The 43,736-nt window shown below is 62.3% G+C and carries 42 protein-coding genes (1 of these 42 running past the window's edge); 30 read left to right on the top strand and 12 right to left on the bottom strand.

Going from position 1 to position 43,736, the window contains the following annotated elements; genetic code table 11:
• A partial coding sequence (locus HBH25_RS14805; protein WP_445674515.1) for a flagellin N-terminal helical domain-containing protein occupies nucleotides 1-246 on the bottom strand: 246 nt, incomplete at its 3' end.
• Between the two features lie 325 nt (nucleotides 247-571).
• Here HBH25_RS14805 and HBH25_RS14800 point away from each other — a divergent pair.
• Nucleotides 572-2,527, top strand: coding sequence for a putative bifunctional diguanylate cyclase/phosphodiesterase (locus tag HBH25_RS14800; protein ID WP_168084679.1), 1,956 nt, complete (start codon nucleotides 572-574; stop codon nucleotides 2,525-2,527).
• A 55-nt stretch (nucleotides 2,528-2,582) separates the two neighbouring features.
• Here the strand turns inward: HBH25_RS14800 and katG are convergent, their stop codons facing one another.
• Complete coding sequence (gene katG / locus HBH25_RS14795) at nucleotides 2,583-4,811, bottom strand: catalase/peroxidase HPI (RefSeq protein ID WP_168084678.1); 2,229 nt, start codon at nucleotides 4,809-4,811, stop codon at nucleotides 2,583-2,585.
• A gap of 164 nt (nucleotides 4,812-4,975) precedes the next feature.
• Nucleotides 4,976-5,890 (bottom strand): AraC family transcriptional regulator, encoded by a 915-nt coding sequence (locus HBH25_RS14790; RefSeq protein WP_168084691.1) that lies wholly within the window; start codon nucleotides 5,888-5,890, stop codon nucleotides 4,976-4,978.
• Between the two features lie 175 nt (nucleotides 5,891-6,065).
• Between HBH25_RS14790 and HBH25_RS14785 the strand changes: the two genes are divergently transcribed.
• From HBH25_RS14785 to HBH25_RS14775, 3 genes are all read left to right on the top strand, one after another.
• A complete protein-coding gene (locus tag HBH25_RS14785) occupies nucleotides 6,066-7,118 on the top strand; it encodes an NAD(P)-dependent alcohol dehydrogenase (RefSeq protein ID WP_168084690.1) in 1,053 nt (350 codons plus the stop codon).
• Between the two features lie 113 nt (nucleotides 7,119-7,231).
• Nucleotides 7,232-7,924 (top strand): type 1 glutamine amidotransferase domain-containing protein, encoded by a 693-nt coding sequence (locus HBH25_RS14780; RefSeq protein WP_168084677.1) that lies wholly within the window; start codon nucleotides 7,232-7,234, stop codon nucleotides 7,922-7,924.
• Between the two features lie 822 nt (nucleotides 7,925-8,746).
• Entirely contained in the window at nucleotides 8,747-9,397 is a 651-nt protein-coding gene (locus HBH25_RS14775; protein WP_168084676.1) for a TetR/AcrR family transcriptional regulator, read from the top strand.
• 7 nt (nucleotides 9,398-9,404) lie between these two features.
• Here the strand turns inward: HBH25_RS14775 and HBH25_RS14770 are convergent, their stop codons facing one another.
• Nucleotides 9,405-12,140, bottom strand: coding sequence for a beta-glucosidase (locus HBH25_RS14770; protein ID WP_168084675.1), 2,736 nt, complete (start codon nucleotides 12,138-12,140; stop codon nucleotides 9,405-9,407).
• Between the two features lie 461 nt (nucleotides 12,141-12,601).
• Here HBH25_RS14770 and HBH25_RS14765 point away from each other — a divergent pair, with 461 nt between their 5' ends.
• The 12 genes from HBH25_RS14765 to gspD all read left to right on the top strand — a co-directional run bounded on the left by HBH25_RS14765 (nucleotide 12,602) and on the right by gspD (nucleotide 22,856).
• The gene (locus HBH25_RS14765) at nucleotides 12,602-12,832 is read left to right on the top strand and encodes a hypothetical protein (protein ID WP_168084674.1); all 231 of its coding nucleotides are present in this window, start codon (nucleotides 12,602-12,604) and stop codon (nucleotides 12,830-12,832) included.
• A gap of 72 nt (nucleotides 12,833-12,904) precedes the next feature.
• Complete coding sequence (gene gspE, locus HBH25_RS14760) at nucleotides 12,905-14,632, top strand: type II secretion system ATPase GspE (RefSeq protein WP_168084673.1); 1,728 nt, start codon at nucleotides 12,905-12,907, stop codon at nucleotides 14,630-14,632.
• A gap of 1 nt (nucleotide 14,633) precedes the next feature.
• The gene (gspF, locus tag HBH25_RS14755; RefSeq protein ID WP_168084672.1) at nucleotides 14,634-15,836 is read left to right on the top strand and encodes a type II secretion system inner membrane protein GspF; all 1,203 of its coding nucleotides are present in this window, start codon (nucleotides 14,634-14,636) and stop codon (nucleotides 15,834-15,836) included.
• A 10-nt stretch (nucleotides 15,837-15,846) separates the two neighbouring features.
• On the top strand, nucleotides 15,847-16,272 hold the full coding sequence (gene gspG / locus HBH25_RS14750; RefSeq protein WP_168084671.1) for a type II secretion system major pseudopilin GspG: 426 nt from the start codon (nucleotides 15,847-15,849) through the stop codon (nucleotides 16,270-16,272).
• A 1-nt stretch (nucleotide 16,273) separates the two neighbouring features.
• Nucleotides 16,274-16,708, top strand: a complete 435-nt coding sequence (locus HBH25_RS14745) for a GspH/FimT family pseudopilin (RefSeq protein WP_168084670.1) — start codon at nucleotides 16,274-16,276, stop codon at nucleotides 16,706-16,708.
• A complete protein-coding gene (locus HBH25_RS14740) occupies nucleotides 16,705-17,073 on the top strand; it encodes a prepilin-type N-terminal cleavage/methylation domain-containing protein (RefSeq protein ID WP_168084669.1) in 369 nt (122 codons plus the stop codon). The genes HBH25_RS14745 and HBH25_RS14740 overlap by 4 nt, the downstream gene beginning before the upstream one ends.
• Nucleotides 17,070-17,678, top strand: coding sequence for a prepilin-type N-terminal cleavage/methylation domain-containing protein (locus HBH25_RS14735; RefSeq protein ID WP_168084668.1), 609 nt, complete (start codon nucleotides 17,070-17,072; stop codon nucleotides 17,676-17,678). Before HBH25_RS14740 ends, HBH25_RS14735 begins: the two co-directional genes overlap by 4 nt.
• A complete protein-coding gene (locus tag HBH25_RS14730) occupies nucleotides 17,675-18,400 on the top strand; it encodes a PilX N-terminal domain-containing pilus assembly protein (RefSeq protein ID WP_168084667.1) in 726 nt (241 codons plus the stop codon). The genes HBH25_RS14735 and HBH25_RS14730 overlap by 4 nt, the downstream gene beginning before the upstream one ends.
• Nucleotides 18,397-19,434, top strand: a complete 1,038-nt coding sequence (locus tag HBH25_RS14725) for a PilN domain-containing protein (RefSeq protein ID WP_168084666.1) — start codon at nucleotides 18,397-18,399, stop codon at nucleotides 19,432-19,434. The genes HBH25_RS14730 and HBH25_RS14725 overlap by 4 nt, the downstream gene beginning before the upstream one ends.
• Nucleotides 19,418-20,029, top strand: a complete 612-nt coding sequence (gspM, locus tag HBH25_RS14720) for a type II secretion system protein GspM (RefSeq protein WP_168084665.1) — start codon at nucleotides 19,418-19,420, stop codon at nucleotides 20,027-20,029. Before HBH25_RS14725 ends, gspM begins: the two co-directional genes overlap by 17 nt.
• Nucleotides 20,026-20,541, top strand: a complete 516-nt coding sequence (locus tag HBH25_RS14715; RefSeq protein WP_168084664.1) for a type II secretion system protein N — start codon at nucleotides 20,026-20,028, stop codon at nucleotides 20,539-20,541. Before gspM ends, HBH25_RS14715 begins: the two co-directional genes overlap by 4 nt.
• Nucleotides 20,538-22,856, top strand: coding sequence for a type II secretion system secretin GspD (gene gspD, locus HBH25_RS14710; RefSeq protein ID WP_168084663.1), 2,319 nt, complete (start codon nucleotides 20,538-20,540; stop codon nucleotides 22,854-22,856). The genes HBH25_RS14715 and gspD overlap by 4 nt, the downstream gene beginning before the upstream one ends.
• A 3-nt stretch (nucleotides 22,857-22,859) precedes the next feature.
• Here the strand turns inward: gspD and HBH25_RS14705 are convergent, their stop codons facing one another.
• Complete coding sequence (locus HBH25_RS14705) at nucleotides 22,860-23,777, bottom strand: LysR family transcriptional regulator (RefSeq protein ID WP_168084662.1); 918 nt, start codon at nucleotides 23,775-23,777, stop codon at nucleotides 22,860-22,862.
• 133 nt (nucleotides 23,778-23,910) lie between these two features.
• Between HBH25_RS14705 and HBH25_RS14700 the strand changes: the two genes are divergently transcribed.
• From HBH25_RS14700 to HBH25_RS14685, 4 genes are read left to right on the top strand one after another with little or no spacing between them, the layout of a single operon-like run.
• Nucleotides 23,911-24,339 carry a DMT family transporter gene (locus HBH25_RS14700; protein ID WP_168084661.1) on the top strand — a complete coding sequence of 143 codons (429 nt, stop codon included), beginning with the start codon at nucleotides 23,911-23,913 and terminating at the stop codon, nucleotides 24,337-24,339.
• 11 nt (nucleotides 24,340-24,350) lie between these two features.
• Nucleotides 24,351-24,836 carry a DMT family transporter gene (locus HBH25_RS14695; RefSeq protein ID WP_168084660.1) on the top strand — a complete coding sequence of 162 codons (486 nt, stop codon included), beginning with the start codon at nucleotides 24,351-24,353 and terminating at the stop codon, nucleotides 24,834-24,836.
• A gap of 59 nt (nucleotides 24,837-24,895) precedes the next feature.
• Entirely contained in the window at nucleotides 24,896-25,873 is a 978-nt protein-coding gene (locus HBH25_RS14690; RefSeq protein WP_229631946.1) for a TIGR03571 family LLM class oxidoreductase, read from the top strand.
• A gap of 35 nt (nucleotides 25,874-25,908) precedes the next feature.
• On the top strand, nucleotides 25,909-26,931 hold the full coding sequence (locus HBH25_RS14685) for an EthD domain-containing protein (protein ID WP_168084659.1): 1,023 nt from the start codon (nucleotides 25,909-25,911) through the stop codon (nucleotides 26,929-26,931).
• Here HBH25_RS14685 and HBH25_RS14680 read toward each other — a convergent pair.
• From HBH25_RS14680 to HBH25_RS14655, 6 genes are all read right to left on the bottom strand, one after another.
• The gene (locus HBH25_RS14680; protein ID WP_168084658.1) at nucleotides 26,928-27,827 is read right to left on the bottom strand and encodes a DMT family transporter; all 900 of its coding nucleotides are present in this window, start codon (nucleotides 27,825-27,827) and stop codon (nucleotides 26,928-26,930) included. The two genes, HBH25_RS14685 and HBH25_RS14680, sit on opposite strands and share 4 nt — an antisense overlap.
• A gap of 123 nt (nucleotides 27,828-27,950) precedes the next feature.
• Nucleotides 27,951-28,688, bottom strand: a complete 738-nt coding sequence (locus HBH25_RS14675) for an amino acid ABC transporter ATP-binding protein (RefSeq protein WP_281361145.1) — start codon at nucleotides 28,686-28,688, stop codon at nucleotides 27,951-27,953.
• On the bottom strand, nucleotides 28,685-30,184 hold the full coding sequence (gene argH / locus HBH25_RS14670) for an argininosuccinate lyase (protein ID WP_168084657.1): 1,500 nt from the start codon (nucleotides 30,182-30,184) through the stop codon (nucleotides 28,685-28,687). The genes HBH25_RS14675 and argH overlap by 4 nt, the downstream gene beginning before the upstream one ends.
• Before the next feature lie 2 nt (nucleotides 30,185-30,186).
• A complete protein-coding gene (locus tag HBH25_RS14665; RefSeq protein ID WP_168084656.1) occupies nucleotides 30,187-30,867 on the bottom strand; it encodes an amino acid ABC transporter permease in 681 nt (226 codons plus the stop codon).
• 7 nt (nucleotides 30,868-30,874) lie between these two features.
• Complete coding sequence (locus tag HBH25_RS14660) at nucleotides 30,875-31,537, bottom strand: amino acid ABC transporter permease (protein WP_168084655.1); 663 nt, start codon at nucleotides 31,535-31,537, stop codon at nucleotides 30,875-30,877.
• 9 nt (nucleotides 31,538-31,546) lie between these two features.
• Nucleotides 31,547-32,392 carry a transporter substrate-binding domain-containing protein gene (locus HBH25_RS14655; protein WP_168084654.1) on the bottom strand — a complete coding sequence of 282 codons (846 nt, stop codon included), beginning with the start codon at nucleotides 32,390-32,392 and terminating at the stop codon, nucleotides 31,547-31,549.
• Nucleotides 32,393-32,574: 182 nt separating this feature from the next.
• Between HBH25_RS14655 and HBH25_RS14650 the strand changes: the two genes are divergently transcribed.
• From HBH25_RS14650 to gloA, 10 genes are all read left to right on the top strand, one after another.
• A complete protein-coding gene (locus HBH25_RS14650) occupies nucleotides 32,575-33,480 on the top strand; it encodes a LysR substrate-binding domain-containing protein (RefSeq protein ID WP_168084653.1) in 906 nt (301 codons plus the stop codon).
• A gap of 229 nt (nucleotides 33,481-33,709) precedes the next feature.
• Nucleotides 33,710-35,014, top strand: coding sequence for an ABC transporter substrate-binding protein (locus HBH25_RS14645; protein WP_168084652.1), 1,305 nt, complete (start codon nucleotides 33,710-33,712; stop codon nucleotides 35,012-35,014).
• A 93-nt stretch (nucleotides 35,015-35,107) separates the two neighbouring features.
• Nucleotides 35,108-36,034: a carbohydrate ABC transporter permease gene (locus HBH25_RS14640; protein WP_168084651.1), complete on the top strand. Its 927-nt coding sequence runs from the start codon at nucleotides 35,108-35,110 to the stop codon at nucleotides 36,032-36,034.
• Between the two features lie 10 nt (nucleotides 36,035-36,044).
• On the top strand, nucleotides 36,045-36,878 hold the full coding sequence (locus tag HBH25_RS14635; protein ID WP_168084650.1) for a carbohydrate ABC transporter permease: 834 nt from the start codon (nucleotides 36,045-36,047) through the stop codon (nucleotides 36,876-36,878).
• A gap of 16 nt (nucleotides 36,879-36,894) precedes the next feature.
• Nucleotides 36,895-37,998: an ABC transporter ATP-binding protein gene (locus tag HBH25_RS14630; RefSeq protein ID WP_168084649.1), complete on the top strand. Its 1,104-nt coding sequence runs from the start codon at nucleotides 36,895-36,897 to the stop codon at nucleotides 37,996-37,998.
• A 29-nt stretch (nucleotides 37,999-38,027) separates the two neighbouring features.
• Complete coding sequence (locus HBH25_RS14625) at nucleotides 38,028-39,515, top strand: mannitol dehydrogenase family protein (RefSeq protein ID WP_420708506.1); 1,488 nt, start codon at nucleotides 38,028-38,030, stop codon at nucleotides 39,513-39,515.
• Between the two features lie 11 nt (nucleotides 39,516-39,526).
• Complete coding sequence (xylB, locus tag HBH25_RS14620) at nucleotides 39,527-40,996, top strand: xylulokinase (RefSeq protein ID WP_168084647.1); 1,470 nt, start codon at nucleotides 39,527-39,529, stop codon at nucleotides 40,994-40,996.
• A gap of 12 nt (nucleotides 40,997-41,008) precedes the next feature.
• Nucleotides 41,009-41,944, top strand: a complete 936-nt coding sequence (locus HBH25_RS14615; protein ID WP_168084646.1) for a carbohydrate kinase family protein — start codon at nucleotides 41,009-41,011, stop codon at nucleotides 41,942-41,944.
• Between the two features lie 105 nt (nucleotides 41,945-42,049).
• Nucleotides 42,050-42,421, top strand: a complete 372-nt coding sequence (locus tag HBH25_RS14610) for a histone-like nucleoid-structuring protein, MvaT/MvaU family (protein WP_168084645.1) — start codon at nucleotides 42,050-42,052, stop codon at nucleotides 42,419-42,421.
• 183 nt (nucleotides 42,422-42,604) lie between these two features.
• A complete protein-coding gene (gene gloA, locus HBH25_RS14605) occupies nucleotides 42,605-43,135 on the top strand; it encodes a lactoylglutathione lyase (protein WP_168084644.1) in 531 nt (176 codons plus the stop codon).
• 239 nt (nucleotides 43,136-43,374) lie between these two features.
• Here the strand turns inward: gloA and HBH25_RS14600 are convergent, their stop codons facing one another.
• Nucleotides 43,375-43,736: the final stretch of a DNA polymerase II gene (locus HBH25_RS14600; RefSeq protein WP_168084643.1), read on the bottom strand. Its footprint extends 1,990 nt past the window's final position; only the last 362 of its 2,352 coding nucleotides appear in the window; its start codon lies beyond the right edge, outside the window — the gene reads right to left on this strand; it ends in the stop codon at nucleotides 43,375-43,377.

Below are 43,736 nucleotides of genomic sequence, written 5' to 3'. Positions count from 1 at the left end.
AAGCGCGCCTTCAGCGGTCTGGGCGATCGAGGTGGCGTCGTTGGCGTTCTTGGTGGCGACGGTCAGGCCTTTGATCTGGGTGGTCAGGCGGGTAGCGATCTGCAGGCCAGCAGCGTCGTCTTTGGCGCTGTTGATTTTCAGACCCGAGGACAGGCGAGTCATCGAGGTTGCAGTGGCAGACGAAGCCTTGTTCAGGTTGTTCTGAACGGTCAAGGAAGCGATGTTAGTGTTAACGGTCAACGACATGATGCAAACCTCAGGGTCGATTGTGGAGTACGGCTTCCGGCCCTGGCTGTTTGGAAATGGCCCGGAGAACCTATGCCCTAGTTATCGTCGCCCTGTGCAATTGCTTGAGGCCGAAGAAGCCTGTTTTTAAAAAAAAGAAGAACAAGACGGCTATGCGCCACGTCGACATAGCCCTCAACCCCTACCCACCTTAGTTGCCGGCAGGCATTTGCCTAAAGAAACAGGCCTTCCAGGCCGATACACGCGCAATACGGCACGAACCCGACGCTGGACCGTGCGCGAACATTACCCTGGCAAACACTGCAGGCAACGGGGATTTACAGGAATGAGCAAACGTTTGATGGGAAAGCTGTTGGCGCTGATCTCAGTGCCAGGCGACAACCCGCGCCTGCTCGTAGCGCAATTCGGGGCGCTGTCCCGGCAATTGCCCATGATGTACATGGTCCTGCTGATCAATACCTGGGCGCTGGCGTTTACCCATTGGGACAGCGCCCCTCAATGGCTGGCCCTGTGGACTCCGGTACTGCTCACCTTGGTGTGCGGGACCCGGTCGGTGATGTGGTGGCAGATGTCAGGCAACCCACCACCGGTGCCAGTGATCCGGACCATGCTGGCGCGCACCAACCGGTTGGCAATCTTTATTGCCCTAGGCTTTACCGCCTGGTCCCTGGCCTTGTACCCGTACGGCAATGCCTATGCCCAGGCCCATGTGGCCTTTTTCATGAGTATCACGGTGATCGTGTGCATTTTCTGCATGATGCACTTGATGCCCGCCGCGTTAATCACGACCATGGTGGTCAATATTGGGTTCGTGGTGTTTTTTTCCTCTACCCGAAACCCGACCTTTATTGCCACGGCCGTTAATATCGTTCTGGTTTCCGTGGCTTTACTGGCCGTATTGCAGAACAACTACCGCACGTTTACAGGCTTGATCAACGCCCAGGCCCATACCGAGCAGCTGAGCAATGAAAACCTGAGGTTGGCGAACCTGGACAGCCTCACAGGGCTGCCCAATCGCCGCCAGTTCTTCACCGCGCTTGACCAGGCCCTGGCCTATGCCCACTCGCGTCATCGCACACTCGCTGTGGGGATCCTTGACCTGGACGGTTTCAAGTCCGTGAACGACTTGTATGGCCACGGTATCGGAGACCGGTTGCTCATGTCGGTGGGCCAGCGGTTGCAGGCATTCGCGGACACCATTACGCCGGTTCATGTGGCCCGCTTGGGCGGGGATGAGTTTGCGCTCATTGTTGGCGGAGGCCGGGACGATGCCGCGCTTACTGCGCTGGGTGCCGATCTCTGTGCGCGCCTGAAGGAAGAATTTGTGATCGCAGGTATGTCCATCCAGGTCGGCGCTACCTTGGGCATGGCCACGTATCCCCATACAGCCCATGACGCCACTCAGCTCTTTGAATACGCCGACTATGCGCTGTACCAAGGGAAGCGACATAACCCGGGGGCCTTGTGCCTGTTTTCGGCCGCGCATCACACGCAATTGCGCCATGACGCCATGACGGAACAAGCCCTGCGACGCTCCCAGTTTGGTAACGAATTCTACGTGCAATTCCAGCCCATCATTGATGCACGCACGCGGGTTACAGTGGCGTTCGAAGCCCTTGCACGGTGGACCAGCCCGGAACTTGGGCGAGTCTCACCAGCCTGCTTCATTCCTATTGCCGAACGCAGTGGGCTGATCAATCGCCTGACCCTGGCCTTGTTGCGTACGGCACTTGAACAGGCCAATACCTGGCCTTCACCTATCCGGCTGGCATTCAACCTGTCCGCCCATGACTGCGCCAGTGAAGACAACGTGACCAGCATTCTGGAGGTCATCAGCCAGAGCGGGTTCGCCCCTGAGCGGTTGGACCTGGAAATCACTGAAACCGCCATCGTACAAGACGTAGGCGAAATGGAACGCGCCATCGCACGGCTGCGGGCCTTGGGTTGCGGCATTTCACTGGATGACTTCGGTACGGGATACACCAGCCTGGGCCAGTTGCACGCGCTGCCACTGACCAAGCTGAAAATCGATCGTAGCTTTGTCAGCGATATCCAGCACAAACCTGCCCACTACAAGATCGTCAAATCCCTGGTTGCACTTACTCAGGACATGAACCTTGAATGTGTCATCGAAGGGGTAGAAACCGAAGAAGAGTTGGCCGCCCTCACCCAGCTAGGGTGCACACTGGTGCAAGGCTTCCTGTTCAGCCGCCCGTTGGGGTTCGACGATACGCTGGCCTGGCTAAACGAAACAGCCCTGCAGCACCCCGCAGCCTGCTGACGCGAGGCACAGGGCGCGTTACAAAGAAGGCGGCGCCCCGAAGGGCGCCGCTAGGTCAGGCGGACAGCTTCTGGCTGAACTGATCGGCAGGCTTGCCGATGTCCATCCGGTCGTTGTTCATCACTTTGTCCCAGGCTTTGACGAAGTCGTTTATGAACTTCTCATTGCCGTCGGATGAACCATACACCTCTGCTTGCGCACGCAATTCCGACTGGGACCCAAAGATCAGGTCCACGCGGGTTGCGGTCCAGGTGGGCTGGCCGGTCTTGCGGTCCTTACCTTGGAAGCGGTTCTTGTTGTCTGTGGGGTTCCATTCGGTGCCCATCCCCAACAGGTTTACGAAGAAGTCGTTGGACAGCGTACCCACGCGGTGAGTGAACACCCCCTCCTTCCCGCCATCGGCATTGGTACCCAATACCCGCATGCCGCCTACCAGCACCGTCATCTCCGGTGCGCTCAACCGCATCAGGTGAGCCTTGTCGACCAGGGCCTCCTCCGGTGCCATGAAATGGGCCTCGTAGTAGTAGTTACGGAAGCCATCCGCCGCTGGGCGAAGTGCCTCGAACGACTGCACGTCGGTCCACTCCTCGGCGGCATCCATACGCCCTGGCGTGAAGGGCACCTTGACGGTCACCCCGCCGTCCTGGGCGGCTTTCTCGATAGCCGCACAACCTGCCAGCACGATCAGGTCGGCCATGGAGACCTTCTTGCCGCCTGTGGCACTGCCATTGAAACTGGATTGAATCTGCTCCAACGCTTGCAGCACCTTGGCCAGAACCGCCGGGTTGTTGACCTCCCAATCTTTCTGGGGGGCGAAGCGAATACGGGCACCGTTGGCACCGCCGCGCTTGTCGGAACCCCGGTAGGTGGACGCGGATGCCCAGGCCACTGAAACCAGTTCGGACACCGTGAAGCCAGCCGCCAGAATCTGCTGCTTGAGTGCAGCAATGTCTGCATCATCGACCACAGGGTGATCGCGCTCAGGAATAGGGTCCTGCCACAGCAAGGTTTCCTTGGGCACCAGTGGGCCCAGGTAGCGTGCGGTCGGCCCCATGTCACGGTGCGTCAGCTTGTACCAGGCACGGGCGAAGGCGTCGGCGAACTCGTCCGGGTTTTCCAGGAAGTGCCGGGAGATCTTCTCGTAGATCGGATCGAAACGCAGCGCCAGGTCCGACGTGAGCATGGTGGGCTTGCGCTTCTTGTTAGGGTCGAACGGGTCGGGAATGATCTCCCCGGCGTCCTTGGCTTCCCACTGCAGGGCACCAGCCGGGCTCTTGGTCAGTTCCCACTCGAACCCGAACAGGTTCTCGAAGAAATAGTTGGACCATTGCGTCGGCGTCTGGCTCCAGATCACTTCCAGGCCTGAGGTGATAGCGTCGGCGCCATGGCCGCTCTGGAACTTGCTGCGCCAGCCCAGGCCTTGGTCTTCAATGACGCCGCCTTCAGGCTCCGGCCCCATCAACGACGGGTCCCCAGCCCCGTGCGTTTTACCAAAGGTGTGCCCACCGGCAATCAAGGCCACGGTTTCGTAGTCGTTCATGGCCATGCGCGCGAAGGTTTCACGGATGTCGATGGCAGACGCTTTGGGGTCTGGCTTGCTGTTCGGGCCTTCCGGGTTCACATAAATCAGGCCCATTTGCACGGCGCCCAGGCCAGGGTGTAGCTGACGTTCACCGCTGTAGCGTTCGTCGCCCAACCAAGTACCTTCCGGGCCCCAGTACAGCTCTTCTGGTTCCCAGGTGTCTGCACGGCCACCGGCAAAGCCAAAGGTTTTGAAACCCATGGATTCAAGGGCTACGTTACCCACCAGCACGAACAGGTCGGCCCAGGACAACTTGCGGCCATACTTCTGCTTGATCGGCCACAGCAGCCGGCGTGCTTTGTCCAGGGACGCGTTATCTGGCCAGCTGTTCAAAGGGGCAAAACGTTGCTGCCCGCCCCCTGCGCCGCCACGGCCGTCGGTTGTGCGGTAGGTGCCGGCGCTGTGCCACGCCAGGCGGATGAACAGGCCACCGTAGTGGCCAAAGTCTGCCGGCCACCAATCCTGGGAGTCGGTCATCAAGGCATGCAAGTCCTTGATCACAGCATCAAGGTCCAGCGATAGGAATTCGGCGGCATAGTCAAAGTCTCCACCCAGCGGGTTGGAGCGCGGTGAATGCTGGTTGAGCGTGTTCAGGCTCAGGGCTTCGGGCCACCAGTCGCGGTTACCCGGACGCTTGCGTGGCGCGCTGCCGTGCCCAAATGGGCAACCGCCCCCAGCGTTTTCTCCTGCCTCGGCGTTCATGTGTCGTCCTCTATCAGCTATCGGCTCTATATCCTGGCACCGTCTGGCGGCGCCTCACAAAAACGTTAGCACTGCTGCAGGCTATCGACAAACGGAACGGGATTGGCATTTGCTATGGGGCTGATAGGCCTCGGTGCCCACGGGGGACGTTACATAGCGCTACGCTAGAGCCCTGCCGGTTCTCCACGCACCACCCCGCGCTCTTCGCCGGGGTTGCGGTCAAAGTAACGCTTGTACTCACGGCTGAATTGGGATGTGCTCTGATACCCTACCCGGTGTGCCGCCTGCGCCACGCTCATCCCCTCGCCTGCCAGCACTTGCTGGGCCTTGAGCAGCCTCACACGCTTGAGGTATTGAACCGGTGACAGCAGGGTGCTGCGCTTGAAGTGCTCATGAAACGTGGAGGTGCTCATATTGGCGCACTCTGCCAGCTGGTCGACGGTCAGGGCCTGAGCGTAATGCTCGCGCAGGTAATGCAAGGCCGCACCGATACGGGCGAAGTGCCCTTGCTGCTCCACTAGTGCACGCAACACCCCGGCTTGGGGGCCTCGCAGTGCGGCATACAGCACATCGCTGATCCGCGCCCGCCCCATGACCTGCCGGTCCAGCGGGTCATGCAGGCACTGCAATAGCCGTAAAACCGCCTCACGCATTGCCCCATCCAATACAGCAGAACTCATGGACTCAGGCGTCTGCGCCTTTACCGAGGGGTCCGGAGGCAAGCCCATGGCCTGAACCAAGTCCGCCAGCACGGTGCGGTCAATGGCCACCGCTACACCGTACAAGGGTACGTCGACGGTCGCGAAGGTCTCGCACAGAAACGGCACCGACAGCGCCTGTATCAGGTAATGCCCGGCACCGTATTCCAGGGTCCGTGTTCCCAGGCGTGCCAGCTTGCTGCCTTGGGCAAGCACGATCAGGCTGGGTTCGTAGATCTGAGGGCTGCTGGCCACGTAGTGATCCCAGCTCATGACCTGAACGCCCTCCAAGCCCGTGCTAATGAATCCTGGGCGGGGCGCCAACGGCTTGATCAGTGACACCAGGTCACGGTCGGTGGGGGGTGTAAACGTAGGGGGCATGGTGAAGGCAAAGGAGGAATAGACATGCGCATCATGCCAGACCGCCTGCCCTGCACGGTAGCGGTAGGTGACATTCGGAGAAATAGGCATCACAGCCAGAGGATTGACCATGGCCCTTTGCGGCCCCCGCCTGCACAATGCTTTACATTCCATTGCCACCACAGAGGGCTTCTCCATGTATACCGCTATTGGCTATGCCGCACAGTCCGCCACTGCTCCCCTGGCCCCCATGACCTTCGAACGCCGCAGCCCGCGCCCGGACGACGTCGCCATCGAAATCCTGTACTGCGGTGTGTGCCACTCGGACATCCACCAGGCCCGGAACGAATGGGGCATCGCCGTCTACCCATTGATGCCTGGCCACGAGATCGTGGGCAAGGTCACCGCCGTGGGCAGCAATGTCAACAAGTACAAAGCGGGTGACCTCGTCGGTGTGGGCTGCATGGTGGACTCGTGCCGCCAGTGTGAAGCCTGCAAGACCGACCTGGAGCAATACTGCCTGGAAGGCCCGACCATGACGTACGCCACCCCTGACCGGGTGGACGGCAGCAACACCATGGGTGGCTACTCCAACAGCATCGTGGTGAGCGAACACTTTGTAGTGCGCATCCCTGAGAAGCTGGACCTCGCTGCCGCCGCCCCTGTCCTGTGTGCGGGCATCACTACCTACTCGCCCCTCAAGCATTACGGTGTGAAAGCTGGCGACAAAGTAGGCATCCTCGGCATGGGTGGGCTGGGCCACATGGGCATCAAGTTCGCCAAGGCCATGGGCGCCGAAGTGACCCTGTTCACCCGTTCGGCCAGCAAGGCTGAGGAAGCGCGCCGCCAAGGTGCCGACCATGTTGTGGTGTCTACTGACGCCGAGCAGATGGCCGCTGCGGCTGGGCGTTTCGACTTCCTGCTGGACACCATTCCTGTACAGCACGACCTGAACCCCTACCTGGAAACCCTGCGGTTTGACGGTGTGCACATTCTGGTAGGCCTGATCGAGCCCGTAGACCCAGCCCTGCACGCGGCCAACCTGGTGATGAAGCGCCGCGTACTGGCCGGCTCGCTGATCGGTGGCATCGCTGAAACCCAGGAAGTGCTGGACTTCTGCGCCGAGCACAACATCACCTGCGACATCGAAATGCTGGATATCCGCAACATCAACGAGGCCTACACCCGCATGATCGCGGGTGACGTGAAATATCGCTTCGTGATCGACATGGCTACGCTTCAGGCCTGACGTATCTCAGGGGTATAAGGCCAGCTTTTTGAACAACTGCCGGCCTTTACCCCTCAGACCTTCATCGGCCGCAGCGCTTGCGCTGCTTCATTACCCTGACAAACGAGGTATGCATGAAGATTCTGATGGTGCTCACGTCCCATGACCAACTGGGTGATACGGGGAAAAAAACGGGCTTCTGGCTGGAAGAGTTTGCAGCGCCCTACTTCACGTTCATAGACGCTAAGGCTGAAGTGACCCTGGCATCCCCCAAAGGCGGCCAGCCGCCCTTGGACCCCAAGAGCGACGAAGCTGACGCCCAGACCGAGGCGACCGAGCGTTTCCGTTCTGATACACAAGCTCAAAAGGCGCTGGCCAACACCTTCCCGCTGGGCGAAGTTGACCCTTACGATTTCGATGCCGTGTTCTACCCCGGCGGCCATGGCCCGTTGTGGGACCTGGCTGAAAGCAAGGATTCCAAAACCCTGCTTGAGGCATTCTATGCAGCCAACAAGCCTGTGGCTGCCGTGTGTCACGCCCCTGGCGTGCTCAAACATGTAAAAGCCCCCGATGGCCACCCCGTGGTCAAAGGCAAGCGTGTGACCGGCTTTACCAATTCCGAAGAAGCTGCCGTAGGCCTCACGGAGGTGGTGCCGTTCCTGGTGGAAGACATGCTCAAGGCCAACGGTGGGGACTACTCCAAGGCCGAGGATTGGGCCAGCTATGTGGTAGAAGACGGCCACCTCATCACCGGGCAGAACCCCGCCTCCTCAGAAGCCACTGCCAAGGCACTGCTCAAGCGCCTAGCGGACGAGGTTCAGGCCTAAGGCCAATTGAACTTGCGGGCACCTGACCACCGTACCGCAGTGGCTCAGGTTCCCGGCCTTCGCCTTCGGCTACGACCGGTCCTACCCGAGATCGGCGTTTCCATACATGCCTGTGGGAGCCTGCGTAGCGGGCGAAATCGGCTAGCCTCTGCACTGTGTAATCCCAGGTTCCCGGCCTTCGCCTTCGGCTACGACCGGTCCTACCCGAGATCGGCGCTTCCACACACCCTTGTGGGAGCCTGCATAGCGGGCGAAATGGGCTAGCCACTGCACCGTGTAATCCCAGGTTCCCGGCCTTCGCCTTCGGCTACGACCGGTCCTACCCGAGATCGGCGCTTCCACACGCCCTTGTGGGAGCCTGCGTAGCGGGCGAAATGGGCTAGCCACTGCACCGTGTAATCCTAGGTTCCCGGCCTTCGCCTTCGGCTACGACCGGTCCTACCCGAGATCGGCGCTTCCACACGCCCTTGTGGGAGCCTGCGTAGCGGGCGAAATGGGCTAGCCTCTGCACTGTGTAATCCCAGGTTCCCGGCCTTCGCCTTCGGCTACGACCGGTCCTACCTGAGATCGGCGCTTCCACACACCCTTGTGGGAGCCTGCGTAGCGGGCGAAATCGGCTAGCCGCTGCACCGTGTAATCCTAGGTTCCTGGCCTTCGCCTTCGGCTACGACCGGTCCTGCCCGAGATCGGCGTTTCCACACACGCCTGTGGGAGCCTGCGTAGCGGGCGAATCTGGCTAGCTGCCTTGGCCCAAGCCCTCAAGGGTTGTCTATCGGATCAAGTTTCTCTAGGGTAGAGCCCCCTCGCGCCGAGAGGTCTCGTATGAGCCCACCGCCAGCCAAGCCTGCCGCCTTACCTGTACCCCGCACCCGCCATGCGCCCAAAGGCGAAAAGCGCCGGGAGCAGCTGCTTGGAATTGCCCTTGAGGTATTTTCGCGAGAAGGGTACGGCGCAGCCTCCATTGCAACCATTGCCGAGCTGGCAGGTATTTCCGTGGCAGGGCTGCTGCATCATTTCCCCAGCAAGGTCGCTTTGCTGATGGGGGTGCTCACCCATCGAGACGGTAGGCACCGCCTCTTGGAAGACCCGTTTATCGAGGCGCCTACCCTTCGTAACTTCCTGGGCTTTCTTCAGCAGCTCAACAGGGCCAATGCGGAAACGGTCGGGGTAATTCGCGCGTTCAGTATCCTAAACGCTGAAAGCCTGGTGGACAGCCACCCGGCTTGGGAATGGTTTCAAACCCGCTACAGCACGATCCATGAACGCATGCGTGGCCGGCTTGAACAATTAGTGGCCAACGGCCAAGTGCGCCCCGACGCCGACCTGAACGCCGTGATCCATCAGTTGCTCGCCATGATGGATGGCTTGCAACTGCAATGGCTCCGGTTTCCCGAACAGGTCGACCTCGTGGCGCGGTTCGACAGCTATATCGCCCAAGTGGAACGCGACTTGCGCCCCACCCAGGCTTTATAGGCGTGGATCAGTACTGCGTATCGCCGTACTCGCCATCACCCTTGCCGTCGTCTATGGTTTCGCTCTGGTCGAACACACCGCCGGTCTTGATCCCTGGCACTGACACCTGAGTGGACTTCAGCGCAGCACGTGGCAGTGGGTTGCTGGTGGTGGTGGACAGTTCCTGACGGAACGGGTTAACCACCTTGGCCTTCAAGCGAATGTCATCGGACGCAGCGCCCAGGCTCAAGTCGAAGGTGTCGGCATCGACAACCCACTGCTTGCTGGTGTCGTCATAGTACGCCAGGGAACGGTCGTTCAGCTCGATGGTGACGCGGCGGGTTTCACCCGGCTCCAGGTACACCTTCTTGTAGCCTTTGAGTTCCTTGATCGCACGCTCGACTTTCGGGTGCTGCTGGCCTACATACAGCTCCGCCACTTCCGAACCACCGCGCTTGCCGCTGTTGGTCAGGTCGAACGACACCTTGATTGGGGCGTTGGCCACAGCCGTGCCTGGGGTAACCGAGATGTTGTTGTAGGTGAACTGGGTGTAGGACAAGCCATGGCCGAAGGCGAACAGCGGCTTGGTGCCCAGCTTGTCATAACCGCGGTAGCCCAGCATGGTCAGGTCATGCTTGTAACTGATGTTCTTGAGCGTGCCGGTATGGTCGTAGTTGGGGAAGTCCGCATACAGCGGGTTGTCTTCGATGTGCCGCTCGATACTGATCGGCAACTTGCCCGACGGGTTGACCTTGCCGAACAGGATCTCAGCCAGTGCCTGGCCGCCGTTCTGGCCTGGGTAGAACGCATGCAGCACGGCTGGTACCTGGTCGACCCAGTCGCTCATGTTCAGGCCGGTACCACCGTGTAGGGTTACCACGGTATGCGGGTTGGCCTTGGCGATGTTCTGGATCAGGTCGCTCTGGTATTCCGGCAGGTCGAAGCCGTGGTCGAAGCCTTCGCCCTCGTACTCGTTGCTGTTACCCACGGCTACCACGACAGCGTCGTAGTCGGCCAGGTTCTTAGGTGCGGCCAGGGACGCCCAGGCCATTTGCACGCCTACCAGGCCACCCAGGGTGGAGATGTAACCGTTGCGGCGTGAGTACTCAAGCTTCACGTCATAGGCCTGGCCAGCCTTCAGGCTGATCTTGCCGGACACGGGCAGCGTTGGCGGAATGCTGCCGTTGGTGATGTTTTCACCGGTGCCGTTGTCGATCACTTTCTGGCCGTTGACCCACAGGCGCACCGCGCCGTCAGCACGTACCTTGAACACCTGCTCGCCATCAACGGTCGGGGTGACCTTGCCGGTCCAGCGGATGGAGGTATTGGCGACGTCGCCATTGGTGGGCAACTGGTCAGTGGACCAGTCCATGTCCACGTGCTCGTCGATACGGGTAGCGGCTGGAGTGCCCGAGAAGTTGGTGTTGGTGAAGAAGTCAGCCTTCAAGCCCTTGACCGTGGCGCCTTTGCTGTTGGTGGCGGTCCATGGAGAGGCTGCTGGGTCCAGCGACAGCCCGTCCAGGAAGTCGACCTTGGCATTTGGCGCGATCTGCTGCAGGCCGCTCAGCTCGCTGATGTAGAACTTGGGGTCGTAGTAGGCGCTGCCAAAGCCCATAGGCGGCGCGTACTTGGCCAACTTGCCGACCACGGCAATGCGCTTGATCTTGTTCTTGTTCAGGGGCAGTACATCACCCTGGTTTTTGAGCAGCACGATGCCTTCGCGGGCCACGCTCAGCGCCGCCTTGTTGCTGGTGGCGCTGTTCATGTTGCGGGTGTTGAGGGGCGCGATGGTGTCGAACTGGTACAGGTAGGTATTGCGCAGCAGGCGGCGTACCTTGTCATCGATGGTCGCGATGTCCAGCTGGCCGTTTTCCAGGTAAGGCGTGAGCACCTTGCTGTTCATCTGGCCGCCCATCATGTCCAGGTCCGCACCGGCCTGGGCCGCTGGCAGGCCATTGACAATGGCGTTGTAGTCAGACTGAACGATACCCTTGAAGCCCCATTCCTTTTTCAGGATGTCAGCGATCAGGTGCTTGTTTTCGCACGCGTATTCGCCGTTCACCTTCTGGAACGAGCACATCATCATGGCGACCGCGCCGTTCTTGGTGGCGGACTCGAACGGGGGCAGCGACATTTCCCGCAGCACGCGCTCAGGCATGGTCTGGTTGAGGATGAAGCGGTTGCTTTCCTGGTCGTTGGCCGCGTAGTGCTTGGCTTCAGCCCATACCCTACGCTGCTGGATGCCGTTGATCACGGCCGGGGCCAGGCTTGCACCCAGGAACGGGTCTTCGCCGGACAGGTACTCGAAGTTACGGCCACTCCACGGCATGCGGTACAGGTTCATGCCTGGGCCGGTGACGAAGCGGTAGCCACTGGAGGCGGTGTCGTAGCCCAGGGTGCGGCCGAACTCGATGGCGCGACGTGGGTTGAAGGTCGCGGCCAGGTTGGGCCCGGAGGGGTACACCACGCCCTGGTCATTGCCACGGTTGGTGTAACGCACGCCCATGCCGCCGTCCGTACCGGACACTTGTGGCACGCCGTACTTGGCCAAAGGCTTCACGTCCCAGCCACCAATGCCGCCGATGTAGTCCAGCTTTTCCTGCTGGGTCATTTTCGCCAGGGTAGCTTGTGCTGCCTTGTCCGCACGCTGCTCCCGCGCGGCGAGTTGATCTGTGCTGGCAGCATCGGCAGCATAGGCCTGGCCGATTGCCAGGCTCAACACGGCCAATGCCGAGTTGGCCACCAATAACGTTCGTTTACCCATGAAGTAACGCTCTCCGGAAAAGGGCGCCCTGCGCTTATTTGCCGCACCCAATTAGCTTTGTTTTTTATTCAGGCAAAAAACACCTATACCGCGCTGTTCGAACAATCAGCCGGGACATGACCAAAACTTCAGATGCGGCGCAAAAAAACGCCGAGCTTTATAACCCAAGATATAGTAAGTAGCAACACGAGCTTATCGGTATCGATGCACTCGCTCTTTTAAATTAAGACGAGTGTTCTACCTTCAAGTCAAACGAAAGATAGCGGCACGGTGAAAAAAATTTTTCTTTATGGATCCATGGAACTCGGTTAAAACCAACCGGTCTGTAGGTTTACGAAATTACCCCAAACCCCTGTGTGGCTTAAGTCTGCGGTGGTCATACCTGCCTTGGCCTCGTGCTCGGGCGCAGCGAAAGCCCCCATAGGTGTCGCACCCTCGCCCTACCCCTGGAGACATCGGAAATGAAATTGCCTATTGCTTGTGGCATTGCTGCAGTGACGTTGCTATTGGCAGGAAACGCCATGTCGGCTGAATCTGAAAGTGCGGAAGTTACTTCTGGCGCCAAGGATTCGACACTGATGACGCAAACTAACAAAGACACCGATGCACAACATAGAACGCATAAGCAAAACGCTGCCGATGAAAGCAAGCGTGGCCGCCCAGTAAGCAAAGAAGCTGCGCCTGCCAACTAATAGTAATACCTTTCAACTTTAATGTTGCTGATAAGGGTCTCTTAGGAGGCCCTTATCAGTTGGCTGACTCCTATGCGTGAAACGCTAACCTCCCCCCTTGATATTCGCCAGCTAACGCACGCTGCGATCGAAGACGTGGCTGCCTGGCTGGTAAGCCACGCCGGCCTTAAGCCTGCCGATCTGGAGCGAGCGAGCCGCCTGGCCGCCGGGCCGGAGGGCACTTCGTTAGGGGAGTGGCTCACACGCTTGGGGCTGGTGTCCGAGCAGGACCTGGCCCGTGCCTGGGCCGCCACACTAGAGGCACCCTTGCTGGGCTCCGACGCCGTGCCGGTACCTGAGCAGGCTCTGCCGGTACTCACCGAGCGCTTTTTGCGTCATCACCGCCTGGTGCCTCTGGGGCCCTTTGCCGATGGCGTGCAGGTGATGGCGGCAAACCCTGGCAATCACTATGCATTGCAGGCTGTGGCCTATGCCTGCGAAGTGCCGTTGTACTTGTCCATTGGTACGGCCTCTGACGTGGACAGCCTGATCGAGCGCCACTACGGGCAGGGCCGTTCGGCCATGGGGTCGCTGATCGAAACCCTGGACGACACTGCCGAGACGCCAGACGACGTTGAGCACCTGAAGGACTTGGCCTCCGAGGCCCCGGTTATCCGCCTGGTGAACCTCATTCTGCAACGCGCCGTAGAACAGCGGGCCTCCGACATCCATATCGAGCCGTTTGAAAGCCAGCTCAAGGTGCGCTACCGCATCGACGGCATGCTGCACGAAGCCGAGGCGCCGCCGGCTGGCCTGTCACCGGCGGTCATTTCTCGTTTGAAAATCATGGCGCGCCTGGACATCGCCGAGCGTCGCCTGCCCCAGGACGGCCGCATCATGCTGCGCATCCAGGGCAAGGAGCTGGACCTTCGCGTGTCCACCGTGCCCACCAGCTTTGGCGAGTCCGTGGTGATGCGCCTGCTGGACCGCCAGACCGTGCGTTTCGATTTCCCTAGCCTGGGCATGGATGGTGAGCGCTTGGACGCTTTTCTCCAGGTACTGGAACAGCCCCACGGCATTCTGCTGGTGACGGGGCCTACGGGCTCGGGCAAAACCACCACCCTTTATACGGCGCTGTCCCGGCTCAACACCGCCGAACGCAAGATCATCACCGTGGAAGACCCGGTGGAGTACCAACTGGAAGGGATCAATCAGATCCAGGTCAAGCCGTCCATCGGGCTGGATTTTGCCGGCGCCCTGCGCTCCATCGTGCGCCAGGACCCGGACGTGATCATGGTGGGCGAAATGCGCGACCTTGAAACGTGTCGCATTGCCATCCAATCCTCATTGACCGGCCATTTCGTACTCTCTACCCTGCACACCAACAGCGCGGCGGCCAGTATTACCCGCCTGCTGGACATGGGCGTGGAGAGCTACCTGATCGCCTCCACCGTGAAAGGCATCCTGGCCCAGCGACTGGTGAGGCGCCTGGACCCAGCTACCCGTATCGCGTTCGAAGCGCCGGCTGCACTGATCGAAGCCCATGGGTTGGACCGGTTCACCAAGCAACGTCCCATCTACCTCTACCGCCCTGACCCGAGTGCGGCCGGTGGCGGTTACCACGGGCGTAGCGCGATCACCGAATTGCTCGTAATGAATGAAGAACTGCGCACCCTGCTGATGGCACAGGCCGACGCGGCGACCCTGGAACAAGCCGCCCGCCGCGGCGGGCTGAGAACCCTGTATGAAGACGGCCTGCGCCAGGCCGTGGCCGGCGTGACATCCCTTGAGGAAGTGCTGCGCGTGGCCCAGGGCGAATAGCATGGCAACCTTCCACTTTCAGGCGCTGGACAGCGACGGGCTGGAACAGAAGGGCGTGCTAGAGGCAGCCGACGCTGACACCGCCGTGGCTACCCTGCAAAAGCGTGGCTGGCTGGTGCTCAGCCTGCAAGCCTCTACCGGCGCTGGCCTGCGGTTGCGAGGCACTCGCTCGGCGCTGAAACCGGCCGCGCTGGTCAGCATCACTCAGCAACTGGCAACCCTGCTGGGGGCCGGCCAGCCGCTGGAGTATTCCCTAGGCATTCTGCTGCGCCAGGCCAAGGCCCCGCTTCAGCGGGCGCTGCTGGAGCGTCTGCGGGACCAGGTCAAGGCTGGCAAGCCACTTAGCCAAGCCATGGAGGACGAGCACGGCCAGTTTTCTGGTTTGTATGTGGCCATGGTGCGCGCCGGTGAAGCCGGCGGGTCGCTGGAGCAGACCTTGCTGCAACTGGCCGATTACCTGGAACGCACCCACAAGCTGCGCGGCGAAGTGACCAACGCATTGATCTACCCCGCGTTCCTGGTGGTGGGCGTGCTGGGGTCACTGGCGCTGCTGCTGGCGTATGTAGTGCCACAGTTCGTACCGATCTTTCGAGACCTGGGGGTGCCTGTCCCCTGGATCACCCAAGCCATTCTTGCGCTGGGCGAGTTCCTCAGTGCCTGGGGGCTGGTGCTGGCGGCCGGGCTGGTGGCGCTGGTGTGGGCTGTAGCCATCGCGCTACGGGACCCGGCGCGCCGGCAGCGCTACGACCGACGTGTGCTGGGCCTGCACCTGGTGGGGCCCCTGCTGCAGCGCCTGGAAGCCGCACGCCTGGCCCGGACGCTGGGCACCTTGCTGAGCAACGGGGTGCCCCTGCTCCAGGGCTTGATGATCGTGCGCCAGGTGTGCACCAACCGCGCCCTGCGAGCCCAGCTTGAAGAAGCCACCGAGCGCGTGAAGAGCGGTAGCCGCCTGGGCCAGGCTTTCGGTGAGCACCCGCTGCTGCCGGAACTGGCCCTGCACATGATTGAAGTGGGCGAGCAGGCGGGGCAGCTCGACGGCCTGTTGCTCAAAGTGGCGGACGTATTCGACGTTGAATCCAAGCGCGGCATTGACCGTGTACTGGCGGCCCTGGTGCCTGCCCTCACGGTGGTGATGGCGGTGATGGTGGCGATCATCATGCTGGCCATCATGCTTCCCCTCATGAGTCTTACCAGCAATATCTAAGGAGTTCTCCATGTCTCGACTTACCCTGCCAGGCGCTCGGCGCCAAGGCGGTTTTACCCTGTTGGAAATGCTGGCCGTGATTGTGCTGCTCGGCATCGTGGCGACCATTGTGGTGCGCCAGGTGGGCGGCAACGTAGACAAAGGCAAATACGGCGCAGGCAAGGCTCAACTGGCCAGCCTGGCCCAGAAGGTGGAAAGCTATGGCCTGGACGTGGGCACCCCGCCTGCCAACCTGCAGCAACTGGCTACCAAGCCTGCCAATGCACCGGGCTGGGCCGGCCCGTACGCCAAACCCAGTGACCTGAAGGACCCGTTCGGCCATGCCTTCGGCTACCGCTACCCTGGCGAGCACGGCAGTTTCGACCTGATCTTCTACGGGCAGGACGGTCAACCCGGCGGCGACGGCTACAACGCCGACCTGGGCAACTGGGAATAACATGCGCACCCCGGCCCACGACCGCGGCTTTACGCTGCTCGAACTGCTGCTGGTCATCGTTTTCATCAGCATCAGTGTGAGCGCCGTAAGCGTGGCCGTGGGGCGGGGCCTGAAAAGCGCCAACGAACGCCATGCCCTCACCCAACTGGTGCAGACCCTTCGCGCCGCGCGGGTGCAGGCCATTACGTCTGGCCAGCCGGCACTGGCGCGCTTCGACCTGGGGGCACGCCAGTTTGTGTCGCCCCAGCGCAGCCTGCCGCTGCCGCCGGGCATGCAGGTGCAGTTGAAAACCGCCGACGGTTTAGGCGCGGCGTTCGAGTTCTACCCGGACGGCGGCGCCAGTGGCGGTTACATGGCCTTGGCCGACAACGATCGCCATTGGCGCATAGACATCAATTGGCTGACCGGCAACGTCCGGTTGCGTGCGCTCAATTGACGCCGCAGCGGGGGTTTACGCTGTTGGAAATGCTCGCGGCCTTGGCCGTGCTGGCCCTGTGCGCCAGCGTGTTGGTGACTGCGTTTGGTCAAGGCGCGCGCGCTTTGCAGCAGGCCCAGCGCAGCGACCGGCTCAGCCTGGCGGCGCGCTCCCTGCTCGATGAGGCCCGCAACAGCCACTTGGCCCCTGGCCGTACCACCGGCCGCTGGAGCGGTGTGGACTGGACCCTGACCGTTACCCAACTGCCAGACGCTGCCGGGCCGGCCATCGGTTATGGGCTGGTGCTGACCGTCACCGATGGCGTGCGGCAGGGCCGCTATAGCACGTTGCAAGTGCGCCGCCGGCCCACGGCGGCGCTGCCATGACCCGCCGCCTCCAAGGCTTCACCCTGCTTGAAATGCTGGTGGTGCTAAGCCTGCTTGCCGTATTGCTGACCCTGGCCGGGGGTGCATTGGTGGGGGCCAACCGCGCCATGGCCAAGGCAGAGCGCTACAGCACACGCCTGGACGAAGTCCGCGCCACGCAGAACTTCCTGCGTACCGCGCTGGGCCAGGCACTGCCCCTGTCCGCTAAAAACGCTCAGGGCGAGCAGGACGCCGTATTCGAGGGCGCTTCCGACAGCCTGCGCTTTTATGCACCGCTGTCTGCACGCCTGGGGGGCGGGCTCTACCGTTATCAGGTCACACTGGCCAAGGGCCGTTTGCAGGTGGGGTTTGCCCATCTGCAAGGCACAGGCTTGCAGCCCTTTGGTGAGGAGCAGGTGCTGCTGCATCAGGTCCAGGCCTTGAACCTCACCTATCGAGGGTTTGCACCGGACGGCCAGGTCACCGGCTGGCTGGACCAGTGGCCCTGGCCGAGCCGCCTGCCCCGCCAGGTGCGCATAGCCATTGAGTTAGCCGGCCCGGTGCCATGGCCTACCCAAAGCGTGGGCCTGAACCTGGACTTGTCCACCCAGGCAGGCCTGCTATGAACGGCCAGCGGGGTATCGCCCTGCTGCTGGTGCTATGGGTGCTGGCCTTGCTCAGTGTGCTGCTGGCCGGGCTGATGGGCTGGGTTCACCTGCAGAACCGCCAAGCCCTGTGGCAGCACCAGCACACCCAAGCCTTGCTGGCTGCCGAGGCAGGTGTGGGCCTGGCCGTGCTCGCCCAACTGAACCCTGACGTCAGCCGGCGCTGGCGCCTGGACGGGCAGCCCCATGCCTTGCATTTCGAAGACGTGAACCTGGCGGTGAGCGTTGTCAGCGAGCAGGGCAAGGTGGACCTCAATACGGTGCCCGCCCTGTTACTCGCCAAGCTGGCCCGTGCCTGCGGGGCGCCCCCTGCCCAGGCCAACCAGGTGGGTACAGCCCTGGAGGCGCGACGTGGCGGCGGCCAAGCCCCGTTGCGCCTGCTGGAAGAGTTGCGCGAATTACCCGGTATGACGCAGCCCCTGTACACCTGTGCCCTGCCCTATGTGACGGTGTGGAGCGGCATGGCCGCGCCGGACCCCAGGCTGGCACCGCCCTGGCTACGACAGGCGCTGAGCCTGCCACCCACGGGCGTCGCCACCACTGAGGGCGGTGCCGTGCTCACGCTGTACAGCAAGGCCACCACGCCGGCCGGCTTCTCGGCAACGCTGCAGGCCACCCTGATGCTTGACCCTTCCAACAATGCCGCACGCCCCTACCGGGTGCTGCGCTGGCACGCCTTATGAAAACATTGAATCGACCGGCGCTGGCCGGGTTGTCCTCTCGCCTGCACCACCAGTGGCACGCCAGCAAAGCCCATGGGCTGTGGCACGCCTGGGTTGCGGAATTGCAGGGCATGTTGCCCGCCCGTTGGCAAGCGCGCTGGGTGACTTCAGCCCGTGAGCAGGTGGTGCCTTGGCCCCTGACCGGTGAGCGGCTGGTAACGCCAGGGCCCGCCGTGGTGCTTGTGCTGCCCCCTGACACCCTATTGACCACCTCGCTGCAACTTCCAGCGGCGGCCACCCGGCGGTTGCACCAGGTGCTGGGCTATGAGCTGGACAAGTTCACCCCCTTCCCGGCGGCAGACCTGCACTATGTGGCGCAGGTGGTGAACAAGGGCAAGGTATGGGCTGGCGTGAGGCTGGTAGCCCTACGCCGGGACCGCCTTCAGGCCATGATCGACACCTGCCGCCAGCACGGCCTGGTATTGGCCGGCATCGACGGGCTGAGCCCTGAGGGCCAACGGCTGGGCGTCAACCTGCTGCCCCTCCAGGATCGCCCACCGGCCAGCCGGGCACGCACAGCCTCCCTTTACCTGGCCCTGCTCTGCGCCGGCCTGGTACTGGCCAACATGGGGCTATGGCTGCATAACCGGCAGGCGCTGGTGGAGGCCATGCAGGCCCAGGTGAACGCGCAACGTCAGCAGGTGGCTCAGGTACAAACCCTGCGCCGTGCCCTGCTCGCCCAACAGGGCGCCGCCCAATACCTGTCGCTGCAAAAAGCCGCACGGCCGGCCTTGGCCAGCGTGCTGGTAGACCTTACCGCCTGCCTCGGGCAGGACACCTGGATCGAGCAATTGGAACTGAACGAAGACGGCGCCGTATCCCTCAGTGGGCAGAGCGCCAAGGCCAGTGCCCTGATCGGCCAAGCCAAAGGCTGCAAAACCCTGGCTGACCCTCACTTCGAAGGCATCATCCAGCCCGACGAAAACACGGGCAAAGACCGGTTCTCCCTCCGCGCGCAGCTCACCAAGGGGGTGCCTGATGCTACGGCCCCTTAACGCCCGCGAGCGCCGTGTGGCCGCTCTGCTGGTGCTAGCCCTTGTGCTAGGCGCGGCCTGGTGGTTGCTGGTGCAAAGCTGGTTCCTCGGCCCGTTGAGTGAACTGAACGCAAGGCGCCTGGCACTGCTGGAGCAGCAACAGCACTACGCGGCATTGCTTAAAGCCGGGAGCTCGCTGCGCGAGCAGTTGCAAGCGGCGCAACGTGACCCGGCCAGCCAGCTCAGCCTGCTGCCCGGTGACGACCCCAGCGCGGTGGCCGCTGACCTGATGCAACACAGCGTGGACCAGGTGCAGGCACATGCGCACGAAGGGCCAGGCTGTGAAGTGTCCCAACGCATGCCCATCGTGCCCGAGCAAGACCCACAGGCGCCTTACCGCGTGGTCAAGGTGAGCCTGACCCTGGATTGCGCCATACAACCCCTGGCCGGCCTACTGCACGACCTGGAGTTTGGCCAGCCTTACGTGTTCGTGGACAGCGCCAGCCTCCAACGGGCCACGTCCGCCCCTGCCACCGGCGGTGCGGGCCGCCTGCAGGCCCACCTGCTGTTGCGGAGTTACCTGCAGCCAGCTCCCCCGGTTGAGGTCGCACCATGAAGCGCTCCCCTACCTTACTGCTGTTGACGCTGCTGGCCATCGCCCTGGCCGGTAACGTGGCCAGCCTGGCCCTGGCACCGGCCGCCGACATTGCCTGGTTACCCGTGCAAACGGGCTCGGCGGCGCCTGCTGCGCACAAGGCCGTGGAGGTGCCCGCCCTGGCACAGGCCGACCTTGCCCAGGCCTGGACCCACCCCCTGTTCAGCCCACAGCGCGCACCCGACCGCCAGGCACAGGCTGCGCCTTCGTCGTCCCTGGCGGGTATCAGCCTTACCGGCGTGGTGATGGATGGGCGGGGCCAATGGGCCTTGCTGCGCCTCCCCAATGCCCACACCACCACCCTGGCCGTGGGCAAAACCCTGCCTAATGGCTGGCAGTTGGCGGGCGTGACCGCCACCAGCGCACGCTTCACCTTCCAGGGCCAGGATCAGCAATTGAGCCTGCCTGTGCTGCACCTTCCACCGGCTTCAACCACACCTGCCCTCACTCTTCCAGATGTACCGACACCATGAACGATTCACCTGAGCTTTTCCGTTTGCGCGCCCCGGTGCTGTCCTTGGCAGCAGCCCTGGTGCTGGCGGGCTGCAGCACCCAACAAACGTTGTCCGAGAACGACCCGCAGCTGATGCGTGAAGCCCTGGCCGGCACGGGTGCGCAGCGCCCGCCTCTGGTGGAGCCGCCCGCCCCTGCGGCGGCTGCGGCCACAGGCCCTACGGCCGAGCCCGCCACTCAAGGCGGCCGTCGGCAAATCATTCGCGGCAGCCAGCGGTTCGTGAACCCTACGGCGGCAGCCGCCTTGCCGGTGCGTGCCCAGGCGGGCGACCCCGTTGGCAACATCATGTTCAACTTCAACGACCAGCCCATCGAAGCGGTGATCAATACCGTGATGGGTGAAGTGCTCAAGGCCAACTACAGCATCGCCCAGGGCGTGAAAGGCAACGTGAGCTTTTCCACGTCCCAGCCGGTGACCCAGGCTCAGGCCTTGTCCATTCTGGAAACCCTGCTGTCCTGGACCGACAACGCCTTGATCCGCCAGGGCGACCGTTACGTGATCTTGCCTGCCGCCCAGGCCGTGGCGGGCAAGCTGGTACCGCAGATGCCCGTGGCGCGCCCCGCCGATGGCCTGTCGGCCCGGCTGTTCCCGCTGCATTACATTTCCGCCACCGAAATGCAGAAGCTGCTCAAGCCTTTCGCCCGGGAAAACGCCTTCCTGCTGGTGGACCCGGCCCGCAATGTGCTGAGCCTGGCCGGTACACCGGAGGAACTGGCCAACTACCAGGACACCATCGACACCTTCGATGTGGACTGGCTACGCGGCATGTCCATCGGCGTGTACGGGTTGCAACGGGCCAGCGTGAGCGAGCTGATGCCGCAACTGGAGAAAGTGTTCGGCCCCCAGAGCGGCATGCCCCTGGCTGGGATGGTGCGGTTCCTGCCCATCGAACGCACCAACTCGGTAGTAGCGATCTCCGCGCAGCCGCAATACCTCAACGAGGTCGGCGACTGGATTCATACCATCGATGAAGGCGGCGGCAACGAACCGCAGATGTACGTGTACGACGTTCGCAACATGAAGGCCACGGACCTCGCCAAATACCTGCGGCAGATCTACGGCAACGGCAAGATCACTGAGGACAGCGCGGCACGGGTCGCCCCTGGCCTGCGTACCCGTACCCTGGCCTCTGTAAGCGGCGGCACCGGGACCGGCATGGGCATGGGCAGCGGAACCAGCAGCGGTACTGGCATGGGCGGCCTGGGTGGCACCAGCCAAGGGTTCGGTGGAATGCAAACAGGCGCCGCCGCCGCCGATAGCGAACAGGCCGACGACACTGATAGCAGTGCTGACAGCGCCGACACCAGTGACAGCGCGACCACCAGCGGCACCGGCACCGCCCGCCTGGAAGACAGCACGCGCATTACCGCACAGAAGAGCAGCAACCAGCTGCTGGTGCGCACGCGCCCTGCCCAATGGGCGGAAATCGAATCGGCCATCAAGCGCCTGGACAACCCGCCACTGCAGGTGCAGATCGAAACCCGCATCCTGGAAGTAAGCCTCACCGGTGAGCTGGATCTGGGTGTGCAATGGTACCTGGGCAAGCTGGCCGGCAACTCCGGCAGCACCACCGTGGCCAATACCCCCGGCAGCCAAGGCGCTCTGGGTGGTGGCGGTGCCGGGTTGGGTGCCACCGACGCCCTCTTCTACTCATTCGTGGGCCACAACCTGCAAATTGCGCTGCACGCCCTGGAAACCAGCGGCCGCACCCAAGTGCTCTCGGCCCCGTCCCTGGTAGTGATGAACAACCAGCCGGCGCAGATTCAAGTGGGTGACAACATCCCTATCAGCCAGACCACTGTGAACACCAGCCTGTCCGACACCACGTTGAGCAGTGTGGAATACGTACAGACCGGTGTGATCCTGGACGTGGTGCCGCGCATCAACCCGGGCGGGCTGGTGTACATGGACATCCAGCAGCAGGTCAGTGATGCCGACAGCAGCCAGACCACGGACACCAACGGCAACCCGCGCATCTCCACCCGGTCCGTTTCCACCCAGGTGGCCGTGCAGAGCGGCCAAACCGTGCTGCTGGGCGGCCTGATCCAGCAGAACAATACGGACTCGGTATCCGCCGTACCCTACCTGGGCCGTATCCCTGGCCTGCGCTGGCTGTTCGGCAACACCACCCGCAGCAAAGGCCGCACCGAGCTGATCGTGCTGATCACGCCGCGCGTGGTCACCAGCACCAGCCAGGCGCGCCAGGTGACGGATGACTACCGTCAGCAGATGCAATTGCTGAGGCCGGCGCCGGGGCAGGCTGGGGGGTACTGACCGTCAGTCCCAATAAGGCGGGCTACCAATAGCCTTTATCAGAAAGTCCGTCACCGCCCTCACCTTGCGCGACCTCAGGCGGTTTTCCGGTGACAGCAGGTGGATCGGGCTGGGGTTGGCTTCGATGGAGCCAGTCCAGCCCGGTAGCAATTCCACCAGTGCGCCGGCACGGAAGCTGTCCTTGCTGAACAGCCAGGTAGGAAAGAACACGATGCCAAGGCCGCTCATGGCGGCCTCTACCAACGCTTCGGCATTGTTGCTTCGGAAAGGGCCGTTCACATCAATCACCTGCAGTGGCGCATCCGGGTGCTGGCGGAAGTGCCAGCGCTGGGGGCCGCCCACGCCCTTATAGGCTAGGCAACTGTGGGTTCTGAGGGCGTCTGGGGTGGCCGGGACACCTCGGCGCGCCAGGTAGTCCGCGCTGGCGCACAGCACGTAGCGCTGGTCACAGAGCTTGCGGCCTATGAGGTTCGAGTCTTCCAGGTGGCCCACCCGCACGGTGATGTCGGTGCCCTCCTGCACTGGGTCCATGAACAGGTCGGTGAGGGTGAGCTCCACCACAAGGTCTGGGTACAGGCTGTGCAGGTCTTTTACCAGCGGGGCAATATGCAGCCGCCCCAACGCCACGGGGGCGTTGATCCGTACCAGGCCTCGAATGTCATTGCCTTTGCCCGCCACGTCTTCGGTGGCCGAATCCAGCAGGTCGATCACTTCACGAATATGCCGCAGGTAGCGCTCGCCGGCGTCTGTCAGGCGTACGGCGCGGGTGTTGCGGTAGAACAGCTGCTGGCCAACTTCCTGTTCCAGCGAGGCCACGAAGCGCGACACCGACGACGCTGGCACCTGAAAGTGCCGGGCGGTGGCGGCAAAACTGCCCGTGGCTGCCACCATGGCGAAATACCGGTGCGCCTTAAGGTGCATGGCAAGCTCCCAATAAACGAAGAATCTATAGTTCATTGCTTTAACAGCAACTATGAATTGCCTTTTGCATTGATTGTTCCGCTCAGAGCACGAACCTACCATGACGCCCTCTTGTACAGAAGGCGATTACCTTATGACACAGCTTTGGATCATCCCTGTAGTGGTGCTGGCGGGGATGGGCCTGTCCGTCGAAGCCGGGCTGCTCGGGCCCTTGGGCGCCGAGGTCGGTCACGGCTGGGCCACCTTAGGCATCTTTGCCATCGGCTCGCTGCTGCTGACCTTCGGCCTGATCTTTGGCCGGCCTCGGCTGGGCCTGATGTTCTCCAAGCCGCGCTGGCTGTTGACCGGCGGCATTCTGGGGCCGGTGTACGTGGCAGCCTTGACCATCGCCACCCCCCACATCGGCGTGGGCCTGACCATGGTGGGCATTCTGTTCGGCCAAGTGGGCGCCAGCCTGATCATTGACCACTGGGGCCTGCTGGGCAGCGCCAAGCGCCAGGTGGACCGTTATCGCATCGGCGCGCTGGTCGCCATCCTCGCCGCCCTCTGGCTCATTCATTAAGGAATACCCTCATGGTTGTATTGATGCTGTTAGTGGTTGTGTTCAGCGGGGCGGTGCTGTGTGCCCAGTCCGCGATCAATGGGCGGCTGGGCTCTGAGGTGGGGGTGCTGGAAAGCGCCTGGCTCACCTTCACGCTCGGCACCATGGTGAGCTTTCTGTGGGCGTTCTACCTGGAGCCGCCCCATGCCTTCAACCTGTTCACCGTGCCGCGCTGGCAGGTGGCAGGCGCGTTCTTCGGCGTGATCTACATGCTGGTGATCGTATTTGCCATGCCACGTATCGGTACGGCGGCGGCCACGGTCTCGGTCATCAGCGGGCAATTGCTGATGAGCCTGCTGATCGACAACTTCGGTTGGTTCGGCAACACCGTGATCGGGCTGGGCCCCAAGCGGATGGCCGCCCTTGTGCTGCTGGCGGTGGCCTTGGCGCTGATCTACCGCAGCAACACCTTGCGTAACGCCGAGGCTGAGGAAACAGCACCCGAACCCGCTCGCTGAACACGCCCTGCGCCCTGGCCGGGCGCAGCGGCGGTACGCTCGGATTTGAAGGAGACACGATGAGCCATTCACCCCACCACGCCATGCCTCAGGACCTGCTCAACCATCGGGCCTTCGCCAGGGTGTTTGCGCCCGGCAAGCTGACCTTCGGGTTCATTGCGCCTCTGGAGGCCTACCCGGATACCCCCGGCCCTACCCTGCGGGACCATGAGCGCCTGGCCCGCCGGGTCGACCAGGCCGGTTTCTCTGCCCTATGGCTGCGGGACGTACCCTTTTACGACCCTAGCTTCGGTGATGTAGGGCAAGTGCTGGACCCCATGGTGTACGCAGGTTTCCTGGCCGCCGCTACCGAGCACATCGCCATTGGCACCGCCGGCCTGGTGCTGCCCCTGCGCGACCCGCTGATCATTGCCAAACAGGCCGCCAGCGTGGACCAGTTGCTCGGTGGGCGTTTCCTGCTGGGCCTGGCGTCCGGCGATCGGCCTGCCGAATACCCGGCCTTTGGCGCTGATTTCCACAACCGGGCCGAGCGCTTCCGCGAAGCCTTCCAGGTGATCCGGCACACCCTTGGCACGGCCTGGCCTACCCTGCCCACCACCTATTATGGGCAACTAACGGGGCAGCTGGACCTGGTGCCTAAGCCCGCCGCACAGCGGCTTCCTCAGCTGGCGATCGGTTTTGCCGGGCAGTCCCTGGAGTGGCTGCACACCCAGGCTGACGCCGTCATCTCTCATTTGGCCGAGCCGGCTGACACGGCGCGCCTGGTGAGCCAATGGCATGCGTTGGGTGAAGGCGAGCCGTACCGGCCCTTTGGTTACGGGACCTTTTTCGATCTGGACAAGAACCCGGACCTTCCCTTGCAACGCGGTCGTGTACTGCGGGCAGGCCGCAAGGCCCTGATCGAGTTGTGGCAGCGCCAGCAGGACCAAGGCGTTGCCCACGTAGCTTTGAATTTCAAGCCCCTGAGCCGCCCCGCCGAAGCCGTTATCGACGAACTGGCTGAATACGTTCTGCCCTGTTTCCCTTCGCACCTGTAGCACGCTGCTCAGGTGCCCTTTCTGTGAGCGCATCCATGACTGATCACACCGACATCGAATTTCTCGACCCGCGCGATTCCGACATGCTGCAACGCGCGCCCCTGGGTGCACTTCGCCCGTCCAGCACGGCGCCCCTGATTGTGACGCCCACCTTTGTGTCCCGCACGGATGCCACGCCCGAGCATCAGCGTGCCCACGACGCCGGGTCGGGCGTCGATAAAAACGGCAAGGAAGTGCGCAACCCGGACCAGCACCCGCAACGCCTGGCGTTGGAACCGAACCTTAACCTGGCCTTCGAGCACTGGGACGAATACTGGCGCAAGGTGCACGGCCCCAAGTTCGCTTATGAAGAGCCCGGCACCTCCAACGACCTGGTGGTGCGCTACGACCAGGTGCACCGGATCGCCTCCGGCCCCTCCTCGGCGTTCCGCCCACCCTACCGCGCCCAAACAGTCGCAGACGGGCGACTCCAGCCTGAACCGGCGCGCCACGTACCCGCCTATCACCGCCCAGACTGGGATGGTTTTGCCTACATCGCCTATGGCGAACAGGCCGACATCGAGAAAACCCTGAGCCAGGCCCAGTACGCCGAGCGCATCATTGCCGATGAGCAGACCGCCTTCCGTATGGTCACCCGAGAACTGGCCCGGGAGTACATCCTGATCCCCAGCGCCACCCACCGCGAGCCGGTGAGCCTGGTGAAGTTGCACTTCTGCAAAGCAGGGGTTTCCCGGGAGACGTTCCAAGACACGTGGTTGCACGGGCTGGCAGACGAGGTCATGGGCAAGGCCGCCACCCAGGCGTATGTGAAACGCTATGTGCAGTTGCACCCCTTCGGCTCCACCCAGGAAGACCCGGAAGGCTCGAAGATCGACGGAATCTCAGTGTTTTCCTTCGCCAACCTCAACGACGCCGAGGACTTCGTGGCCAGCCGTGACTGGACAGACCTGGAAACGGCCGAATCGGCCTTCACCGATGCCGAACGCTCCCATTTCTGGACGGCGATCAATTATGTGGTGATCAACCGGGTTGGGCCGGAGCGGGCGACGGACCGCTAGGCCTGTGCTTCGGGCCCTGCTGCCACGGCAGGGCCTGCACGCTTGGCGTACACCACCAGCCCACTGGCGCACACCAGCGCCATCCCCGCCAACGACCATAGCCCTGGCCGGTCCCCAAACAGCACCACGCCATACAGGGCTGCGAACACGATTTGAAGATAGCCAAGGGGCGCCAGCACCACGGATGAAGCGTGGCTATAGGACTTGGCCAGTAAAAAGTGCGCGCACAGGCCCATGCCACCCAGCGCAATCAACAGGCCCCACTCAATCGCGGTCGGCCAGGCCCAGTAAAAGGGCACCACCAGGCTCAGCAGCAGGGTGCAGAACAGGCCCACATAGAAGCTGCACACCGGTGGGCTGTCCGTGTCCCCAGCCAGCTGGGTCAGCAACTGATACAGCGCAAAAAAGAATGCGGTGGCCAGCGGAAACAGCATCCAGAGCGAGAAGGCGTCACTGGCCGGGTTGATGATCACCAGCACGCCGATAAAGCCTACGGCGACCGACAGCCATTGGTAACGGCTGGCACACACCCCAAACAGCAAGGGCGAGAGCAGGGTCACGAACGCGGGTGCCAGGAACACCAGCGCCGTGGATTCAGCGAGGGGTACGTGGGTCAGGCCGAACAGGAACGTCAGGCTGTCCGCCAGCAGGCAGGCGGCTCGCAGCAGGTGCAGCCAGGGGCGTTGTGTACGAAACCGCCCGGGTGCTGGGTTGCGCAGGATAGCCAAGGTGGCCAGCCCGGTATGAACGAGGTAGCGCACCCAGGCCACAAAGATCACGGGCAGCACGAGGATCAGCGTTTTGGACAGCACGTCATGGCTGGCGAACATCCAGGCGACGGCTGCCATCAGCCACATGCCCAGGGCGGGGTTTCGTACAGGTTGCAAGGGGGTCACAAAGGCCTCGGTGCAGTAGGCGGACGGCTTAACGCCAAAGGAGCTGCAGCCTATACACCCCAGCGCGGGATGTTCAACCCTAGAGTTTCACGCAGTGTGGTGCTACACCGCCCAGGGGTACGGCTACAGCACATTGGCCAGAAAGCGCTGTGTACGAGGGTGGCTGGGCTGCCCGAACACCTGTGTCGGCGCGCCCTGCTCAACAATCACACCCTCGTCGAAAAACAGCACGCGGTCGGCCACTTCCCGCGCAAACCCCATCTCATGGGTGACTACGATCATGGTCATGCCTTCCTGAGCCAGGCCCTTCATGACCGCGAGCACTTCGTTGACGGTTTCTGGATCGAGTGCGGAGGTTGGCTCGTCAAACAGCAGCAGCTTGGGCTTCATGGCCAGTGCCCGGACAATGGCCACCCGCTGTTGCTGGCCACCGGACAATTGTGCTGGGTAGTCCTCGGCCTTATGAGCCAAGCCCACGCGCTCAAGTAAGGCCATGGCGGTTTCCCTGGCCTGTGCCTTGGCCATGCGCTTGAGCTTCACCGGGGCCAGCATCACGTTGGCCAGCACGGTCATATGTGGGAACAGGGTGTAGTCCTGAAACACCATGCCTACCTCCTCCCGGAGCTTGGCCAGCGCCTTGCGGTCCCCGGCCTGCGCCACCTCCCCGCCTGCGATCAGCACGTGCCCGGCCGAGGGGGCTTCCAGGCTGTTCAGGCACCGGATGAAGGTGGATTTTCCCGAACCGCTTGGCCCGATGATCACCACGACTTCGCCCGTTTCCACTTCCAGGTCCACACCCTTGACCACCTCGTGGCCGCCAAAGTGCTTGCGCAAGCCGCGCACGGTCAGCATGGGCGTCATTGCGCCACCTGCTCAGTGGCCGCTTGCAGATGCTGCCGGGCACGTGCCAGGCGTTCTCGCCAGGCCTGGGCGTCGGCCCGCTGTTGGCTCAAGCGCGTGGTTGCCGCCGCTAATGAGGTGCTTAAAGCCGATAGCGCCGGCCCACCTTGGGACGCCCTGGACTGAACGTTGGTGGTAGGGTCCAGGCTCTGGCGTACCTGCTCGGGGTCCAGGCCCAGGGCGTGCCCCAGCTGTTCCTGGGCACAGGCGTCCACCATGGCGCTGTCGATACGGCTGGCGGGCAGCCCGGCATCCATGGCCTGTCGCACCGCTGCACCCACTACATGGTGGGCCTCACGGAAGGACAGGTCGGCCTCGCGTACGATCAGGTCCGCCAGGCCCGTAGCCGTGGAAAAGTCCTCGCCTGCCCGGCGCAAGGCCAGGGCCTGGTTGGGTGTGGCCGTGCGCAGCATGAGCCCGAAGAGCTTCAAGCAGCGAAGGGTTTCTTCAGCGGCTTCCCAGAAGCCCCGGGTGCCTTCCCGGCTGGCGTCCCCGGTATGGGAGAAGTTGGTGCCTTTAACGGTGGCACAGGCGCCCATCAGCAACCCCATGATGTGGCCGCTGCGGCCCTTGAGGTACTCCAGCACCGTGGGGTTTTTCTTTTGGGGCATGATGCTGGACGTAGCGGCGATGCTGTCGGGGAAGTCGATCAGGCTGAATTCGTGAGTACTCCATACAAAGTAATCCTGGGCCACCCGGCTCCAGAACACGGCCAGCAGGTTGAGGTGGGACAGGCTTTCGAGAATGAAATCCCGCGAGCCTACGGCGTCCAGTGCGTTGTCCACCACACCGTCAAAGCCGAGCAGGTCAGCCGTGCGTGCCCGGTCAATAGCAAAGGGTGTGCCCGCAAAGGCAGCGGCCCCCAGGGGGCTGTGGTTCATGGCCTGCAGTGTTTGCGCCAGCCGCTGGGTATCCCGTGCCAGCGCCTGCTCCACCGCCGCCAGGTAATAGCCATAGGTGACGGGCTGGGCCGGTTGCAAGTGGGTGTACCCCGGCATCACCACTTGGGCAAAGCGAATGGCGTTGTCCAGCGCAGCCTGGCGCACATCGCACAATGCGTCGATCAAGGCCAAGAGGGTATCGCGGCAACGTAGGCGGTCGAGGGTGGCCAGAATGTCATTGCGGCTGCGCCCGGTGTGCAGGCGCCCACCGATATCCGCACCGATCTGCTCGATCAAGTGGGCTTCGTAATTGAAATAGGCGTCTTCACGTGAAGGGTCCAGCGGCACCTGGTCCGCCCCGGCCGCCTCCATCGCCAACACCCCACGAGCTAGCACGGCGGCATGCTCCTGACGAATCAAGCCTTGTTCGCTCAGCATCACCACATGGGCCTTGTTGACATCGCCCAGTGCCGCAAACCCGGTGGCGAACCCTTCCAGGCGAGGCCGGTAGATGTAGTCGTTCACCTCCGGGGCCGTGGTTTCTTTCAAGCGACGACTGACTTTTGATTGCTGCACGGTCATACCCCTTTAGCGCGCATCGCTGGACGACCCAGGCGACGTTCCAGATAACGGCTGAGCCAGCTCAGCGATGAACACAACACGAAATACACCAGCAACACCGTGCCGTAGACCGAAAACGCCGGGCTGGCGCCCGTCATCACGGCCGAGCGCTCGATGATCACCTGCCCCACCTTGAGAAATTCGCTCACACCCACCAGCGCACCTAGGGAGGTGGCCTGTACCAGCATGGTGAGCAGCCCGGTATAGGCCGGCAGAATGGCCCGCATCGACTGCGGCCCGATCACATGCAGGTATACCTGCCAAGGCCTTAGCCCCAAGGCCCAGGCGCTTGCCCATTGATGCCGGGCGACCGATTCCAGCCCGCCACGCACAATTTCGATACCGTTGGCGCTACCCCACAGCGTCAGCCCGGTCGTCACGGCCGCGAAAGGCGTAAGGTCCACACCCAGCATGGGCGCGCCGAAAAAGATGAAGAACACATTGACGATCAGCGGGATGGAACGGAACAGCTCCACGTAGGCATGGATCACCAGGCGCAGGCCCCGGCTGGGCAATGTGGCCAGCACCCCAAAGACCGCCGATACCAAGGTAGTGAACAGCAGGATCACCAGCGCCAGGCGCACGGTCATCCCCAAGCCCTTGGCCACGAAGGCCCAGTTGTCGATCATGAATTCCATACGCGCCTCACTGCCTGAACGGCCGTTGCAAATGAGCACTCAGGCGCCCAGTGGCCAGCGACAGCAGCGCGACCAGCACCAGGTAGAGCACACAGATGGCACTGAACATCTCGATGGCCCGGAAATCTGTGGCAATGCGGTCCACGGCCACAAAGGTCAGCTCCGCGAGGCCAATGGCCTGGAGGTAGGACGAGTTCTTGAGCAGTGAAATGGCCGTATTGAGCATGGCCGGCAGGCTGGTGCGAAAGGCAATGGGCAGCGCCACCAGGCTGTAGTACTGCATAGGGCGCAGGCTCAGGGCCACCGCCGCTTCGCGCATGCCATGGCTCACTGTGCCCAGCCCCCCTCGTACGTTTTCCACCTGATAAGCCCCCGCCCACAAAGACAGGCATAGCACCCCAGACCAGAACAACGACAGCTCCAGGCCAATGGCAGGCAAGCCATAGAAGATGAAAAACAGCTGCACCAGGATGGGCGTGTTGCGGATCAGCTCTACGTACAGGGCGACCACCTGAGACAGCACAGGAATGGCCGCTACCCGCACCGCGCCCCCCAGAATGCCGATGAGCAGTGACAGCACAATCCCCAGCAGCGACACACGCAGCGTCATCAGCACGCCGCCCAGCAGCGCGGGCCATTGGGCCAGCAGGTAGTGAAGGTCGAAATCCATGGGCAGGCCTTACAGGGCTTCGGCCGGTTTGGCCTGCTCGAACACACTCAGGTAATAGCCCTGGATCGCCACGGGCACATACTGCTGCACCCAGGGGCGGAACAGCTTTTCGTCATGCATGCGGCCAATGGCTGCGCTGAGGTAGTCGCGCCAGGCCTCATCGTTCTTGCGCACGCCAATGGCCGCGTCGGACACCTGGAACGGTTCGCCGATCAGCCGCAGCGTGTCATCGCTGCCCGCCGCGACTACCAACGTTGCTGCGTCGTGGGTGTAGGCGTCGGCCCGGCCCTGGCGGAACGCCTGTAACGCATCAGCAGCGCTGTTCATGCGCAGGGTGGTCACCTCGGGCATGTGGTCTTCGAACCACTTGGCTTGCACAGAGCCCTTTAGGGTGGCGACAGTTTTGCCTTTAAGGCCGGCAATGGAGGCGATGGCGCTGTCTTTTTTCACCAGCACGTCGCTGGCACCCCAGCGATACGCCTTGGTGAAGTCGATCACCCGCTGCCGCTCCGGCGTAACGCCCAAGGTGGCGATCAACAGGTCCACCTTGCGGCCGATCAATTGCGGCACCCGGTTTTCGGCGGTCACGCAGGTGAACGTCACCTTGTCTTTGCTGCCCAGGGACCAGAGCGCGATCTGCCTCGCCATTTCCACTTCCACGCCTGCGTAGTCGCCCTTCTGGTCCTGGAAACCGTAAGGGGGTTGGTCGCAGCGTACGCCAGCGCGAATCACCCCTGCTTCGGTGATGGCTGCAGGCACAGCAGGCAGGTCGGCGGCGTGGGCGTGAACAGTGGCGCTGAGGGCCACGAGGAGCAGGAAAGGCTGGGTAACGCGTGCTTTACAGGAAAACGTCATGGTGCCTCCGGTCAAATGACAGTGCGCCCCACCATGGGGTCGCGCAACACGGGATAGCGGCAGACAGGCAGTGAAACCGCGGGCCTCTGTCGTGCCCTGCTTGAACACGTTTATAAAGCCTCTGGCCCATGCCAACAAATCCCAATACAGTGATAACCCATACGCTTTTGATATGGGTTGCCATGAACTTCAAGCAGATAGAGGCGTTTCGCGCGGTGATGCTCAGCGGTTCCATGACCGCAGCCGCACAGTCGTTGCACACCTCGCAACCCAATATCAGCCGCCTGATCAACCAGTTGGAGCGCGCCTGTGGCTTCAAACTGTTTGAGCGTGCCGGCGTACGGCTACTGCCTACCCATGAGGGCGCGGCGCTGTTTGCCGATGTGGAGCGGGCGTTCGTGGGGCTGCACAGCATTGAGGAGTCGGCCCACACCATTCGCCGCGAGGGTACCGGGCAGTTGCGCATCGGGGCGGTGCCCTCCCTCACGCTGACCCTGTTGCCGCGGGTGATCCAGCGGTTCCGCCAGGACAACCCCGGCGTTGCGATTTCCTTGCATACCAACGACTCACCTGCCGTCGCCCGCTGGACGGCCTCCCAGTTCTGTGACGTGGCGCTGGTGTCCTACGTGGCTGAACAGACACCTGGGGTCACGGCGCAGGTGCTGTGCGACGTGCCAGGCGTGTGCATTTTTCCCGAAGGCCATCGCCTGCAAGCCCTGCACCAGGTGACGCCGGCCGACTTGAAAGGGGAGGAATTCATTTCACTGTTGCACAATGACGGCTCCCGCAGCCGGGTAGACCGCGCCTTCCCAGACACCAAAGGCTATCGCCGCCTGAACCTGGAAACCCCCTATGCGGCCACCATCTGCTCGATGGTTGGCCTGGGGTTGGGCGTCAGCATCGTCAGCCCGCTGGTAGCAGGCGAATATGGGCATATCGGCCTGCAAGCGCGCCCGTTCACACCGCAGGTCCGTTTCACCACTTACCTGCTACTCCCGGCCGACCGGCCCCAGAGCCTGCTCAGCACACGCTTTTGCGCATTGGTCACGCAGATGATGCAGGCGGTCACGCAGCCCTGGCGCGAATAAAAGCGGTGTGCTGGCCCCACTTGCACCAGAACCGGCTTTACTGTGAGGCAGGAAGCCACCCAAGCCACTGGGCACTACTGCAAAAAAGTATCAGTCCTGGTGTGCTCGCGGCGTTGTGACAGGCGGCGCCTGGGGGTGTAATCGACCCAGGCAAAACGCCCCCGCTTCCTTGCGGACAAAAAAAACAATATCCGGCCCAGGCAACTGCCCAGGCCTTGAGGAGAGCACGATGCGCACGTCGGCACACGCCTTGATCGCCACCTGTTGCCTTGCCCTGGTCGGGCCCGCCATGGCCGCAGACACCTTGACCATTGCCACGGTCAACAACAGCGACATGATTCGCATGCAGCGCTTGTCCAAAACGTTTGAAGAACAGCACCCGGATATCAAGCTGAACTGGGTGGTGTTGGAAGAAAACGTACTGCGCCAGCGCCTCACCACCGACATCGCCACCCAGGGTGGGCAGTTCGACGTGCTCACCATCGGCATGTACGAAGCGTCACTGTGGGGTGCCAAGAACTGGCTAGCGCCCATGAAAGACCTGCCCGCCGATTACAAGCTCGACGACGTGTTCCCTTCCGTACGTGAAGGTTTGTCGGTCAATGGGCAGCTGTACGCGCTGCCCTTCTATGCCGAAAGCTCCATCACCTATTACCGCACCGACCTGTTCAAGGCCGCTGGCCTGACCATGCCGGAAAAGCCCACCTGGGACCAGATCAGCGAATTCGCCAGCAAGCTGACGGACAAGAGCAAAGACCAGTACGGCCTGTGCCTGCGGGGCAAGCCTGGGTGGGGCGAGAACATCGCGCTGATCACCACGTTGGCCAACGGCTACGGCGGCACCTGGTTCAACGCCCAGTGGGCACCTCAGTTCAACACGCCGGCCTGGAAGGACGCGCTGAACTTCTATGTGACCAACATGAAGCAGTCCGGCCCGCCTGGCGCGTCCAGCAACGGCTTCAATGAAAACCTTGCCTTGTTCAACAGCGGCAAGTGCGCCATCTGGGTGGACGCCAGCGTGGCGGGCTCCTTCGTGACCGACAAGGCCCAGAGCAAGGTCACCGACAGCGTGGGCTTCACCTTTGCCCCGCACCAGCGCACCGAAAAAGGCACCTCCTGGCTCTACTCCTGGGCCTTGGCCATTCCGGCCAGCTCCAAGAAGCAGGAAGCGGCCAAAACCTTCGCCATGTGGGCCACGTCCGCCGATTACGCCAAGCTGGTGGCGGATAAAGACGGTATCGCCAACGTGCCGCCAGGGACCCGCGCTTCGACCTATAGCGACGCTTACATGAAGGCGGCGCCTTTCGCCAAGGTTACTTTGGAATCGTTGAAAATGGCCGACCCGGCTGCCTCGGCAGACAAGCCTTATGTGGGCATCCAACTGGTCACCATTCCAGAGTTCCAGGCCACCGGTACGGCGGTGGGCAAGATCTTCTCCGGTGCCCTCACCGGGCAGACCACCGTGGACCAGGCCCTCGCCGCTGCACAGGCGAGCACCGAGCGCGACATGAAACGTGCGGGCTACCCCAAGTAACGTTGCCCATAAGGTCTGTAGGTAGCGCTTTCAGGTAATACCGCCTTATGCGAGGGCCGGCCTGGCCCTCGTTGGCAACCGAGGTAATCACCCATGACTGTTTCCACGCTTAACGCCGAGGCGGCGGCTGCTCGCCAGCCCAACCGGCGGCTGTTCCGCAACCCCGGCTGGTTCCTGGTCAGCCCCTCGGTCATCCTGCTGTTGCTGTGGATGATCGTGCCCCTGGCCATGACCCTGTACTTTTCCCTGATCCGCTACAACCTGCTGTACCCAGGTGAAAACGCTTTCGTCGGCCTGGAAAACTTTACCTATTTCCTGACCGACACGGGCTTTTTGCCAGGCGCCTGGAACACGGTGCTGCTGGTGGGCAGTGTGCTGCTGATCAGCGTAGTGGGCGGTGTACTGATCGCGGCCCTGCTGGAAGCCAGCGAGTTCTTTGGCCGTGGCGTGGTACGGGTGCTGCTGATCTCGCCGTTCTTCATCATGCCCACCGTGGGCGCGCTGGTGTTCAAGAACCTGATCTTCCACCCGGTCTCGGGGGTGCTCGCCGCCCTGTGGAAGTTCTTTGGCGCCGAGCCGGTGGACTGGCTGGCCAACTACCCGCTTCTGTCGATCATCATCATCGTGGCCTGGCAGTGGCTGCCATTCGCCATTCTTATTCTGATGACCGCCATGCAGTCCCTGGACCAGGAACAGAAGGAAGCGGCCCGCCTGGATGGCGCCGGCCCCCTGGCGATCTTCTGGCACCTCACCCTGCCCCACCTGGCCCGGCCGGTGGCTGTGGTGGTGATGATCGAGACAATTTTCCTGCTGTCGGTGTTTGCCGAGATCTTTACCACCACCAACGGCGGCCCTGGTTTTGCGTCCACCAACCTGGCGTACCTGATCTACAACCAGGCGCTGGTGCAGTTCGACGTAGGCATGGCCTCGGCGGGCGGCCTGATTGCCGTACTGATCGCCAACGTGGCGGCCATCGTGCTGGTACGAATGATCGGCAAAAACCTCACGGACAAGGGCTGAGGACACGACCATGATGACCCTCAAACAAAGCCGAAAGCTGCAAAGCGTAGCCCTGGGTACACTGTCCTGGCTGGTGGCGCTGATCATCTTCTTCCCGATCTTCTGGATGGTGCTGACCAGTTTCAAGACCGAGATCGATGCCTTTGCGACGCCGCCCCAACTGTTCTTTACACCCACCCTGGAAAACTACCTGCACATCCAGGAGCGTAGCGACTACCTGCACTTCGCCTGGAACTCCATCGCCATTTCGTTCAGCGCCACGGTGCTGTGCATGCTGATCGCCGTGCCGGCGGCCTACTCCATGGCGTTCTACGAGACCAAGCGCACGCGCCGCACCTTGCTATGGATGCTCTCCACCAAGATGCTGCCACCGGTCGGTGTACTGATGCCCATCTACCTGTTGGCCAAGAATGCCGGGCTGCTGGACTCGCAACTAGGGCTGATCATTATCTACACCTTGGTGAACCTGCCGATCGTGGTGTGGATGGTGTACACCTACTTCAAAGACATTCCCAAGGACATCCTGGAAGCGGCACGCCTGGACGGCGCAACGCTGTTGCAGGAAATGATCCGCGTGCTGCTGCCCATCAGCAAGGGCGGGCTGGCGTCTACGGTGCTGCTGTCCTTGATTCTGTGCTGGAACGAGGCGTTCTGGTCCCTGAACCTCACCAGCTCCCAGGCGGCACCGCTCACGGCCCTGATCGCCTCCTATTCAAGCCCCGAAGGGCTGTTCTGGGCCAAGCTGTCGGCGGTATCGACCCTCGCTTGCGCCCCCATCCTGATCTTCGGCTGGATCAGCCAGAAACAACTTGTGCGCGGCCTGTCGTTTGGCGCGGTGAAATAATAAAAAGGAGCCCCTCATGGCGACGTTAAAAGTGCGCAACCTGAAAAAAGGCTTTGAAGACCTGCAGATCATCAAGGGCATCGACCTGGATGTGCATGATCGGGAGTTTGTGGTGTTCGTGGGGCCGTCGGGCTGTGGCAAGTCCACCCTGCTGCGCTTGATCGCTGGCTTGGAAGACGTGAGCAGTGGCCAGATTGAACTGGACGGCCGTGACATCACCGAAGTGACCCCGGCCAAGCGTGACCTGGCCATGGTGTTCCAGACCTACGCGCTGTACCCCCATATGAGCGTGCGCAAAAACCTGTCTTTCGCCCTGGACCTGGCGGGCCGTGACAAACAAGAGGTTGAACGCAAGGTCAGCGAAGCGGCCCGCATCCTTGAGTTGCAGCCGCTGTTGGAGCGCAAGCCCAAGCAATTGTCGGGTGGCCAGCGCCAGCGTGTGGCCATTGGCCGTGCCATCGTGCGCAACCCCAAGATATTCCTGTTCGACGAGCCCTTGTCTAACCTGGACGCCGCCCTGCGTGTGCAGATGCGCCTTGAACTGTCGCGCCTGCACCAGGAATTGCAGGCCACCATGATCTACGTCACCCATGACCAGGTAGAGGCCATGACCCTGGCTGACAAGGTGGTGGTGCTCAATGCTGGCCGTGTGGAACAAGTGGGCTCGCCTCTGGAGCTGTACCACCACCCGGCCAACCTCTTTGTGGCCGGCTTTCTGGGCACGCCGAAGATGGGGTTCCTCAAGGGCCAGGTTAGCCAGGTGTTCCAGGACGGCTGCGAAGTGCTGCTGGATGCCGGCACGCGCATCACGTTACCGCGCACGGGCCCTGGCCTGGCCGAAGGGAGTGTGGTGACCCTGGGCATCCGGCCTGAGCACTTGGAGCTGGCGCAGCCTGGCCAGACCACCTTGAACGTGACCGCCGATGTGAGCGAGCGCCTGGGCAGCGACACCTATTGCCACGTGCGCACCGATGCAGGGGAAGCCCTCACCCTGCGTATCCGTGGCGACATGAGCAGCCAGTATGGCCAGCGCCTGGCCTTGCACCTGGATGCCCAGTATTGCCACCTGTTCGACGCCAACGGCCTGGCCGTGGCAAACCCTATGCGCGCGGCCGCCTGACGTTCGGAGCCAACATGACCACTACCCCTTTGAAGTTAAGCCTCGACGCACTAGACGACCTGCCTGATACCGTCAAGCGCCCTTCCTATCAGCCCGAGTTGCTGGTGCAAGGCATCGTGCACATGGGCGTGGGCGGCTTTCACCGCGCCCACCAGGCCTATTACACCGACGCCCTGATGAACCAGGGCAAGGCGCTGGACTGGGCCATCTGTGGTGCCGGCCTGCGCAGTGAGGACCGCAAGGCCCGTGACGACCTGGCGAGCCAGGACTACTTCTTCACCCTGTTCGAGCTGGGCGACACCGATGATACCGAGACCCGGGTAATCGGGTCGCTGCGGGACATGCTGCTCGCCGAGGAATCCCCTGAGGCGCTGCTTGAAAAGCTGGCCAGCCCTGATATTCGTATTGTCTCCCTCACCATTACCGAAGGGGGTTACTGCATCGATGACAGCACCGGGGAGTTCATGGCCCACCTGCCCCTGGTGCAGCATGACCTGGCCAACCCCACGGCCCCTAAGACCGTGTTTGGCTTCCTGTGTGCCGCCCTGCAACGGCGCCGTCAGGCCGGCATTCGGCCCTTCACTGTGATGAGCTGCGATAACCTGCCCCACAATGGGCAGGTGGCGCGCAAGGCCCTGATGGCCTTCGCCACCCTGGCCGGTGATGCCTATGGTGAAGGCCTGGCCCAGTGGATCGACGCTCAGGTAGCCTTCCCCAATGCCATGGTGGACCGCATTACGCCCATGACCAGTGCTGCCCATCGCCAGCAACTGCTGGACAAGCGCGGCATCGACGATGCCTGGCCGGTGGTGTGCGAGCCCTTTGTGCAATGGGTGCTGGAAGACAACTTCTGCGACGGGCGCCCGGCCTGGGAAGACGTAGGCGTACAGTTCACCGAAGACGTAACGCCTTACGAAGAGATGAAAATCAAACTGCTCAACGGCAGCCACCTGGCCCTGACGTACCTGGGTTTCCTGCGCGGCTACCGCTATGTGCACGAAACCATGAATGATCCGTTGTTCGTGCAGTACATTCGCGACTACATGAACCTGGACGTCACGCCTCAACTGGCGCCGGTGCCCGGTATCGACCTTACGGACTACAAGAACACCCTGATCGCGCGCTTCTCCAACCAGGCCATTGCCGACCAGCTGGAACGGGTCTGCTCGGACGGCTCGTCCAAGTTTCCCAAGTTCACCGTGCCTACACTCAATGAACTGATTCGCACGGGCGGTGATCTGGACCGGGCAGCGCTAGTGGTCGCCGCCTGGGCCCTCTACCTGCGCGGCGTTGACGAAAACAAGGTCACCTACCGTATTCCCGACCCCCGTGCCGAGTTCTGCCAGGGGCTGGTCGCCCAAGACGAGGGCCTGACCCAGCGCCTGCTTGGCGTAGTGGAGATCTTCGGCACCCAGGTCCCGGCATCGCGTGCCTTCGTTGAAGCCTTTGAACGGCAACTGCAGCAGCTACGCACCTTTGGTGTGGAAGGTGCCTTGCGGGCCTTGGTGACGGTGTAGGGAGCGCATTTATGTATCTAGGCATCGATTGCGGCACGCAAGGCACCAAAGCACTGATCCTGGATGCAACCACAGGCCAGGTACGGGGGCGCGGGTCGGCAGCGCATACGCTGGTCAGTGAAGCCAACGGGCGCCGGGAGCAGGACCCGGCGCAGTGGGTGGACGCCCTGATCGCGGCCAGTCGCGCGGCACTGGCCCAGGCTGGCATCGCCGGTAGCCAGGTCAAAGGTGTCGGGGTGTCTGGCCAACAGCATGGCCTGGTGCTGCTGGGCGCCGAGGGGCAGGTGCTGCGCCCCGCCAAACTGTGGTGTGACACTGAAACCGCGCCAGAGAATGACCGCCTGCTGGCGACGCTGGGCGGTACACAGGGGTCCATGGAACGGCTGGGGCTGGCCATTGCGCCGGGCTACACAGTGTCCAAGCTGCTGTGGACCCAAGAGCAGTTCCCCGAAGTATTCGAGCAAGTTCATAGCATTCTGCTGCCCCATGACTACCTCAACTTCTGGTTGACCGGCCAGCGCTGCGCCGAGTACGGCGATGCGTCAGGCACAGGGTACTTCGATGTGCGCCAGCGGCAATGGGACTACGCCTTGCTGGACCAGATCGACCCCAGTGGCCGGTTGCGACAGGCCTTGCCCAGGCTGGTACAGCCCAACGAAACCATTGGCACAGTGCTGCCCAACGTGGCGGCAGTGCTGGGTATCAGCCCCACGGCGGTGGTGGCCAGTGGGGGTGGGGACAACATGATGGGGGCCTTGGGCACCGGGAACATCGAGCCCGGCCTGTTCACCATGAGCCTGGGCTCCAGCGGCACCGTCTATGGCTTCACGCCCACCCCAGTGGTGTGTGACGAGCCTGCCGTGGCCACCTTCTGCTCGTCCTCCGGTGGCTGGCTACCCTTGATCTGCACCATGAACCTGACCAACGTGACCAGTGCCGTCCGCGGCCTGTTTGGCCTGGACCTGGCGGCCTTCAACCAGGCAGTGGCCGCCTCGCCTATCGGCGCAGACGGGGTGATGATGCTGCCTTTCCTGAACGGGGAGCGGGTGCCCCCCCTGCCCCTGGCTACAGGGTCGGTGCTGGGATTGACGGCGAGCAACCTGAACGCGGCGAACCTGTGCCGTGCGGCAGTGGAAGGCACCACGTTCGGCCTGCGCTACGGCCTGGACCTGCTGCGCAGTGCAGGCATGCACAGCACGGCCATCCGCCTGGTGGGGGGCGGTGCCAAAAGCCCGGTGTGGCGGCAGTTGGTGGCCGATATCATGGCCACACCAGTGGTCTGCACCGTGGAGCCTGAAGCGGCAGCCCTTGGGGCGGCGCTTCAGGCGGCCTGGTGCGTGGGCGAGCATGGTGATTTGCAGGCATTGTCTGAGCGCTGTGTACAGGTCGATCCAGGTACCCTTTGCCAACCCGACCCTCACCGCGTTCAGGCGTATCAGGCGGTGTATGAACGGTACCGGCACCATATTCTCTCTCTTTGACCCGAGGCCTACATGTTTCTCGTTTGCGGCGAAGCCCTGTACGATTTTTTCTGCAACACTCGCCTGGGCGAGCCCCAGGCAAGCCTTGACTACACCGCCGTGGCCGGGGGTTCCCCCTACAACGTGGCCATCGGGCTGGCGCGCCTGAATACGCCGGTAGCACTGCTCGCCGGCCTGTCCACGGATGCTCTGGGCAACAACCTCAAGCACCTGCTGGCCCGTGAAGGGGTCGACGGCCGCTACCTGCAGCATTTCGATGCCCCCACTACGTTGGCTATGGTGAGCTTGTCCGGCGACGGCCTGCCTTCCTATGCGTTTCGCGGCCTGGGGTGCGCTGACCGCGCGCTTGAGGTCGACCGCCTGCCGGCCTTGGACAGCGCGATCAAGGCCTTGCACTTCGGGTCGTTTTCGGCTGTGGTGGAACCGGTAGGCACTGCCTTGCGTGCCCTGGCACGGCGAGAGGCCAGCCACCGGCTGATCAGCTATGACCCTAATGTCAGGCTCAACCCCGCGCCGGATATCAAACAATGGCGCGCCGTGGTGGCGGAGATGGCTACCCTGGCCCATGTGATTAAAGTCAGCGACGAGGACCTTGAACTCTTATACCCGCAGGTGGCCTTGGAAGATATTGCTCGCGGCTGGCTTAAAGAAGGCTGCGAGTTGGTCTTTGTGACCCGAGGTGGCCATGGCGCCGATGTATTTAGCCTGGAACATGGACGGTTGTCCGTGGCCGCCCCCCGGGTAGAAGTCCGCGACACTGTAGGCGCCGGTGATACTTTCCAGGCTGCACTACTGGCCTGGCTGGCGGATCACGATGCGGTCACGCCTGGGAAGTTGCGCGCATTGAACCCCGAAGACCTCGAAACCCTGCTTCGGTTCGCCTGCAAGGCCGCCGCTATTACTTGTTCTCGAACAGGGCCTGACTTGCCGCGACGCTCGGAAATGTAAAAAGTTTACAGCTACAGTTCAAGTAAATCCCGCAGTAGGATATTTACTTAATTCATTTCAACCTCTATTCTCCGGCTACTGAGTTCATTAGCCGGAGCCCTACCCATGTCCAGACTCGCCGAATTCCGCGCTGCCGAAAAAGCGCTGCAAGAACAACTCGCCCAGCTTGAAGTAATGAAAAACGATACCTCGCTCAAGCGCGAAATCGAGTTCGAACAGAAACTGTTGGGGTTGATGAAGGAATACGACAAGAGCCTTCGCGATATCAAAAGCCTGCTGGACCCTACTGGCGCCTCCGCACCCCGTGCGGCTAGCGCTGCGCCGGCACCCAAGACCCGCCGCGCCCGCGTGGTCAAGGTGTACGAAAACCCGGAAACCGGTGAACTGATCGAAACCAAGGGTGGCAACCACCGCGGCCTGCGCGCCTGGAAGGATCAATACGGCGCAGAAACCGTCGAAGGTTGGGTTCGCCGCTAAACGGTACAGGGCTTCACGCTTTTTTCACACGCATACGCGCAGGATCAAGGTCGCTGAAGGAACAGCGCCCCATATGCCCGCTTCGGCGGGCTTCTTATTTTTACGCTTCTGGTGCCCTGTCAGGAGTGTCCTCCCTGCGTTTATGCCCCCGCTTCACATGCCTTACCTACGCAGGAGAACATCATGAGCCTTAATGACCTGGATACCGTTGCGGGCGTCACCGCTCAGCGGGACACCGCTACAGCAGGTTTCGTGTTCAACCACACCATGCTTCGTGTAAAAGACATTTCGAAATCCTTGGATTTCTATACGCGCGTATTGGGTTTTAGCCTGGTTGAGAAAAGAGATTTCCCGGAGGCACAGTTCAGCCTGTATTTCCTGGCTTTGGTAGATCGCAACAGCATTCCAGCCGATGACGCTGAACGTAACCGCTGGATGAAATCCATTCCGGGCGTACTTGAACTAACCCACAACCACGGCAGTGAAACAGACGACAGCGTCGTTTATCACAATGGCAACACTGACCCACGTGGCTTTGGCCATATCTGCGTGTCAGTGCCAGACATTCATGCCGCCTGCGAACGCTTCGAGAAACTGGGTGTTGATTTCCAGAAGCGCTTGGCCGATGGCCGTATGAAAAGCATTGCCTTTATCAAAGACCCGGACCAGTACTGGGTCGAAATCATTCAACCCACGCCGCTGACAGGCGAGTAAGGCGCGAGCAGCGGGGCTGCGCCTTAGCTGTGTACGAAATGTTCTGACGCGAAGGTCAGGCCGGGCCTCGCAGGCAAGGCGAAAACAGGCGGGGCCGCGCAGGCGAGGAAGCGGACTGGGCCCGCATTCGGGTTTACTAGTTGTAAATGAGCATTCCGACTGGGCTGGCAATCCAGCCTAGGCGGCCCCACCTGTTTTCAACGAAGCATCACCGAGTGTCAGGACTTTTCCTACATAGCCTAGAATAGCCCCAGCTGCTCCCCCACCAACTCCCCAAAGTCCCCTTCTACGAACGGCAGAATGGCATCGGCAATCGGCTGCAGTTGTCGGGTGATGTAGTGCTCGTAATCCAGGGGCGCGTGCCGGGCCTCTAAAGGCTCCGGGCCGTTGAGGGTCATCACATAGCTGATCCAACCCTTGCGCTGGTATTGCAGCGTACGCCCTTGCGCTTTGTTGAAATCGTCTGCCAGGCGCGCCGCCCGTACATGGGGCGGCACGTTTCGGACATAGTCGGCCAGAGGCCGGGTCAGGCGTTTGCGGTAGACCAGTTTGTCATCGTGCAGGCCATCGCGGGTCTGGCGTACGTAGTCCTGCACATACC

The organism is Pseudomonas quercus, from assembly GCF_012033695.1.
Classification (GTDB): domain Bacteria; phylum Pseudomonadota; class Gammaproteobacteria; order Pseudomonadales; family Pseudomonadaceae; genus Aquipseudomonas; species Aquipseudomonas quercus.
The sequence above is the reverse complement of the archived record's forward strand: the minus strand, read 5'-3'. Positions and strand labels throughout refer to the sequence as shown.

What these genes read in the sequence shown, in the direction of transcription:
- HBH25_RS14745 (WP_168084670.1), top strand. Translation starts at nt 16,274, where the DNA reads ATGCGCACCCCGGCCCACGACCGCGGCTTTACGCTGCTCGAACTGCTG.
- xylB (WP_168084647.1), top strand. Translation starts at nt 39,527, where the DNA reads ATGTATCTAGGCATCGATTGCGGCACGCAAGGCACCAAAGCACTGATC.
- HBH25_RS14735 (WP_168084668.1), top strand. Translation starts at nt 17,070, where the DNA reads ATGACCCGCCGCCTCCAAGGCTTCACCCTGCTTGAAATGCTGGTGGTG.
- gspF (WP_168084672.1), top strand. Translation starts at nt 14,634, where the DNA reads ATGGCAACCTTCCACTTTCAGGCGCTGGACAGCGACGGGCTGGAACAG.
- gspE (WP_168084673.1), top strand. Translation starts at nt 12,905, where the DNA reads ATGCGTGAAACGCTAACCTCCCCCCTTGATATTCGCCAGCTAACGCAC.
- HBH25_RS14685 (WP_168084659.1), top strand. Translation starts at nt 25,909, where the DNA reads ATGACTGATCACACCGACATCGAATTTCTCGACCCGCGCGATTCCGAC.
- gspG (WP_168084671.1), top strand. Translation starts at nt 15,847, where the DNA reads ATGTCTCGACTTACCCTGCCAGGCGCTCGGCGCCAAGGCGGTTTTACC.
- HBH25_RS14800 (WP_168084679.1), top strand. Translation starts at nt 572, where the DNA reads ATGAGCAAACGTTTGATGGGAAAGCTGTTGGCGCTGATCTCAGTGCCA.
- HBH25_RS14650 (WP_168084653.1), top strand. Translation starts at nt 32,575, where the DNA reads ATGAACTTCAAGCAGATAGAGGCGTTTCGCGCGGTGATGCTCAGCGGT.
- HBH25_RS14770 (WP_168084675.1), bottom strand. Translation starts at nt 12,140, where the DNA reads ATGGGTAAACGAACGTTATTGGTGGCCAACTCGGCATTGGCCGTGTTG.
- HBH25_RS14765 (WP_168084674.1), top strand. Translation starts at nt 12,602, where the DNA reads ATGAAATTGCCTATTGCTTGTGGCATTGCTGCAGTGACGTTGCTATTG.
- HBH25_RS14655 (WP_168084654.1), bottom strand. Translation starts at nt 32,392, where the DNA reads ATGACGTTTTCCTGTAAAGCACGCGTTACCCAGCCTTTCCTGCTCCTC.
- katG (WP_168084678.1), bottom strand. Translation starts at nt 4,811, where the DNA reads ATGAACGCCGAGGCAGGAGAAAACGCTGGGGGCGGTTGCCCATTTGGG.
- HBH25_RS14715 (WP_168084664.1), top strand. Translation starts at nt 20,026, where the DNA reads ATGAAGCGCTCCCCTACCTTACTGCTGTTGACGCTGCTGGCCATCGCC.
- HBH25_RS14785 (WP_168084690.1), top strand. Translation starts at nt 6,066, where the DNA reads ATGTATACCGCTATTGGCTATGCCGCACAGTCCGCCACTGCTCCCCTG.
- HBH25_RS14705 (WP_168084662.1), bottom strand. Translation starts at nt 23,777, where the DNA reads ATGCACCTTAAGGCGCACCGGTATTTCGCCATGGTGGCAGCCACGGGC.
- HBH25_RS14725 (WP_168084666.1), top strand. Translation starts at nt 18,397, where the DNA reads ATGAAAACATTGAATCGACCGGCGCTGGCCGGGTTGTCCTCTCGCCTG.
- HBH25_RS14635 (WP_168084650.1), top strand. Translation starts at nt 36,045, where the DNA reads ATGATGACCCTCAAACAAAGCCGAAAGCTGCAAAGCGTAGCCCTGGGT.
- HBH25_RS14780 (WP_168084677.1), top strand. Translation starts at nt 7,232, where the DNA reads ATGAAGATTCTGATGGTGCTCACGTCCCATGACCAACTGGGTGATACG.
- HBH25_RS14730 (WP_168084667.1), top strand. Translation starts at nt 17,675, where the DNA reads ATGAACGGCCAGCGGGGTATCGCCCTGCTGCTGGTGCTATGGGTGCTG.
- HBH25_RS14630 (WP_168084649.1), top strand. Translation starts at nt 36,895, where the DNA reads ATGGCGACGTTAAAAGTGCGCAACCTGAAAAAAGGCTTTGAAGACCTG.
- HBH25_RS14700 (WP_168084661.1), top strand. Translation starts at nt 23,911, where the DNA reads ATGACACAGCTTTGGATCATCCCTGTAGTGGTGCTGGCGGGGATGGGC.
- HBH25_RS14615 (WP_168084646.1), top strand. Translation starts at nt 41,009, where the DNA reads ATGTTTCTCGTTTGCGGCGAAGCCCTGTACGATTTTTTCTGCAACACT.
- HBH25_RS14695 (WP_168084660.1), top strand. Translation starts at nt 24,351, where the DNA reads ATGGTTGTATTGATGCTGTTAGTGGTTGTGTTCAGCGGGGCGGTGCTG.
- HBH25_RS14645 (WP_168084652.1), top strand. Translation starts at nt 33,710, where the DNA reads ATGCGCACGTCGGCACACGCCTTGATCGCCACCTGTTGCCTTGCCCTG.
- gloA (WP_168084644.1), top strand. Translation starts at nt 42,605, where the DNA reads ATGAGCCTTAATGACCTGGATACCGTTGCGGGCGTCACCGCTCAGCGG.
- HBH25_RS14640 (WP_168084651.1), top strand. Translation starts at nt 35,108, where the DNA reads ATGACTGTTTCCACGCTTAACGCCGAGGCGGCGGCTGCTCGCCAGCCC.
- HBH25_RS14690 (WP_229631946.1), top strand. Translation starts at nt 24,896, where the DNA reads ATGAGCCATTCACCCCACCACGCCATGCCTCAGGACCTGCTCAACCAT.
- gspD (WP_168084663.1), top strand. Translation starts at nt 20,538, where the DNA reads ATGAACGATTCACCTGAGCTTTTCCGTTTGCGCGCCCCGGTGCTGTCC.
- HBH25_RS14775 (WP_168084676.1), top strand. Translation starts at nt 8,747, where the DNA reads ATGAGCCCACCGCCAGCCAAGCCTGCCGCCTTACCTGTACCCCGCACC.
- HBH25_RS14675 (WP_281361145.1), bottom strand. Translation starts at nt 28,688, where the DNA reads ATGACGCCCATGCTGACCGTGCGCGGCTTGCGCAAGCACTTTGGCGGC.
- HBH25_RS14610 (WP_168084645.1), top strand. Translation starts at nt 42,050, where the DNA reads ATGTCCAGACTCGCCGAATTCCGCGCTGCCGAAAAAGCGCTGCAAGAA.
- HBH25_RS14660 (WP_168084655.1), bottom strand. Translation starts at nt 31,537, where the DNA reads ATGGATTTCGACCTTCACTACCTGCTGGCCCAATGGCCCGCGCTGCTG.
- HBH25_RS14665 (WP_168084656.1), bottom strand. Translation starts at nt 30,867, where the DNA reads ATGGAATTCATGATCGACAACTGGGCCTTCGTGGCCAAGGGCTTGGGG.
- HBH25_RS14790 (WP_168084691.1), bottom strand. Translation starts at nt 5,890, where the DNA reads ATGCCCCCTACGTTTACACCCCCCACCGACCGTGACCTGGTGTCACTG.
- gspM (WP_168084665.1), top strand. Translation starts at nt 19,418, where the DNA reads ATGCTACGGCCCCTTAACGCCCGCGAGCGCCGTGTGGCCGCTCTGCTG.